This is a genomic window from Stenotrophomonas sp. 78350_Sma (genome assembly GCF_056482105.1).
In genome coordinates, this window is record NZ_CM151182.1 from 1,258,028 (window position 1) to 1,314,276 (window position 56,249).

Consider the following 56,249-nt stretch of genomic DNA (forward strand, 5'->3'; position numbering starts at 1 on the left):
GCTGACGTCGTCGCCGTAGATCATCACCGGCGGCAGCGGCATGTCCGCGCGTTCGGCCAGTTCCCAGGCATCGAGGCGTTCGACGAAGGCCGGCGCCATGTGCTCGCGGAAGGTTTCCACCATCTGCACCACCAGCTTGCGGCCGCGTGGCATCTCGCCCGGCCGCGCAGCCTGCTGGCCAGCGTTGATCCAGGCATCGCTGGCGTGGCGGCGGCCACGTGCATCCGAGCCCATGTTGGGCGCGCCACCGAAGCCGGCGATGCGGTCGCGGGTGGCGGTGGAGCTGTTGCCCTGCAGGTCGATCTGCAGGGTGGAGCCGATGAACATGTCGCAGGCGTACAGGCCAGCGGTCTGCGAGAACGCGCGGTTGGAGCGCATCGAGCCGTCGGCGCCGGTGAAGAACACATCGCCACGAGCAGCGATGTACTTCTCCATGCCCAGTTCCGAACCGAACGAGTGCACCGATGTGACGAAGCCCGATTCGATTGCCGGAATCAGTGCCGGATGTGGGTTCAACGCCCAGTGCTGGCAGATTTTTCCCTTCAGGCCGAGCGATTCGGCGTAGGTGGGGAGCAGCAGTTCGATGGCCGCGGTGTCAAAGCCGATGCCGTGGTTCAGGCGGTTCACGCCGTACTCGGCGTAGATGCCCTTGATGGCCATCATCGCCATCAGCACCTGGATCTCGGAAATCTGCGCCGGGTCGCGGGTGAACAGCGGTTCGATGTGGTTCGGGCGCGGCGCCTGTACTACGAAGTTGACCCAGTCAGCGGGGATATCGACGCGGGGGAGGGTGTCGACGATTTCGTTGACCTGGGCGATGACGATGCCGCCACCGAAGGCGGTGGCTTCGACGATCACCGGGGTGTCTTCGGTGTTCGGGCCGGTGTAGAGGTTGCCGTGGCGGTCGGCCGCCTGCGCGGCGACCAGGGCCACGCGCGGGGTCAGGTCGATGAAGTAGCGGCCGAACAGTTCCAGGTAGGTGTGGATGGCACCGATCTGGATGCGGCCTTCGGCCACCAGGTTGGCCAGCCGCACCGACTGCGGGCCCGAGAAGGAGAAGTCCAGCTTGGACGCGATGCCGCGCTCGAACACATCCAGATGCGAGGGCAGGGACAGCACCGACTGCACCATGTGCAGGTCGTGTACCCGTGCCGGGTCCAGATCGGCCAGGGCCTGCGCCAGGAAGTCGGCCTGCTTCTGGTTGTTGCCCTCCAGGCAGACCTTGTCGCCGGGCTCCAACAGCGCGTGCAGCAGTTCGCCCACATCGGTGGCGGCCACTTCGCGGCCCTGGGCCCAGGGCGCCGCCCGTTCCAGGCGGGCCTGGCGGCTGCGTTCCAACGTATCCCAGCTCGGGTTCATCGACCGGCTTCCGATTGGCGTTGAGATAATTACGGCATAATTACATCGGGACGTGCAACCCGCAGTGCAGCAAATTCCCCGGTATCACGTATTCAGTAGATCCACGCCATGCGTGGACAGGTGCATGGCATGCCGACCAACAGTCGGCGCCCACCCAAAAGAAGGGCCCGCGCGGAGGCGGGCCCTTTCCTGCGGCCTGGGGTCAGGGCCCTTTCCTGCGGAAAGGGATCCGACCCCGGGCACGTGCTTGGCTCAGAATTTCCAGCGCAGGCTGGCCGACACGAAGCGCGGTTCGCCGTAGTTGTTGTAGTCCAGGTTCGCCCAGTAGCTCTTGTCCAGTGCATTGCGCACGCTCAGCGTTGCCGTCCAGTTGTCGCTGATGCGGTAGTTGGCGTTGAACTGCACCAGCGAGTACGCCGGCTGGTTCACCGTCACCGTGCCGCCGAGCGGGTAGGCGATGTTGTAACCCTGCACCTTGCTCTGCCACTGCACCCCGCCACCGATGCTCAGGCGTTCCAGCGCGCCGCGCAGCTGCAGCTGGGTGTTGAGCTGCAGCAGGTCCTTGGGCGGATTGGCGTACAGCAGGTCGGTGGCGGCGCGGGTCACCTTGACGCGGGTGTAGCCGGCATTGACCGTCCAGCCCGGCAGGATCTCGCCGTTGACGTCCATCTCCCAGCCACGTGCCTTGGTGCCGTTGATGCCGATGTAGGCCGAGCTGCCGTCGCTCAGCGTGCCTTCCGGCACGCTCATGTCGCGCACCGCGTAGTTGTCCTGCTTGGCCTCGAACACCGCCGCATTGGCGGTCAGGCGGCCATCGAACCACTGCGTCTTGATGCCCGCTTCCAGGTTCGAGCCCTGCACCGGTGCCAGCAGGTTCTCGTTGCGGTCCTTGTAGTTCTGCGGATTGAAGATCTCGGTGTAGCTGGCGTAGGCCGACACGTTCGGGGTGATCTCGTAGACCAGGCCCACGTACGGGGTGACCTCATCGCTCACCTTGTACGCACCGCTGGTGCCGGTATAGGCGCCGGCAGCGTTGTACGAGCGGCTGAGTGTTTCCCAGCGGCTCAGGCGTGCACCGGCAATCAGCGACAGCGGCTCGGCCAGGCGCAGGCGGGTGGCCAGGTAGACGCCGCTCTGCGTGGTCTTGGCCACGCGGCGCGCGCCGGTGCGGGTGTAGGTCACCTCGGAAATATCGCCGTTCCAGTTGAACACGTTGGGGATGTAGTAACAGCGTTCACGCCCGCAGGTAGCCCAGTCGCCCGGGAAGTTCAGTGCCACGGTATTGGTGGTGCCTTCCAGGTCCGACCACTGGGCACCGACGGTCAGGTCATGGTCGCGGCCAAACAGCGGGAACGTGCCGGTCAGATAGGCGTCGACGTTGCGGCGGGTGTCCTTGGAATCACCGGCGGCCGCGCGCAGGTAGATGCCCGCGCCGGTCACTGGGTCCGGGTTGCCGGTGCCGTACAGGCGCACGTTCTGCACGTTGCCGCGGGTGTAGGCGGTGTTGATCTTCAACAGCCAGTTGTCGCCGAAACGCTGCTCCAGGTTGGCGAACGCGGTGCTGCTCTCGCGCTTCCAGTAGCTCCACTTCGGCGACAGGTTGGTCGAGCGCGCCAGATGCGCGAAGTTGCCCTGGTTGTCGAAGAACGCCACGGTGCCCCAGGTGGAACCGGTCGGGTTGTTGTCCTGGGTCTGGTAGCCGACGGTGACCGTGGTGCTGTCGGTGACATCGCCTTCCAGCACCGCCATGCCGGCCATCTTGTTCTCGTCGTAGCGGTCGTAGTACAGGCCACGATCGGTGTAGGCGGCGACCACGCGGCTGCGGAAGCGGCCGTCATCGGTGAGCGGGGCGGTCACATCGGCCTCCATGCGGCGATAGTCCCAGCTGCCCGCGCTGACCGCGAACGAGGCATCGAACTCCTTGCCGGGGCGCTTGCGCAGCAGGTTGACCGTGGCCGACGGCACGCCGGCGCCGCTGAGCAGGCCGTTGGCACCGCGGATCACTTCGATGCGGTCGTAGAAGGCGGTGTCGTATTCCTGGTTGGTCGAACCGCTGTAGGTCGGGATGCCGTCGACCTGGAAGTCAGTGATGGCGAAGCCGCGTGCGTAGTAGAGCGGGCGCTGGGTGTCGTAGAAGGACACGCTGACGCCGGTCACGGTGCGCATCACGTCGTTGATGCTGAACAGCGATTCGTCCTGCAGGCGCTTCAGGCTGATTGCGGTGGCGGACTGCGGGGTTTCCTGCAGCGTGATCGGCAGGCGCGTGGTGCTCGACGGTGGCGCGGACTGCTCGGCACGCACGCTGACCCGGTCCAGGGTCTTGGCATCGGCGGCGCCATCGGCCGCAGCGAACGCACCGGGTGCGGCCAGCAGGGACAAGGACGAAAGCAGGGCAGCCGGCAGCAGCGCGCGGCGGGGCAGGCGGTTGGTCAGGGTCGGGGACATGGTGGGCTCGAAGCTCGGAAGCGGGGAAGGGCGGCAACAGTCGTCCAGCACCCGGGGCGGCGGCTTCGGGCACAGCAGGTCCATCTGGGAGGGGCGCGGTCACTGCGCAGGATGCAAATGTAAATAATTCTTAACAACATTACAATTCGCGTCATTGTGGAGGGGCTTCTGGGCGCATGGCAGTGGCTGGGCCGGGGTCGGATCCCGTTGCCGCAGGCAATGGGCTCTGGCCCCATCATCGGCGCCCAAGCGCAGGTCAGAGCCCTCCCGTGCGGGAGGGATCCGACCCGTAGTTGCCCAAACGCGAACGGCCACCCGTAGGTGGCCGTCCGTCTGCGTCGAATGGAAACTGCGGGCTTACAGTGCCTGCAGTTCCTCGTTGGCGTTGCGCTTTTCCTTGGCCGGGGCCGGAGCCGGAGCTGCGGCCGGTGCAGGCGCTGCCGCGTTGGCATCCACCGGCACTTCCAGATAGGGAAGGTGCAGGGTCTGGCTGGTCAGCGTGCGGATCTCGTTGGTCAGCGCGGCGCTGTCGTTGAGCTTGCGCCCGTATGACGGGACGATTTCGCGCAGGCGCGCTTCCCAACCGGCCTTCATCTGGTCCGGGAAGGCCTTGGCCATCAGGTCCAGCATGATCGGCGGCGAGGTCGACGCACCCGGCGAGGCGCCGAGCAGGGCCGCGAGGGTGTGGTCCTTGTCGGTCACGATCTCGGTACCGAACTGCAGCACCGGGCCCTTCAACGGGTCACGCTTGATGATCTGCACGCGCTGGCCGGCGGTGACCAGCTTCCAGTCGCCCGGCTTGGCGTTGGGGAAGTACTTGACCAGTTCGGCCTGGCGGTCGGCATCGTTCAGGCGCGCCTGGCCCATCAGGTACTGCACCAGATCCAGGTTGTCCTTGCCCACTTCCAGCATCGGGCCGACGTTGTTGTGGGTGACCGACGAGTACAGGTCCCACCACGAGCCGTGCTTGAGGAACTTGGTGCTGTACAGCGCGAACGGCCCGAACAGCACCACCGGCTTGCCATCCAGCTTGCGCGCATCCAGGTGCGGCACCGACATCGGCGGTGAGCCGGTCTCTGCCATGCCGTAGGCCTTCACACCGTGGCGCGAAGTCACGTCCTGGCCCTGGAAGGCGAGGAACTGGCCACCGACCGGGAAGCCGGCGTAGTCCTTCGATTCCGGGATGCCCGACATCTGCAGCAGCTTCAGCGCAGCGCCACCGGCACCAATGAACACGAAGCGGGCGTGGGTGGTGGACTCGGTGCCGGCCTTGAGGTCCTTCACGGTCACGTTCCAGCTCTTGTCGGCGTTCTGCCGCAGCGCGCTCACTTCGTGGTTCAGGTGCAGGCTGAAGTTCGGGCTGCGTTGCAGGCCGGTGGTCAGCTGGCGGGTGATCACACCGAAGTTGACGTCGGTACCGAGCGGCATCCAGGTCGCGGCCACCTTCTGCTTCGGGTCACGGCCTTCCATCAGCAGCGGGGCCCACTGCTTGATCTGCGCCGGATCTTCCGAGTACTGCATGCCGTAGAACAGCGGGTTCTTCACCAGGGCCTGCTGGCGCTTGTGCAGGTAGGCGATGTTGTCATCGCCCCAGACGAAGCTCATGTGCGGCGTCGGGTTGATGAAGTCGCTGGGCTGGCTCAGCCGGCCTTCCTTCACCTGGTGCGACCAGAACTGGCGCGAGACCTCGAACGATTCGGCGATGCCGACCGCGCGCTTGGTCTCGATGCTGCCGTCGGGCAGTTCCGGGGTGTAGTTCAGTTCGGCGAACGCCGAGTGGCCGGTGCCGGCGTTGTTCCAGCCATCGGAGCTTTCACCGGCGACGCCGTCGAGGCGTTCGTAGACCTGGATGTTCCAGTCCGGCTGCAGTTCCTGCAGGTAGGTGGCCAGGGTGATGCTCATGATGCCGGCGCCGACCAGCACCACATCGACAGGCTTGTCGTTGCTGGCGGCGGGCACCGAGCGCTGGGTCAGCGGCCAGTACAGGAACAGCGCGGCGGCCAGCAACAGCAGCACGAGCAGGGCGAGCAGGGCCTTGCCAAATTTCTTCATGGGGGCGGGATCGTTGGCGGAGGGGAAGGGGTCAGGATGCGCGTGGGGCAGGGAAAGGGCGTGAAGAAACAACGCCTTGCAGCATCCAGATGCAATTCTAACCGGATCCGGTCCGTTTTTGATGCAACGCAGCATCCGGCGCTTCGCGGCCCCGTCACCTGGGGGGGCGGGCTCGACCTGGTGACCTCAGCCCCAGTAACGCCGGGCCACGCCTGACGACCGCAGCCCCAGTAGCGCCAGGCCATGCCTGGCGACGTCGTCAATCAGACCAGCTCAAGAATCTCGTCGCCGGCCTCGTCGACCTCCCCGGTCGGGCGCCAGCCCAGGCGGCGGTAGAACCCATGCGAGCGCGAGCGTGGGTCGGCCGAGCAGGCCAGGAACAGCCGCGGGTGGCCGGCGTCGCGAGTCAGGCTGACGACCTCCTGCAGCAGCTGGCGGCCGATGCCGCGGCCTTCATATTCAGGCAGCAGCGCCAGCACCAGTACTTCGCCACTGTCGCGGTCGGCGAAGCAGTAGCCGGCCATGCGCTCGCCGTCCCAGGCGATGCGGCCGATGAAATCGCCACCGGAGATGCCTTCGGCCCAGCTGTCCCCGGTGATGCCCAGCTCTGCCAACTGCGCGGCACTGAAGGCGTTCTCGCGGGTGCGCCCGCGCAGGTCGATGCAGGCGGCAGCATCTTCGGGGCGCGCATCGCGCACGGCTATGGGCATGTCGGACATCCTTGTAGTGGTCGGCCCGTCAGTATCCGCATCACGCATGGACCCGGTGTGGAGGTTGCGTGGAGATCCGATGGAGCAAAAAGGGGACGGAGGGAATTAAGTCATCTTTGCCCTGTATGACGCTAGAGCCTTAAACGACTTAATTCCCTCCGTCCCCTTTTCCTGCGTGCGACTCAGCGCTTGCGCCGGATCAGCGCGGAGGAGGCATCCAGCACCGCGCGGGTCAGCAGCGCCATGGTCTGCACGTCGCCCTTCCAGTGCTGCCAGTAAAGCGGCACGTCTTCCCACGCGCGCTGCCGCACGTAGACCAGTCGCCCGGCATCCAGGTGGCGCTTCACCAGCGGCAGCGGGTTCATCGTCCAGCCCAGCCCGCCCAGGTTGGCCTGCACGAAGGCCCGGGTGGACGGGATCCACCAGGTCGGCGCGGTGCTGGGCAGGTCGTCGCCGGCCATGCGCCGGGCGAAGCGCGACTGCATCTCATCCTTGCGGTTGAACACCAGCACCGGCGCCTGTGCCAGCGCCTGCGCGGTCACGCCCTTGGCAAAATGGCGCTCGCGGAACTCGGGCGTACAGGTCGCCGCGTAGCGGATGCTGCCCAGCGCGTGGATCTGGCAACCCTGCACGGGCTCGTCCAGCGTGGTCACCGCCCCCAGCACTGTGCCCTGGCGCAGCAGCTCCACCGTGTGGTCCTGGTCCTCCACGCGCAGGTCCAGCGTGGTGCCGGTGGTCTGCGCGAACTGGTAGGCCGCCTGCGGGAACCAGGTTTCCAGGCTGTCGTGGTTCACCGCCACCGGGATGCTGGCCTGTGGCAGATCCTCGTCGGCCAGGCCCATCCGGTGCAGCGCATCGTGTTCGAGCAGGGCAGTCTGCTCGGCCAGCTGTACCAGCAGCTGCCCTTCTGCGGTGGCGGTGGCCGGAGTGCCACGCTTGACCAGCAGCCGGCCGATCCGATCCTCCAGTGCCTTGACCCGCTGCGAGATGGCGGACGGGGTGACATTCAGCGACTGCGCGGCGCGGTCGAAGCTGCCTTCGCGGATCACTGCGGCCAGGGCGCGCAGCTGGGCATGGTCGATACGCATCGGATTAAGTTCCGCTAATGTTGGTTTAGGAAGTTTAGCTCGTCTTTTCCATGTTGCGGCGCGACAATGGCGCCCATTCCGGTGCTGTCCGCCTTCGCGAGGCACCGTCCCCCCAAGCAAGTAAAGGCAGTGAATCCCATGTTCTCGGTCATCTCCGCCAGCACCGGCCTCGGTGCCTGGTTCTCTGGTGCAGCCACCGGCATCGGCCTGTTCGCCGTGGTCGGCGCGCAGAGTGCCTTCATCCTGCGCCAGGGCATCCTGCGCAAGCACATCGTGCCGGTGGTCGCCACCTGTGCGGCCATCGATGCCATCTTCATCTTCGCCAGCGTGGCCGGCCTGCGCACGCTCACCTCGGCGCTGCCGTGGCTGACCACCGCCGTGCTGTGGACCGGTGTCGCGTTCCTGGCCTGGTATGCGATGAAGTCGGCACGCCGTGCGATCGCCGGTGGCGGTGGCATGGGCGAGGCCGACAGCGATGACGGCAGCCGCCGTGCGGTGCTGATGGCCGCGGTCGGCTTCTCGCTGATCAACCCGCACTTCTGGCTGGACATGATGGTGATCGGCTCGATCGCCGAGAACTTCGGCAACGCCCGCATGGCCTTCGCTGCCGGCGTGGTGACCGCCAGCTGCCTGTGGCTGACCGCGCAGGGCCTCGGCGCACGCCTGCTGGCGCCGCTTTTCACCAAGCCCAGCACCTGGCGCGTGCTCGACGGCACCATCGCGGTGATCCTCAGCATCCTGGCCCTCACGTTGGCGGTGCGCGGGGTCCACTGACCCGGCGCACGCCCCCAGAACCCACGTCCTGACTCTCTCTCCAAGGTAGTGGTAACGACGGCACCGGCAACGGTGCCGTCGTTTTTTATGCGCCACTGGCGGCCCGGGCGCCTGCCTGCCTAGAATCGGCCAGCCGGGACAAGGGGTCCAGGCAGGGGAGATATGGATGCACAAGCGCTGGCTGGCCGCCCTCATCGTGGCGGGACTCTGGTGTGGAACCGCTGCTGCGATCGATCTGGGCGCCTATGTGCGAGCGGACAAGTTCGGCGATGTCATGCTGTCTCCCGGGGGCGACTATCTGGCCGCGACCGTGCCTGCGGACGGCTTCACCGCTGTGATCATCCTGCGTACGGACGACAACACGCCGGTGGGCAACCTGCGGCCACCACTCAATTCGCATGTCTTCAACATGCACTGGGTCAACAACGATCAGGTGATGTTCGGTCTGGCGCAGAAGTTCGGCACCCGCGATGCGCCGTGGGCCACCGGCGAGCTGCTGACACTGGATGCGCGCACCGGGCGACCGGAGCTACTGGTGGGCTACCGCGATCTTGGCCTGCGCGTGCGGCCCAAGTACCGGACGTCGGCTGCGGCGTTCCTCAGTGACGCCTTGCCCGGCGATGATGCCCACGTGGTCATCGCGGTAGGCGGATCGCGGCTGGATGCCAACGGCTATGCGGCCCAGCTGGAACTGGCAAGCGGCAAGCAGCGGCTGCTGGCCCGCGCGCCGATGCCGGGTGCCTCCTATGTGGTGGATGCCCGAGGCGAGGTACGTTTCGTCCAGGGCGCCGGTACCGACAATGTCCATCGGCTCTACCACCGCAACGGTGGTGACTGGGTGTTGGTCAATGACGAGAAACGCAGTGGCCGCAGCGAGGCGGCGCTGGGCTTTTCCGCCGACGGCCAATTGGCCTATCTGCTCAGCGAGCAGGCCAGCGGCCCCGATGCCATCGTCAGCTGGAACCCGGCCACGCAGGAGCGCAAGGTCGTGCTGCGCGACGAGGTCGTCGATCCGGCGCGACTGATCCGCCGCCCGGGCAGCACCGTGCCGGTCGGTGCGCTGTTCCAGGGAAACACACCGCATACCCGGTTCTTCGACGAAAGCTCCGAGGAGGCGCGGTTGTACCGCAGCCTGGAAGCGGCATTCCCAGGGCGTGCAGTGTTCATTACCTCAAGTACCCGCGACGGTCGCCGCCTGCTGGTGGAAACCGGGTCCGGCTCCAATCCGGGCGAGTTCTACCTGTACGACCGCGACCGCAACCAGGCGCGCTTCCTGATGGCGCGCAGCGAATGGATTGACCCGGAGACCACTGCGTCGGTGCGGCCGGTCCTGTTGAAGGCGCGCGATGGGTTGGAGCTCCATGGATTCCTGACAGTCCCGCATGGCAGTACCGGCCGTGACCTGCCGATGGTGGTGGTGCCGCATGGTGGGCCGATCGGGATATTCGACAACGGTAGTTTCGATCACGAGAACCAGTTGTTGGCCGCTGCTGGCTACGCCGTGCTGCAGATCAATTTCCGCGGTTCGGGCAACTATGGCCGTGCCCACAGCCGGGCAGCACTGAAACAGTGGGGTGGCGCGATGCAGGACGACGTGACCGACGCCACGCGATGGGCGATCAGCGAAGGCATTGCCGATCCCCGGCGCATCTGCATCTACGGTGCCAGCTACGGGGCATACTCGGCGATGATGGGTGCCGCCCGCGAGCCAGGGCTGTACCGGTGCGCGGCCGGCTATGTGGGCGTCTACGACCTGCCGCTGATGTTCACCGGCGGAGATATCCAGGACCGGGATTCGGGGATGAGCTACCTGCGCGAGTGGCTGGGCGATCCTGCCACGTTGGGCGCGGTCTCGCCGGTCAACCTGGCCGGCCAGATCAAGGTTCCGGTGTTCCTGGCGGCCGGTGGTCAAGACCGGCGCGCCCCGATCCAGCACACCGAGCGCATGGAGGCGGCGCTCAAGCGTGCCGGTACGCCGGTGGAAAGCCTGTACTACAAGACCGAAGGGCACGGCTTCTACACCGAAGCCCATCGCAGCGAGTACTACGGCAAGCTGTTGGCCTTCCTGTCACGCAGCCTCGGTGGAAAGACCGCCACGACTGCGGCTGCGGACGGCAAGGGCAAGGCGCCGTAAGGCAAAGGGCGGCGGATGGTTCATCCGCCGCCCCGGTTCCTGCCTGTGGGTGGGCCTACTTCACCCCGTGCATCATCTTCTTCAGCAGCGGCGCGGTAATGAAGGCCGCCAGCGCGCAGCCGAGGCCGATCCACATCAGCAGCCAGAACAGGTGTGCATAGGCACCGGCTGCGGCCACCATGTCCAGCGATCCGCCTTCCGGCACCTCGATCGCAGCCAGCTTGCCGAACAAGGCGGCCAGCGTTTCCGAGAACGCGGTGGCCAGGAACCAGGTGCCCATCATCAGGCTCATCACCCGCGGCACCGCCAGCTGGGTCACCGCCGACAGGCCAACCGGCGACAGGCACATCTCGCCGCTGGCCAGCAGGAAGTAGGCCAGCACCAGCCACCACACGCTCGCCATCTCGCCAGTAGCGCCGACCTGCTGTGCGGCCAGTGCTAGCGGGACGAATGAGAGTGCACCGATCACCAGGCCCCAGGCCGATTTCACCGGCTTGCCTGGCTCCCAACCACGGCGGTCCATCCACGTCCACAGCGCGGCGAAGGCCGGTGCAAGCAGCACCAGGAACAGGCCGCCGAGGTAGGTCAGCGAGCCGGCGGTCTGCGGAATCACCAGGCAGTCGCGCACCAGCAGCACCAGCATCAGTACGATGATGGCGGCGAAGAAGGTGCGCGGTGCAGATGAGCCCGGACGGCGCTCGGACAGCCGCGCGCTGACCACGAAGCCCAGCGGTGCCAGCAGCAGCGAGATGATCGACCACGGCAGCGGGGTACCGCCGGTGATCACCAGCGAGGGCACGATGTCCTTGGTCAGCAGGCGGTCGGTGAAGGTCACCCACGAGCCGTAGGACTGCTCGTACATCGTGAAGAACACCAGCGCCATGAAGATCAGCACCATCAGCGCGATCATCTGCTGGCGCTGTACCGGCGTGCATTTGGTGCCGGTGAACCAGGCGAACCAGACCAGTACGCCGCCCAGCACGACCAGCATCAGCATCAGCGCCAAGCTGATTTCACCGCCCAGCGCGAACGCGCCGTTGCCGGCCGCCCACATCAGCCACGCCACCGGCAGCACGCCGAGCACCGCGCACAGATAGATGAGCCATTCGCGTGGCAGGCCCAGCACCTTCTGCTTCAATGCCGCCGGCTGCGGCGCTTCAGCGTGGCCCTGCAGGTACTTCTGGCCCCACAGGAACATTGCCAGGCCGGCCAGCATGCCGATGCCGGCGGCGCCGAAACCGTATTTCCAGCCGTAGGCTTCACCGAGGAAGCCGCACACCAGCGAGGAGAACAGCGCGCCCAGGTTGATGCCGGCGTAGAACAGCGAGAAACCCGAATCGCGGCGCGGATCGTCCTTGGCGTACAGCTTGCCGACGATGGTGGAGATGTTCGGCTTCAGGAAGCCTACGCCCATGATGATCAGCGCCAGCGACAGGTAGGTCACCGCCAGTGCCGAGGTGTCGCGCACCACTTCACCGTTGACCCGGTAGGCCGCATGGCCCTCGAAGGCCATGCCCAGGTGGCCGAGTACCAGCAGGATGCCGCCGAACAGCACCGCCCGGCGCATGCCCAGCCAGCGGTCGGCCAGCATGCCGCCGAACACCGGGATGCAGTACACCAGGCCGCCATAGGCACCGAGCAGGTCCAGGCCGGCCTTGTCGCCGAACAGGTGGTACTTGGTCAGGTACAGCAGCAGCAGCGCCTTCATGCCGTAGAACGAGAAGCGCTCCCACATTTCGGTGAAGAAGCAGACGTAGACGCCCTTGGGGTGGCCCAGGAAGTCGTCGGAGGCAGGAGCGGCAACGGTCATCGACGGCGCGGACAGCGGAAAGGGCGCGATTATAGGCCTCTGGGCCTGGGCAGGCAGCCGCTGGTGGAACCACGCCATGCATGGCCGGCGCTCCCCCGGCTGCCGCCGCTCACAGGTATCGCAACCATGGCAGATCGCGCCTTCGTGCTTTGAACCGCGCGAATACCCGCGTTGGCGGGTACAGCACCACCGCCAGCGCACAGGCCACCAGCAGCAGGCCGCTGACCGAATCCAGGGCATACAACTCGCCATGTGTCGGCCCCCAGGCTGCCAACGCGGCCAGGTACAGCCCCTTCAGCACGTACAGGTGCAGCAGGTAGAAGAACATCGGCGCGGCGCCGATATCGGCCAGCGGGCGCAGCGCACGCGCCAGTGGCGGCCATTCGTACAGGCGCAGCAGCAACACGCCCACGCCCAGGGTCAGCAGCAGGAACTGCAGCGACGGCGGGTACTTGGTCACATTGAGGATGCTCAGCCAGGTGCGCAGTGCAGTGGTCTGGTACTGCCAGGGGGCGTCCCCGTACTCGTTGGCGAACCGCAGCAATGCGAACAGGGCCAGCGCGCCGACGCCTGCCCACAGCAGCCAGCGCTGGCGCTGCTCCGGCGCGCGCTCGTGGGCGAACCAGGGCCCCATCAGATAACCCAGAGCGATCACCCCGATCCACGGCATTACCGGATAGGAGGTGCGCAGGCGCAGCGCGCCGGCCTCGATCCAGTCGCGCTGGTGCAGCACTTTCCACAAAACCGCCAGCAGGCCATTGCCTTGCAGCCGTACGTTGTCGAACAGGTTGTGCCCGGCCACCACCGCGACTGCCAGCACCAGCAGGGCCGGGCGCGGCAGCCACAGCAGGCCAGCCAGCGCGATCATGCTCAGTCCGATGGCCCAGATCACCTGCAGGTACAGCGTGTCCGGCGGCAGCTGGAAGGTCCAGGCGAAATTCACCAGGGTCAGTTCCAGCACGACCAGGAACAGGCCTCGCTTGAGCAGGAAGGCGGCCGTGGCCCGGCGCGGATCCGCTTGGCGCTGGCCATACAGCCAGGCCGACAGGCCGGTCAACAGGACGAACACGGGTGCGCACAGGTGGGCCAGAAGACGGCAGGCGAACAGCGCAGGGGAGACCGTCGCCGCGTCCATCGGGTCGCTCACCTGGTGCTGCAGGAAGAAGGTCTCGCGCACGTGGTCCAGCAACATCAACAGCATCACGGTGCCGCGCAGCTGGTCGATGGAGGCCAGGCGAGGGGAGGGGGAAGGGGGCATGCGATGCAGTAACAACAAGGTAGCATTAAGATATAACATATCATTTGCTGCGCGCCCAGCCGGACTTTGCCGGGTCGGTCGATTGCCGGTCCACGTACTGGCCCATTGCGCTGCAGCACACGCCCCCATCCTTTGGCACGCTGGACTTGATCTGCCCTGAACGCTAGCGTGGCAGGGATTTTTTGCCAGCAGGGGCTTCCATGAACCACGACGCTGCGCCCAAGCAGCTCACCTTCCGCGCAGTGGCCCTGGCCATCGTGCTGGCGGTGGTGCTGTCAGCGGCCAACGCCTATCTCGGTCTGTTCGCAGGCCTGACCATCGCCACCGCCATTCCCGCCGCGGTGATTTCCATGGGCGTGCTGCGCCTGCTGGGCGGTGGCTCCATCCTCGAAAACAACATCGTGCAGACCGGCGCTTCGGCCGGTTCGTCGATCGCCGCCGGTGTGATCTTCACCATCCCCGCGCTGGTGATCATGGGCTACTGGCCGGACTTCAAGTACTGGTGGGTGCTGGGCATCGCCGGCCTGGGTGGCCTGCTGGGCGTGCTGTTCTCGGTGCCGCTGCGCCGTTCGATGATCGTTGAAGACCCGCTGCCGTTCCCGGAAGGCAAGGCCGCCGCCGAAGTGCTCAAGGCCGGTGAGAACCCGGGCCCGGGCCTGAAGATCCTCGGTCTGTCGGCGGTGATCGGTGCCTTCGTCAAGCTGGCTGCGGAAAGCGGCATGCGCCTGATTCCGGACGCCTGGGCCACCTCGGCCTACGTCGGCAGCTCCAAGGTCACCGCCTTCATCGGCACCAACCTGTCGCCGGCGCTGCTGGGCGTGGGCTACATCGTCGGTCTCAACGTCGGCATCGTGGTGGTCTCCGGTTCGATCCTGACCTGGCACATCGCCATCCCGATCTACCAGGCGTTCTTCATGAACACCGATCCGGCACTGGCCGCGTCGGTTGCCACCGCTTCGTCCACCGAAGCCGCGTTCGCCATCTGGGGCGCGAAGATGCGCTACCTGGGCGTCGGCGCGATGCTGATCGGTGGCATCTGGACCCTGATCTCGCTGCGCAAGTCGCTGCTGAACGGCGTCAAGAGCGGCTTCGCGGCTGCCCGCAAGAGCGGCGGCCCGGTGCTGGCGCACACCGAGCGCGACCTGCCGATGAAGTGGATGCTGGTCGCCCTGGTGGCCTTCGTGCTGCCGCTGCTGGCCCTGTACCAGGCCATCGTCGGCCAGTGGCACGTGTCGATCCCGATGACCCTCATCATGATCGTCGCCGGCTTCCTGTTCGTTTCGGTCTCGGCCTACCTGGCCGGCCTGATCGGCTCGTCCAACAACCCGGTGTCGGGTATCACCATCTCCACCATCCTGTTCGCCTCGGCGGTGCTGGTGGTGCTGCTGGGTGCCGATGGCCTGAAGCCGGTCGGTGCCGGCGGTGCGCCGCTGGGTGCGGTGGCCGCGATCATGATCGGTGCGGTGGTGTGCTGCGCCGCCGCGGTCGGCGGTGACAACCTGCAGGACCTCAAGGCCGGTTACATCGTCGGTGCCACCCCGTGGAAGCAGCAGCTGATGCTGGGCATCGGTGCGTTCTCGTGCGCGCTGATCATGGCTCCGGTGCTGAACCTGCTGGCCACTGCCTACGGCATCGGCGTCAAGTCCGAGCTGCATCCGAACGCACTGGCCGCGCCGCAGGCCAACCTGATGGCCTCGGTGGCCAAGGGCCTGTTCGGCGGTGAACTGCCGTGGACCTTCATCGGCATCGGTGCCGTGGTCGGTGCCGCCATCATCGCCTTCGACAGCTGGCTGAAGTCGCGCAACGCCCGCTTCCGCGTGCCGGTGCTGGCCGCCGCCATCGGTATCTACCTGCCGCTGGAACTGATGGTGCCGATCTTCCTCGGTGGCCTGATCGCCTACCTGGTCGAGCGCTTCCACAAGGTGCGCGCGGATGACGAAGAAGGCCGCGACCGCGTGCACAAGCCGGGCGTGCTGTTCGCCGCCGGCCTGATCACCGGTGAGGCACTGATGGGCATCGCCATCGCGATTCCGATCGTGGTCAGCAGCCGCGCCGACGTGCTGGCCGTGCCGTTCCACCTGCCGGGCGCACAGTGGATCGGCCTGGCCGTGCTGTTCCTGGTCGGCTGGCTGATCTACCGCACCGGCAAGCGCGCCGTGGCGTAACACCCACGGGGTCGGATCCCTTCCCGCAGGGAAGGGCTCTGACCCGGTAGTGCCGGCCAGCGGCCGGCAACCAGACAGATTGCCGGCCAGCGGCCGGCACTACCGCAATCCGCGCTACGGCGCGGTTTGCCTTTTCTGGCGAAGGCATCGACCCGTCCCCGGCCATGACCGATGGCCTTGGCAGCCCCGGCCGCACGGGCCTACCATCGGTTTTTTGCCGTCCTGCGGAGACCCCGATGAAACTGCGTCATGCCCTGCTGCCACTGAGCCTGCTGGCTGCCCTGCCCAGCGTTGCCGCTGCCCGTGGCCTGGAAGTCCGCGACATGGTGGCCATGGACCGCGTCTCCGCGCCGGTACTGACCGCTGACGGCGGCACCGTGGTGTTCGCCAAGCGCAGTGTGGACGCCAACCTGAAGGCCTCCACCGCGCTGTTCGCACGCAACCTGCGCACCCGCGATGCGGCGCCGCCGAAGCAGATCACCCCGGCCGGCTGGAACGTCAATTCCGCTTCGCTGTCGGCCGATGGCCAGACCGTGTATTTCCTCAGTGCCAAGAACGGCAGCCAGCAGTTGTACGCGCAGCCGATCAGCGGCGGTGCTCCGCGCCAGCTGACCGACTTCCCGGTCGACGTGGACAGCTACCACGTGTCGCCGCAGGACGACCGCGTGCTGTTCAGCGCCGGCGTGTTCCAGGCCTGTGCCTCGGACCTGGCCTGCACCGAGAAGAAGTTGAAGGATGTCGCCGGTGCCAAGGCCAGCGGCAAGGTGTTCGACTCGCTGTTCGTGCGCCACTGGGATACCTGGAACGATGGCCGCCGCAACACCCTGTTCGTGGCGCCGCTGCCGGCAGCCAAGGCCGGTCCGGTCAAGGGCGCTTCGGCGCTGAGCGCCACCATCGATGGTGATGCACCGTCCAAGCCGTTCGGTGGCAATGACGATTTCGTGTGGTCGCCGGATGGCGCGAGCGTGGTGGCCAGCATCCGCGTGGCCGGCAAGCAGGAACCGTGGTCGACCAACTTCGACCTGTACCGTTTCGACGCTGCCGGCAAGCAGGCGCCGGTCAACCTGACCGCGTCCAACCCGGCCTGGGATGCCGGCCCGGTGTTCAGCGCCGACGGCAAGACCCTGTTCTACCGTGCGATGAAGCGCCCGGGCTTCGAGGCCGACCGCTTCGGCCTGATGGCAATGGACCTGGCGAGCGGCAAGACCCGCGAGATCGCCCCGCAGTGGGACCGTTCGGCCGGCGGCATCACCCTGTCCGCTGACGGCGCCAGCATCTACACCACCGCCGATGACCTTGGCGAGCACCCGCTGTTCCAGATCGACGTGGCCAGCGGCAAGGCGACCAAGCTGATCGGCGACGGCAGCGTGACCTCGGTCGATGTGGCTGGCACCAGCGTGGCGATCACCCGCAACAGCCTGAAGAGCAACGACCAGGTGCTGGTTGGCCTTCTGCCGGCCGCGGGCGAAGCCATCGGCGAACTGCGCGCGCTGACCCCGGCCGCCGGCGACGTGCTGAAGGACGTGTCCTTCGGTGACTACGAGCAGTTCGAGTTCAAGGGCTGGAACAACGACACCGTGCACGGCTACGTGGTCAAGCCGCACAACTACCAGGAAGGCAAGTCCTACCCGGTGGCGTTCCTGATCCACGGCGGTCCGCAGGGCAGCTTCGGCAACGGCTGGAGCTACCGCTGGAACCCGCAGACCTACGCGGGCCAGGGCTACGCGGTGGTGATGATCGACTTCCACGGTTCCACCGGCTACGGCCAGGCCTTCACCGATGCGATCAGCCAGCACTGGGGCGACCGCCCGCTGGAAGACCTGCAGAAGGGCTGGGACGCGGCGCTGAAGAAGTATTCCTTCCTCAACGGCGACAAGGCCTGTGCGCTGGGTGCCAGCTATGGCGGCTTCATGGTCAACTGGATCGCCGGCAACTGGAACAGCCCGTTCAAGTGCCTGGTCAACCACGATGGCGTGTTCGACCAGCGCATGATGGGTTACGCCACCGAAGAACTGTGGTTCACCGAGTGGGAGCAGGGCGGTACCCCGTACCAGAAGGCGGCGAACTACGAGAAGTTCAACCCGGTCAACCACGTGGCGGACTGGAAGAAGCCGATCCTGGTGATCCACGGCCAGCAGGACTTCCGCATTCCGGTCGAGCAGGGCCTGGCTGCGTTCACCGCTGCACAGCGCCAGGGCATCGAATCGAAGTTCCTGTACTTCCCGGATGAGAACCACTGGGTGCTGAAGCCGAACAACAGCATCCTGTGGCACGACACCGTCAATGCCTGGCTGAAGCAGCACATCGGCAACTGATGACTGCAGCGCCGCCCTTCGGGGCGGCGCTTTTGTTTCACCATCTGCTGTACCGGTGGGTGCCGACCGTTGGTCGGCACACCTTCCTGATCTGCCGCCAACAGCAGCCGGCCAGCGGCCGGCACTACCCAGAGCACCTGCATGATCCAGAACGACATCGTCGTCTTCGGTTTGATCGCCGCCACCCTCGGCGCCGTGTTCTGGACCGCCTCGCGCGAGCAGGGCCTGTGGAAGCGCTTCTACACCTTCGTGCCGGCGCTGCTGCTGTGCTACCTGATTCCCGGCATCTACAACACTGTCGGCCTGATCGACGGCCAGAACACCAAGCTCTACAACCCGATCGCGCGCGACATCCTGCTGCCGGCGGCGCTGATCCTGCTGACCCTGGCAGTGGACATCAAGGGCATCCTGCGGCTCGGCCCGAAGCTGGTGCTGATGTACCTGGGCGCATCGGCCAGCATCATGCTCGGCGCGGTAGTGGCCTTCCTGCTGATGCGCGCGGTGCATCCGGAAACAGTGGCCGGTGATACCTGGGCCGGCATGGCCGCGTTGGCCGGCAGCTGGATCGGCGGTGGCGCCAACATGCTGGCGATGCGCGAAGTGTTCGACGTCAACGCAACCACGTTCGGCCAGTTCGCAGTGGTCGACGTGGGTGTCGGTTACGTGTGGATGGCCGCGCTGATCTTCCTGGCCGGTCGTGCCGCGAAGATCGATGCACGCAGTGGCGCCGATACCTCGGCCATCGATGAGCTGAAGGAGCGTATCGCGCGCTTCCAGGCCGAACACGAGCGCATTCCCAGCCTCACCGACCTGATGCTGATCGTGGCGGTGGCCTTCGGCGGCGTCGGCCTGTCGCATGCGATCGGTGCGCCGCTGGCGGCGTGGTTCAAGGCCAACGTCAGCTGGGCCGCGCAGTTCAGCCTGGACGCACCGTTCGTGTGGGTGGTGGTGCTGTCGACCACGCTGGGCCTCAGCCTCAGTTTCACCCGTGCGCGCAATCTCGAAGGCGCGGGTGCATCGCGTCTGGGCTCGCTGCTGCTGTACTTCCTGATTGCCTGCATCGGCATGCAGATGGATCTGCTGGCGCTGCTGGATCGCCCGTGGCTGTTCCTGCTGGGCATCATCTGGATCAGTGTGCACATCGTGCTGCTGTGGTGCCTGGGCAAGCTGCTGAAAGTGCCGTTCTTCTACTTCGCCATCGGCTCGCAGTCGAACATCGGTGGCCCGGCCTCGGCGCCGGTGGTGGCCGCCGCGTTCCACCCGGCATTGGCGCCGGTGGGCGTGCTGCTGGGCACGATGGGCTACGCCACCGGCACGTACCTGGCCTACATCGTCGGCATCACCCTGCGCGCGCTGGCCGGGCAGGGGTGATCCTGTAGAGCCGAGCCCATGCTCGGCTGCTTTGGGTTTTGCACTCGCGCTGGTAACGGCGAAGAGCAGCCGAGCATGGGCTCGGCTCTACAGTAGAGCCACGCCATGCGTGGAGGCTTCACGCCACCGGCAATCCGCGTTCGATCAGCCACGCCTTCGCGTCTTCGGCGTCCTCTTCAAACCACGCCCGGGTAGATCCCAGCCGATACGTATACCCCCATGCATCCATATCGGCCATCAGCCGCTGGCTGCCGACGCCGGGCAGTTGCCCGGCCAGCACGATCTGCAGGTAGCAGGTCGCGTCTTCCTCGGCCACCGAGTCGGTGGCATCGGTGTGCACCTGCGCGCGCCGCTCCGGTGGCAATACGATCAGGTGGCAGGCTTCGTGCAGCATCGAATGCACGGGGGTGTCATCGCGCACGTACACGTTGCTGGCAATGATGCCCGCCTCGGGCTCGCCCCAGTAGCTACCGGGAATCGGTTCACCGGCCGCCACGTGGTGCAGCCGAAGGCCATGCGCGGCGAGCAGGCACTGCGCATCGGCGAAGGCGATGTCGCCCACGCAGGTGATGTCCACGGCGGTTGTCGTATCGGTCATGCGGGTCAGGCAGCCCCGCCCATGCAGGCACGGGCGGGGCAGGGCATCAGGGTTTGTCCGGGCCTTCAGGCAGCGCCACGGAGATGTCCAGCACATCGTGCTGGCCATCCTTCACCAGGTCGACCTTCACCGCATCGACGTCGATGTTCACGTACTTCTTGATCACTTCCAGCAGCTCGCGCTGCAGCAGCGGCAGGTAGTCCGGGCCACCGCGGTGGCTGCGTTCCTGCGCAATGATGATCTGCAGGCGGTTCTTTGCGGTTTCGGCGGTGGTCTTCTTCGCTTTGAGGAAATCGAACAGGCCCATGCTTACCCTCCGAACAGCTTGCTGAAGAAGCCCTTCTTCTCGACGCTGGTGAAGCGCATCGGGCGATCTTCGCCGAGGATGCGCGCGACGGCATCGTCATACGCCTGGCCGGCGGCGGATTCGACATCCAGGATGACCGGCTCGCCCTTGTTGGAGGCATTGAGCACGTCGCCCGATTCGGGGATCACGCCGATGGCCTTCAGCCCCAGCACTTCCTCGACGTCGGCGATGCTGAGCATCTCGCCGGTTTCCACGCGCAGCGGGGTGTAGCGGGTCAGCAGCAGGAAGGCCGGCACGTTCTGGCCGGATTCGGCCTTGTGGGTCTTCGAATCCAGCAGGCCGATGATGCGGTCGGAGTCGCGCACCGAGGACACTTCCGGGTTCACCACCACCACCGCGCGGTCGGCGAAGTACATCGCCAGGAACGCACCCTTCTCGATGCCGGCCGGCGAGTCGCAGATGATGTAGTCGAAGCCATCGGCGGCCAGGTCCTTCAGGACCTTGCCCACGCCTTCCTGGGTCAGTGCATCCTTGTCGCGGGTCTGCGAGGCAGCCAGCACGTACAGGTTGTCGAAGCGTTTGTCCTTGATCAGGGCCTGTTTGAGGGTGGCTTCGCCGTGCACGACGTTGACGAAGTCGTACACCACTCGGCGTTCGCAGCCCATGATCAGGTCGAGGTTGCGCAGGCCGACGTCGAAGTCGATCACCGCCACCTTCTTGCCGCGCCGCGCCAGGCCACAGGCCAGGCTCGCGCTGGAAGTGGTCTTGCCCACGCCGCCCTTGCCGGAGGTGACTACGATGATTTCAGCCAAAGGACTTCTCCTGGTTCTGCATTAGTTTGGGGCTGCGTCAGTCCAGCGCAGCGATCTTGATCTGGTCCTGTTCCAGCCAGACCTGCACGGCCTTGCCGCGCAGGTTGTCCGGGACATCGTCCAGTACCTTGTAGTGGCCTGCAATGGCCACCAGTTCCGCATGGAAATCACGGCAGAAGATGCGTGCCGCGGTGTTGCCCTGGGCCCCTGCCAGCGCGCGGCCGCGCAGGGTGCCGTAGATGTGGATGCTGCCATCGGCGATGACCTCGGCGCCGGCGCCGACAGTGGCCATCACGGTCAGGTCGCAGTTTTCCGCGTACAGCTGCTGGCCCGAACGCACGTTCCCCAGCTGCATGCGGCCTGGCTGTGGTGCGGCCGCATCGGCGACCTTGGCCACCGGTGCGGCCGGGGCCGGCTTCGGCTCTGTACGCGCGGCGCGGCGCGGTTCCGGCGCGGGCGGCGGAGCAGGCTCGGCTTCGGCACGTTCGTACTGGGCGCGGAACTTGGCCAGCAACGGCAGGCCGAGCTGCTGCGAGAGCAGGTCGACCGCGCTGGTGCCATAGGCCAGCGCCACCGGCAGCACGCCGGCGCTGCGCAGGCCATCGACCAGCGCCTGCGCGGTGGCCACGTCCGGCACCTGGCTCAGGCCGCCGAAATCAAGGATCACCGCCGCGCGGCCGAACAGCTTCGGCGCGCGGGTCACGCGCTCGCGCATTTCCTGCACGAGGCGTTCGACATCAAGGGTACGGATGCGCAGGTTGGCGATGCCCACCTGGCCGATCTTCAGTTCACCGGCCTGTTCGTAATCGAAATTCACCGCCACGCTCAGGTCCCCGTCGGTCGCTGTGCCTGCGCCGGCAGCTGCCGGGCGCGTGTCCATGCCACATCCGGCAGCTTGTCGCCGTAGGTCTCCTGGACCCACGGGTAGCTGCACAGTTCCTTGGCCAGCATGCTGGCGCGCACATCGACCTGGGCCATGGTGTTCTGGCCCAGCTCGCGGAAGCCGAAGCTGCCGTGGAAGAGCAGGGCGGCATCGGCGCCATGGTCGAGGAAGACTTCGCAGGTCATCTGCGGGTAGCGCAGCTCGGCGAAGCTCTGCGCGTCGGCATAGAACGCACGGCCGACGCCACCGCCACGACGGCGGCTGGCGACCACGATGCGGTCGATGTAGAAGAACGGGGTGTCCAGCTGCTGCTTGAACCAGGCGAAATTGCTGCTGTCGTGCTGGCTGTCGCTGCCGAAGCCGATCAGGAAGCCGGCCAGGTTGCCGTCGCGCTCGGCGACGCGGAAATATTCAGCGGTTTCGTAGAACAGGCGCAGGCGGGCCGCATCCAGGGGAAGGATGGCCAGGCCAGCGTTGTTGTTCAAAGCCAGGACGGAATCGAGCTCGTGCTCGCGCACGTCGCGGATGACAATCGACATTGTGACTCCGTGGGGTAACGCGGTTGGTCCATCAAGGGACCCTGCGCACGATTATTGCATGCCCGGGGTGGGCTGCGGCATGAACAGGCGACCGGGCAGGCATGACTTCCGTGGGGTGCGGTGCGCAGGCCGGGCCCGTAGAGTGCTGCCATGTTGGGAGTCCTCAGCCATACCCGCGTCCTCCGCCTGGCCGGCCTGTTCACCTGGGTCATGGTCGGTCTGCCGTTGGCGTACTCGCAGTTCGAGAACCCGCACAGCCGCGGCGACATGGGGGGCTGGGCGGTGCTGCTGTTCGTCGCCTACCTGTCTTTCGGCACCTCGTATTACTGGCTGACCCGCATCCTGCGCAGCGACAGCCCCACCAGCTGGCTGGACCGGGGGTTGCTGTTGCTGCTGACGATCTCGGCGCTGGGCGTCAGCTTCCTCAGCGGCTCGGGCCTGGGCAGCATCCTGATGATGGTGGCCGCCGGGGTCATTCCGTGGATGCTGTCGGTGCGCCTGGGCGTGCTGTGGCTGCTGGTCAGCCAGCTGGCGGTGGCCCCGGTCTATTACATGCTGCTGCGCTTCCCGTTGTTCGAAGCAGTGATGCAGTCGCTGCTGTACGGCGGCTTCTCCATGTTCATCTTCGTGACCAGCCTGGTTGCCCGCCAGCAGACCGAGGCGCGCGACGAACAGCGTCGGCTCAATTCAGAGCTGCGTGCCACCCGCGCCCTGCTGGCCGAGAGTGCCCGTGTCAATGAGCGCACCCGTATCTCGCGCGAGCTGCATGACCTGCTGGGCCACCAGCTGACCGCGCTGACCCTGAACCTGGAAGTGGCCGGGCACCTGGCCGAAGGGCAGGCGCTGGAACATGTGAAGCGCTCGCACGCATTGGCCAAACTGCTGCTGGGCAACGTGCGCGAGGTGGTCAGCCAGCTGCGCGAGACCGGCGCCATCGATCTGGCCGCGGCGCTGCGCCCGCTGACCGAGAATGTGCCCTCGCTGGACATCCAGCTGGACATCGAGGATCCGCTGAACGTGGAGGACCCGCAGCGGGCCCACGTCCTGCTGCGCTGCACGCAGGAGATCATCACCAACGCGGTGCGCCACGCCGGTGCCCGTCACCTGTGGATCAAGGTGTACCGTGAAGCCCCGGACCGGGTGGTGGTGGAGGCCCGCGACGACGGTGTCGGTGCGGACATGGTCAATGTGGGCAATGGCTTGCGCGGCATGCGCGAGCGCCTGCAACAATGTGGTGGCCAGCTGCAGGTCGAGACCCGTCCCGGCGAAGGCTTCCGCCTGCGGGCGACGGTGCCGGCAACGGTGCTGGTGGCCGCCCTTACCAAGGTTCCTGAAGGAGTACGTTGATGATTCGCGTCTGCCTGGTTGATGACCAAACCCTGGTGCGGCAGGGAATCCGCTCCCTGCTGGCACTCGACGACGGCATCGAGGTGGTGGCCGAGGCCGGCGATGGCCGGCAGGCGGTGGAGATGATCCCGCAGGTGCGCCCCGACGTGGTCCTGATGGACATGCGCATGCCGGTGATGTCCGGGCTGGAAGCACTGCAGGTGCTGTCGCGGCAGGAACAGCTGCCGCCGACCATCATCCTCACCACCTTCGACGACGATCAGCTGGTGCTGGCCGGCCTCAAGGCCGGTGCCAAGGGCTACCTGCTCAAGGATGTGACCCTGGCACAGCTGGTCGGTGCCATCCGTACCGTGGCCGAAGGCGGTTCGCTGGTGCAGCCGGCGGTGACGCAGCGCCTGTTGTCGGGCCTGGAGCACATGCGCAACGAGTTCGTCAGCCTGGACCGCCCGGACCCGCTGACCGACCGCGAGACCGAGATCCTGCGGCTGATGGCCAGCGGTTTCTCCAACAAGGAGATCGCCAACTCACTGGGCGTGGCCGAGGGCACCATCAAGAACCACGTGTCCAACATCCTCTCCAAGCTGGGGGTGCGCGACCGTACGCGCGCGGTACTGAAGGCGTTCGAACTCCAGCTGGTCTAAGGCGTTCGAACTCCAGCTGGTCTGAGGAAAATCGTTTCGGTACAAAGACTTGGGTGGTGGCAGGGGGTTCCGGCCAAGGTTGCCCCCTACTTGCCGGGTAGCGGTATGCGTTACCCTTCGAATTCTTTGTCCATACAAATACGCAGCCGGCAGGGAAACCGGTGCGCCAATCCCGATAAACAATGCCCGCGAAGCCTGCTAGGATTGGCGCTTCGCTTCAATCAACCCGGCCGTGGGATCGGCCCCGGAGACTCTCTGAATGACCCGTATTATCGAGTTCCTGATCGCCTTGGGGATCGTGGCTGGCCTGTTCGTCATCATTGGCGTATGTCTGCCGGGCGAGCGTCACATCACCGAAAGCATCGAGACCAACCGCAAGATGACGATCGTGTACGACACGGTCAGCAGCCTGCGCCGCTTCAAGGACTGGAACCCGCTGGTACTGCGCGATCCCGCCGTTGAACTGAAGCTGTCCGGCCCGGCCTCCGGCAAGGGTGCCACCCTGGACTTCACCTCCAAGGACCTGGGCACCGGTTCCTGGAAGATCACCGACGCCGAAGAGAACAAGCGCGTTGCGATCGCCATCGAAGACGCCACCAAGGGTCACGACAAGGTCACCACCTTCACCCTGGAGCCGACCGGCAAGGGCGGCCGTAACGTCAAGATCACCCAGGACTACTCGGTGAAGTACGGCTTCGACCTGTTCGGCCGTTACGCCGGCCTGTATGTCAGCCGCCAGATCGGCGACGACATCAAGATGGGTCTGTCGCGCATGGCCAACATGCTGGCCAGCGTGCCGAACGTCGACTACCGCACCCCGGAAGCGCCGCTGACCGATCTGGCCATCGTCGATGTACCGGCCGAGGACCTGCTGGTCGTCAACGCCGGTAACGTGGATCGCGGTCAGGACACGATCACCAAGTCCATCAAGGACAACCAGGAGTGGATCAAGCGCGTGATGGAGGCCAATGGCCTTGAAGCCGCCGGTCCGTTCCGCATCATCACCACCGACTTCGGTCAGGAGAAGTACGCCTTCGACATCGCCCAGCCGGTGAAGAAGAAGGGTGCTGAAGGTGCTGCTGCTGAAGCTCTGACCGTCAAGATCGACGGTGGCGCTCCGGTCAAGTACGTGCACGTCGCTCCGCACCGCTCGGCACATGCGGCCTACAGCGGCCACATGGCGGGTCTGGACGTGGCCCGCAACGGCCTGCGCGCCTGGGCTGTGACGGCGGGCAACGAAGTGATCGACCGTCCGTACGAATCCTGGAAGGACGGCATCGACAAGTCGTTCACCCCGGAAGGTACCTACGACATCTACTGGGCCGTCAAGTAAGCCTCGGCTGACCCATGTAATGCTGGACACGAAAACGCGCCGCTCATTGCGGCGCGTTTTTTTTCATCTGGCGCCCGGCAAGGGGCGCTGCGCAAGGAGCCCTCATGTTCAATCTGGAACGTCGCGCACGTAAGCCTTCCCTGCTGGCCTGTCTCGGCGCGCTGCTGGCGGCCGCCTCGATCGGTCTGTCCGCCTATGCATCGCACGGTGTGGCGGACCCGTTGGCGCAGCAGCATCTGAACATGGCGGCGCTGTACGCGTTCGCACACGGTGCGGTGCTGGTGGCGCTCGGGCCGCGCGCGCAGGGCGCGATCGCGCACCTGGCGCTGTACGTGCTGCTGCTGGGAGTGCTGTTGTTCTCCGGCAGCCTGGTGGGCGGCGCGCTGTGGCAGTGGCCGACGCGGATGGCACCGATCGGTGGCACCAGCATGATGGCCGGATGGGTGTTGCTGGCGATCAATGCGTTGAGGCGGTGAGGGCCGCAGGGCTGTCGCTCCGATCCATGCCGATGCGATCGTGAAGGTTCATGGGCGTTACTTTTCTTTTCGCGCGAAAGGAAAAGTAACCAAAAGAAACGCGCCGCCGGCCGCGAGCCGGTGCTGCGCACCGGTCCCCCTCGCTCCTCGGCCCGTCGAGGGGCGGTGCGGAGAGCAGCCGAGCATGGCTCGGCTCTACAGAATCGCACGCACCTCTTCGCCCTCGCCGGACCTGCGGTGCTCGGCTCGCTTGAAGGCGGACCCAGCAGCCGCGCGCTGATCCGTTGTAGAGGCTTCGAGCGAAGCGACCCGCTTTGGTCTTTGCTCTCTTGTTCCATTCCGTGGCGGATGCACGCGGAATCTGTCCGTGGCCGGGCGGGTGGGTTGCGCAGGGGCGTAAGCGCCATGGATGGCGCGCCCGAGCCTACAGGGACGTATTTACGGCGTCCCCTGCGCAGCCCACCCGCCCGGACAGCTCCATGAATTTCGCTTTGCGGCTGCCACGAGGGGCTCAGCCGTTGGCCGGTCTCCAGCACCAATGCCACGGTTCGTAGACGATGCCGTGCGGGTTGTCGCGCGGGTAGCTCAGATGGAAGCCATACGCGCCGGCATGCGCCTGCAGCCACGCGAACGCGTCGGTGGCTTCGAACGATTCTTCGGCCGGGGCGTCGCCCGGCGTGCCGATGTCCAGCGCGTGGCCGCTGTGGTGTTCGCTGAAACCCGGTGCGGCATTCACCTTCAGGATCTCCGCCACGCTCAAGCCGCGCGCCAGTTTCCGTTCGAAGATGCCCAGCTGGTAGGCATGGCTGCGGAAGCCGGAGATGGCGTCCAGCGCAATGCCATCCTGTGCCGCCTGCAGTCGCATCCGTCGCCAGCCCTGCGCGGCGGCACGGCGCAGCCACAATGGGCGGGCGAAGCGGTCGCGACCGGCGAAGTGCAGCAGGCACGGTTCGGATTCCAGTGGCAGGCCGCTGTCGTCGGCATAGCGCTGTGCATCCAGGCCAAGCTGCTGCAGGCGCTGCTGCAACCCGGCCAGGGGCAGCCACTGATCTTCCAGGCCGGCGCCGAAGGGCCGCGCTGCCGCGTCATCCAGCAGCGCCAGTGCTTCCTCGACCCCGGGCTCGCGCGGCAGGCGCGGCACCATGGCGTGCACACCCTGCGCCAGCACCGCCGCCAGGTAGCGGCCATCGCGCTTGCGCCGCAGCACCCAGTGCGCCTGCGACAGCAGGCGTGCATCCAGGTTGCTGCGTGCACGCAGCAGGTGAGCGGGCCACAGCTCGATGGCCTCGGTGTTGATCAGCAGGGGCGCGCGTCGTTGCATCGCCGCAGCTTACTGCCGTGGCGCCGACGCGGCCACCTTGCGCAGCGCATCGAGCAGCGCCTGCGGCCGGTCTACGCTGAGCAGCAGCGTGCTGCCATCACTGACCGGCAGTGCGAGGACGCGCGCACGGTCGGTGACCAGGGCGAAGCCCTTGCCGCCCCCCAGCAGGCGGAAGTGGCCCGAGTAGAAGCCCGGCATTGAATAGCCATTGGTTTTGAGACGGATGCCATAGCGGCGGTCACGCTGCAGGTCGACCACCTCGGCCTGGTCCAGCCGCAGCTGCGCCACCGGCACGCGCCGCCGATACATCGTCGAGCGCACGTCCAGCGCGTCGCCGGCCAGCTCCACGCGGCGGCGGAAGAACGCGGCCCCCAGCCCGACAGCGAGTACAGCGATGACGATCAGGCTCCATGCCGCACTGCCGCCCATCCGGAACCAGGGCGGCGACAGCGTTACTTCGATCCAGGGGGCGCTCGCCGGTGCCTTGTGCAGCTGTGCATACAGGCAGGCCACGAAGGCAGCCAGCAGCGGCAGCACGATCCAGAGCACGCGCAGCGGCGAACTCTCGGCCACGTCAAAGGGTTTCGGGTCGCTGCCGCCCATGGTTCAGGCCTCCTTCTTGAACACCAGCATCGCCGGGCGCATCGGCGCCGGGATGATGATGTTGACCAGTTCCCAGCCCAGTTGGCCCTGGCGGCTGAGTTCGGCCTGGATGTCTTCGGCCTTGTGCAGGCCCATCATGGACGTCTTGACCTCGATGGTCTGGTAGCTCCAGCGCTTGCTCATTCCTTGTCCTCCGACGATGGCGTGGGTTTCGGCAGGCGTCCTGCCCTGCGCAGGGCGTCGCGCAGCACGTATTCGATCTGCGCGTTGAGGCTGCGCAGCTCGTCATCAGCCCAGCGCTGCGCGGCAGCCAGGACGTCGGCGTTGATGCGCAGCGGGTAGGCTTTCTTCTCACTCATGGGGGCTCCTGGCGGGGCGGTGGGGCGCCCCGTTGCGAGTGTGGCTCAATACAGCGAGCCGGCATTGACGATCGGCTGGGTACCGCGGTCCGAGCACAGCACGGTCAGCAGGTTGCTGACCATGTGTGCCTTGCGTTCCTCATCCAGCTGCACCACGCCGTTCTTCTGCAGTTCGGCCAGGGCCATCTCGACCATGCCCACCGCACCGGCCACGATGCGCGTGCGTGCAGCGATCACCGCGTTGGCCTGCTGCCGCTGCAGCATCGCCTGGGCGATTTCGGCAGCGTAGGCCAGGTGGCTGATGCGCGCGTCGATCACCTGCACGCCGGCGTCGGCCAGGCGCTCGGCCAGTTCGTTCTTCAGGTGCTGGGAAATCTCGCTGGCGTGGCTGCGCAGGGCCAGCTGGCCGTCCTCGTGCTGGTCGTAGGGGTAACTGGTGGCCATCGCGCGCAGCGCCGATTCGGACTGGATGTGCACGAAGCTCTCGTAGTCGTCCACGTTGTAGACCGCCTCGGAGGCATCGACCACCTGCCAGACGATCACCGCGGCGATCTCGATCGGGCTGCCGTCCAGCTCGTTGACCTTCAGCTTGCCGCTCTCGAAGTTGCGCACGCGCTGGCTGACCCGGCGCTTGGCGAAGAAGGGGTTGTTCCAGCGCAGGCCGTTGTCCTTCACGGTGCCCACGTACTTGCCGAACAGGCTCAGCACCGCCGCCTGGTTGGGCTGGATGGTGTACAGGCCTGCCAGGATGAACACGCCCAGCGCCACCAGCAGGGCGCCCAGCAGCATCAGCAGCAGGTTGGGTGAGCCGGTACTGGCCTTCGCTGCCACGCCCACCACGAACAGGGCGGCGCCGGCGAGGGCGACGAGCAGGGCGCCGGCCAGCGTGCCGAGGCCGTTGAGGGAAGACAGTGACTTCTCTTTCATGGCGGTACGTCCTTGAGGGTTCGGAGAAAAGATATCAAAGTGATATCACTTGTCCACTACCGTTCGTCGGATGCCATGGCCGGGGTGCCCGGCCAGCTAGAATGCCCACCCGCCTTCACATCGCTGCTGGAACCGTCATGGCCAAGCTTGGAACTCCGTTGTCCCCCTCCGCCACCCGCGTGCTGCTGCTGGGCTCGGGCGAACTCGGCAAGGAGGTGGCCATCGAGCTGCAGCGGCTGGGCGTGGAAGTGATCGCCGCTGACCGTTATGCCGATGCGCCGGCCATGCAGGTCGCGCACCGCTCGCATGTGATCGACATGCTCGATGCAATGGCCCTGCGCGCGCTGATTGCCCAGGAGCAGCCGCACCTGGTGGTGCCGGAGATCGAGGCCATCCACACCGAAACCCTGGTCCAGCTGGAACAGGAGCAGGGCCTGCGGGTGATCCCGACCGCGCGTGCCGCACGCCTGACCATGGACCGCGAAGGCATCCGCCGCCTGGCCGCCGAAACCCTGGACCTGCCGACCTCGCCGTACCGCTTCGTCGATACCGAGGCCGAATACCGCGCTGCCGTGGCTGCCATCGGCCTGCCGTGCGTGGTCAAGCCGGTGATGTCGTCCTCGGGCAAGGGCCAGAGCACCTTGCGCAGCGAGGCGGACATCGCCCCGGCCTGGGATTACGCGCAGACCGGTGGCCGCGCCGGTGCCGGTCGCTGCATCGTCGAAGGCTTCATCGATTTCGATTACGAGATCACCCTGTTGACCGTGCGCCATGCCGGTGGCACCGCGTTCTGTGCGCCGATCGGGCATCTGCAGAAGGATGGCGATTACCGCGAAAGCTGGCAGCCGCAGCCGATGTCGAACGCGGCACTGGCGCGTGCCGAAGAGATTTCGCGCGCGATCACCGACGACCTCGGCGGCTGGGGCCTGTTCGGCGTCGAGCTGTTCGTGAAGGGCGACGAGGTGTGGTTCAGCGAAGTGTCACCGCGCCCGCACGACACCGGCCTGGTGACGCTGGTATCGCAGGAACTGAGCGAGTTCGCGCTGCACGCGCGCGCCATCCTCGGCCTGCCGATCCCGGTGATCCGCCAGAGCGGCCCGTCGGCCTCGTGCGCGCTGCTGGCACACGGCGAGGGCGTGCCGTACTTCAACAACGTCGCCGCTGCATTGCAGGTGCCGGATACCGCCGTGCGCCTGTTCGGCAAGCCGAGCGTGCACGGTCATCGTCGCGTCGGCGTGACCCTGGCGCGCGCGGAAACCATCGACGAAGCACGCGCCATCGCACGCGATGCCGCCGACGCCATCGGCGTCGAACTGCGCCCGTAAAGCAAAAAGGGGACGGAGGGGATTAAGTCGTTTGTGGCACAAACGACTTAATCCCCTCCGTCCCCTTTTTATTACTTCACGTCCACCCACACCAGGTGGTGGTCGCTGCCGTCGGCGATCTTCGCTTCCGGGCTTTCATTGGCCGGCCAGAAAATACCACTGCCCACGTATTCGAAACCGGTCGAGGGCAGCACATAGTCCAGGCGCATGGTGCCGGACTTCGGGCCGAAATCGCCGGTGGCGTGGAACGGTGCGCCCTTGCGCTCGATGCCCTTGGCCGCATAGGCCAGGCTGGTCTGCTCGCCGCCGACGCTGCGCGGGGTGGGGTAGCGCAATACGCGGGCGTTCTCGATCAGCTCAACGATCGCTTCATGACGGCCATCGCCATCGACCGGGTCGTTGTTCAGATCGCCGAGGATCACGAAGCGCGCGTCCTGTGCCAGGCCGCCGCACTCGCCCTTGTCGTCGCACAGCCACGGCTTCTCACCCTTGGACAGATATTCCTGCCACAGGCGCAGTTCGTCGTGGTTGCGTGCCGCGTTGCGCTTTTCCGGGCCGTCGAACACCGGCGGGGTCGGGTGCGAAACCAGCGCGTGGACCACGCCGGCTGGGGTCTTCACCGGCACGTCCCAATGCGACTTCGACGACAGGCGCAGCTGCGACCACACATGGTCGTTGTAGAAGCTCTGGCCGGTACGCGGATCGACCGGGCGGATCGCGCCGGGCATCGCACTCCACTTCAGCAGCTGGAAGCTGCGCACCTTGGCTTCGTCGATCGGGTAGCGCGACAGCACCAGCATGCCGTACTGGCCCGGGTGCAGGCCGTAGCCCCACGCATCGTTGCCACGGCTGCGGCCTTCGCCGCCGACCACGCCGTTGTTGTCCAGGTCCAGTCCGCTGGGCACGCCGGTATTGACCGGGGCCAGGTAGCGGTAGGCGAAGTGCAGCGGCTTGCCGCCGCCGGGCTGGGCCACTTCCAGATAGCGCTTCTGGAACAGGTCGGCGGCGCGATGGGCGTCATCGAAGTCGAATTCATTCAGCAGCACCAGGTCCGGGCGCACCTGCTGCAGCACTGCGGCGATCTTGCGCGCGTGCTCGCTGTCGCCTTCCAGTTCCTTGATCAGGCCGCCGGCGTCGTCGGAGTACAGCGAAGTGTTGTAGGTGGCCAGGCGCAGCGCAGTGGACGGCTTTTCGGTCATCGCGGGGGACGTGGCGAAGGCGGGGGCGGTGGCGCCGCAGAGCAGGGCCAGGGCGAAGATCAGGGGTTTGGCGTTCATCCCCCTATTCTGCACCCGGCCCGGTGTCAGCGGTTTGTCAGCGCCCGTCCAGATCATTGTCGAAATCGTGCCAGCGGCGGCCATCGTAGGCTTCCAGCGGATGGAAGCGGCGCTTGTAGTCCATCTTCTGATGGCCGCGGATCCAGTAGCCCAGGTACACGTGTGGCAGGCCCTCGCGGCGCGCCCATTCGATCTGCTGCAGGATCGCGAAGGTGCCCAGCCCGCGCGTGGCGTGGTCCGGGTCGAAGAAGGTGTAGACCGCTGACAGGCCGTGCTCGGTGACGTCGGTCACCGCCACCCCCAGCAGCTGGCTGGGCTGGCCGTCGTGCCCGGGCAGGCGCATCTCCATGAAGCGGGTGTGCGACCAGCTGCCGATCAGGAACTGCTCGAACTCGTGCGGCCCGTGGTCGTCCATGCCGCCGTTGGCGTGGCGGTGGGTGAGATAACGGTGGTACAGCGCGAACAGGTCATCGCGGGCGGTGGCGGCGGTGATCCGCACCTCCAGGTCGTCATTGCGGGTAGCACAGCGGCGCTGGCTGCGGTCCGGGGCGAAACGTGCCACCGGGATACGCACCGCCACGCAGGCCTGGCAGTGTGCGCAATGTGGCCGGTAGACCAGATCACCGCTGCGGCGGAAGCCCCAGCTCAGGGCCAGCGGATACAGGCCGCCGAGGCGACGGTCGTGCGGGTCCAGCACCAGGTCGCGCGCCACCCGGTCCGACCAGTACCCGCAGGGGTGCTCGCCGGTCTGGAAAAGCCGCAGTTCGTCGTCTCTGTCGCCGTGTATTGCCATGGGCACAGCATAGCTCCAGCCCGTCGCAGTGGCGGCGACTGTCCGCCGGATGAATGGAACCGTCCACGGCGTCAACCGATGGCGCGCCCGGGCGTTGTTGTCTCCCGAGGGCGAAGTGATCGCCCCGACGCAATTCCCATTCCCAGGAGTGACCCCATGATCCGTACCCCCCTGCTGCTGGCCCTGCTGCTCGGCACCTCCGCCTCCGGTATCGCGCTGGCGGCCGACACCCCGACCACGCCGGCGCAGCGCCCGGCCAAGCTGGACACCAATGGCGACGGCGTCATCGATCGCAGCGAGGCCGCCGCCCACCCGCGCTTGGCCGCGAAGTTCGACGAGCTGGACAAGAACAAGGATGGCAAGCTCTCGCGCGATGAGCTGCCGCGCTGGCAGCATGGCCGCCGTGGCCACGGCGGTGAGCGCTGGGCCAAGCTGGACGTCAACAAGGACGGCCGCATCAGCCGTGAAGAAGCCAAGGCCGATCCGCGCCTGGCCGCGCGCTTCGACCAGCTCGACCTCAACAAGGACGGTTACCTGGACAAGGCCGACCGCGAGCTGCGCATGAAGCAGCATCGAGATGCCTGGTTCGCTGCCGCCGACACCAACAAGGACGGCCAGCTGAGCAAGGCCGAGTTCGACGCAGCCAAGGGCCCGATGCACGGCGGACCGCGCCATGGCGGCCCGCGCGACGGCACTGCACCGAAGCCGCAGCGCTGAGGTTCAATGCAGTGATTGATGACAACGCCGGCGCACTGCCGGCGTTGTCCGTTACAGGCCGCCGCCGCGCAGCAGCGAGTACAGCACCAGCGTGATGACCATCAGGTTCATGGCGATGATGCCGGTGCGGCCGTACATGGACTCGTACTTCCAGTTGGTCCCGCTGCGCCCGCGCCGTGCCGAATCGCGCACGATCATCGGTGCCATCACCCGCTGCAGCGTCACCAGGCACTGGTAGTTGACCACGCCCAGGCCTACCGCCAGCACCGTCAGCTGCGCCCAGACCGGCGCATGCAGCATGACTGCCAGCAGGATCGCCAGGCACCAGAACATGCCGGTGATGATGTTGAGATAGAGGAAACGGCGCACGTCGGCGCGCTCGGACGCCGTTTCGGTGTACGACATCAGGAAGCGCCCGCCCAGATAGCTGCCGATCGCGCCACCGACCACGCCGCCGATCACCGCCCCCCAGCTTTCGGCCGGCAGCACGTGCAGTTGGCCCAGGGTGGCGGTCAACGATCCCATCGCGGTACCGCCCGCTGCACTGGCGCCGCCGAGGCCCAGCTTGCTGCCGCCGATGCCGACGCCGGTGCTGAGCAGGACCGCGGCGCTGGCGGTGCCGGGCGCGGCCACCAGTACCATCGAAACCACTGCCGTAGCGAACGCGGCACTGGGTGCGCTGCTGCGGGCGAACTCACCGAAGCGCTGCAGCAGGCCGTCGCGCACCAGGGCACGGGCGCGCGACAGGCGCTTGCGCACCGCCGCGTCGCTGAGGCCGAGCAGGTCGGCCACCTGCTGCGAACGCTGGCCTTCGCGGTAGTACAGCAGCAGTACTTCGCGGCTGTCGGCAGGCAGGGCGGAGATGATGTCCCCGGCGGCGATCTCTTCTTCCACCCGCTGCAGGCGGTCGGCGGCACCCGGGGCCGGGTCGGCGGCCATGCCCATCGCCACCTCGGCCGCCTCGCCGGTCAGCGGCCGGCCACGCTGCGCGCGCAGCCAGTCGCGGGCCAGGTTGCGGGTGATCTGCCGCAGCCAGGGCAGGAAGCTGGTCGAGCTACGCAGCTGGTGCAGCTGCTGCCAGCCCTTCACGAAGGCTTCCTGGGCAATGTCCTCGCTGGCCTGGCGGTCGCGGGTGATGGCCAGCGCGATGGCGGTGACGGTGTTCTGGCAGGCCAGAACGATGCGGCCATAGGCGTGCTGGCAACCGCTGGCGGCGGCCGGCAGTTCGCGTTCCAGGGTCTGGTCGATCGATGCGGCGAACGTCGTCATGGCGGCGGCTCTCCTGCTGGGATTGTGTCCCATGACGGAGCCGCGCGCCCAATGTGACCAGCATTCTGTGCGGTAGTGCCGGCCGCTGGCCGGCAGCCGCAAAAAGGGGACGGAGGGGATTAAGTCGTTTGAGGCACAAACGACTTAATCCCCTCCGTCCCCTTTTTTGCCATGGGGTTGCCGGCCAGCGGCCGGCACTACCCGTGCGTCATTTCGAGGGCTGGATACGGACCCGGATTTCTTCCTCTTCCGGTGCCGCCTGCGGGGCCGGCTGTGCCTGCTGCGGCTGGGCCTGCGGGGCAGGGGCCGGTGCGACCGGTGCAGGGGTGCCGCGATGGCGCAGGCCGATCACCAGCGCCACGCCGGCGATCACCACCAGCAGGGCGATGCGGATGCGCCAGGCCCAACCGCGGCCGCTGCCGGTCGTTTCGGCGGTGTCGCGGAAGGCGAATTCGGCGGTCGGATGGTCGCGGCGGGTGGTGTCGAGCAGGCGCGCCTCGCGCAGGATTTCACGCGCGCGTGGCTGGTCGTCGGCGCGCACGATCCACACCGCCGGGTAGGCGTTGGCGTTGCCCAGGTCGGTATAGCTGAACTGACCGCGGCGGCGGGTCTTGTACGAGCGCCCATTGGTCACCTTGACGTCGATGCCATGCTCGCGCAGGAGCTCGGCCACGCCTTCGACGGTTTCCACGCGCTGGCTGCTGAAGATCTGGCGCATGGGTTTACTCCTTGGCCGGCACGGCGGCGGCCGCAGCCTGGTCGGGAACGACGCGGATCAGGCCTTCCTGCGCGGTGCTCGCCACCAGCACGCCGTTGCGGGTGAAGAACTGGCCGCGGGCGAGGCCGCGCGAATCCTGCGCGCTGGGGCTGTCCAGCGAGTACAGCAGCCAGTCGTCGGCACGGAACGGGCGGTGGAACCAGATGGCGTGGTCGAGCGAGGCCATCTGCACGTGCGGGTGGTAGTAGCTGATGCCGTGCGGGAAGGTGGCCGTGCCCAGCAGATGGAAATCCGAGGCGTAGGCCAGCAGGGCCTGGTGCAGCTCGGGCGCATCGCCCACCGGTTCGCTCAGGCGCAGCCACACCTGGTGGTAGGGCGGGCGCTTGGGCGGATTCAGTTCGTCGCGCGGGTACACGTGGCGGAACTCGAACGGGCCGCCGCGGGACAGCCAGCGCTGTACCTTGATCGGCAGCCGCTCCAGCACCTCGGCCGGCAGCGGGCGGTTCGGCTCGATGTCTTCCGGCTGCGGCACCTCGGGCATCTTGTGCTGGTGCTGGGCACCGGTTTCGGCCTGCTGGAACGAAGCCGCGCAGAAGAAGATCACCTTGCCGTGCTGGATCGCGGTGACCCGGCGCACCGAGAAGCTGCCGCCATCACGGGTGCGGTCCACGTCATAGACGATGGGGTGGTCGATGTTGCCGGCGCGCAGGAAATAGGCGTGCAGCGAATGCACGTGGCGACCGTTGTCGACCGTGGCCTGTGCCGCCGCCAGCGCCTGGCCCAGCACCTGGCCGCCAAACACGTACTTGGTGCCGATGTCGCGGCTCTGCCCGCGGAACAGGTTGTCCTCCAGCCGCTCCAGCGTGAGCAGGTCGATCAGCTCGGAGACGACGGGTTCGGGCGTGTCGTTCAAGGGGGGCGGCCACAGCAATGAAGAGGCCCCGATTATACCGGTGCATGCCAGCCCATCATCGGTAGTGCCGGCCGCTGGCCGGCAACCTCATGATCCTTCTGGGGCGCCTGCGGTTGCCGGCCAGCCGCCGGCACGATCATTTACTTGCCCAGCCGGGCGACCAGCGCCTGCAGGGCATTCTGCGCATCCGGGGCGAACCAGGCCTCCACGAAGCGGTCCAGCTGGATCAGGTCCGGGTGCAGCGCTTCGTGCAGGTCGGCGCGGGCGATGGCGCGGGTCAGCAGCATCGGTTGGCGTGGCTGCTTGAGCAGGTTCTGCAGCCAGGCGATGGCGCGCGCCACCACCAGGTCGCCTTCGGCCAGTTCATCAACCAGGCCGATCTGCAGCGCCTGTTCGGCCGGCACCAGCGAACCGGTGGTCAGCAGCACGCCGGCGCGGTGCACGCCCACCGCACGGCGCAGCAGGCGCTGGATGCCCTCCGGTGCGATCAGGCCGACCTGCACTTCGTTCAGGCCGATGGCATACGGCCGCGATGGATCGGCGCTGCGCGCCATCACCCGGTAGTCGCAGCACAGCGCCAGCACGCAGCCACCCGCAGGGGCATGGCCGGTGATCGCCGCGACCACCGGAATGCGGCTCTCGGCCAGCGTGCGCACGGCGCCAAAGAAGGCGTTCCAGGTGTCCAACAACTTGTGCTTGTCATCGCCATGCGAGAGCAGGTGCGGCACGTCCATGCCACCGGTGAAGATACGCTCGCTGCCCGACAGCACGATGCCATGCGCGTCTTCGGCCATGGCCAGCTCGATGGCATGGATCAACTGCCGGCACAGTTCGGTGTCCAATGCGTTGACCGGCGGCCGCGCCAGGCGCAGTTCGCGGATGGGGCCATGGTTGATCACCTCGATGAGCGTCGTCATGCTGCGGTCTCGTTGCGAAGAAGGAACCTGGGCGATGATAACCAAACCATTCGTTGGCGTACTGTTGGTTCTGTGTGCGGCTGCAGCATCGGCCTCGGCCGCAGAACCGGCCTGCGTCACGGTGGAGCAGGGGTGGGCGCGGTTGCCACCGAATCCGGCAATGCCGATGACCGCTGGTTACGGCGTCATCCACAACGGCTGCAGCAAGGCGGTAGCGATCACCGGTGCGACCAGCAGCAGCTTTGATGATGTCTCGCTGCATGAGACCACGATTGTCGATGGGGTCAGTCGGATGCGCGCGATCGAGCGCCTGCCGCTGGCACCCGGCGCGCGTGCCGAGCTCAGGCCCGGTGGCCTGCACCTGATGCTGATGCAGGGCAAGGGCGCGCTGAAGGAGGGGCAGGCGGTGCCGCTGCGGCTGCAGCTGGAGGGCGGTGGTGAAGCCAGTGCGGCGTTGACGGTGCGCAAGGCCGCGCCGTAAGCGCGCGGGGAAACGGCACGCTGCTGCTGAAGCGAGGGGGTGGGATGGCTGCCGTAGCGTCGAGGACGCTCGGCGCGACCGAACTATCCGGTAGTGCCGGCCGCTGGCCGGCAGCGTGGTGAATGCCGGCCAGCGGCCGGCACTACCACGGTGGCTTACGACCAGTCGTACGAGAACAGCACCGTGCGGCTCACCGGCTCGTACAGCATGACGATCGCATCGGCGCCAGTCGCACACCAGTTGTAGCCAGCGACGTCGGCCACGGCAAAGAACTTGTTGCCATTGCGGGTGATGATCACCGTTTCGGCGTCGTCCGGGGCGTCGGGGTCATCGGCAGCCTCGGTGAAGCCAAGCTCGAAGGCGGCGGGAATTTCTGCAGTCTCGGTCCAGTTGCCGAAGCCGATCGGTCCCCCCAGCGTATCCAGGTAATCGCGCTCGCTGGCCTCACCTTTGCCATAGCGCGAGTAACAGGCGAGGCGACCGTGCGCGGCATGGTAGTCGCGGGCCTTGGCGTAGCTCTCACGCATCTGCGCGATGTGGTCCTGCGCGTCCTTGTCCTGCGCAGCGTCGCCGATGAAATAGCCCTCGTTGCCGAGGAAGCGCATCTCGTTGCCGGCAGTCAGCTCGAAGGCGATCCAGTTGGTGCCGGTGAAATCGTTGTGGTGCGCCTCGGTGGTCTCGCCGATGCAGCCGTCATACGGCTCGATCGGGCACATCATCGTCGCCACCTGGCCGGCCAGTTCCGGGTGCAGTACGCCCAGGTCGATCTTCAGCAGCGGCAGCAGGTGCTGTGTGAGCCACGCCTGATCGGCAGGAAAGACATCGGCGGGGAAGGGGACCATGCCGGGCAGCAGGTCGCGCAGTTCAGTCTGGTGGATCATGTCAGTCCTTTGAATGGTATCGGTAGTGCCGGCCGCTGGCCGGCAACCTCGTTGCCGCCGAAGCGTGCCGACCAAGGTCGGCACCTACCAGGGCGCGTCAGGTAGAGGCGTTGCGGATCGCCTCCGGCAGCGGCGCGCTCTTGCCGGTCTGGGTGTCCATCCAGACCACCACGACGTTGCCATCCGAGTACAGCTTCGACTCGTCCTGCTGGTCGACGATGCGGTGGCCGATGGTCACGCTGCTGTTGCCCAGGCGCTCGACGAACAGCTCGACCAGGATGTCGTTGGGCCACACGATCGGCAGCCGGTAGTTGACGTTGGTCGCGGCCACCACCGGTGCGATGCGGTCGGTCATCGACACGCCGTCCACGCCCAGCATCCAGCGCACGCGCGCTTCTTCCAGGTAGGAAATGTACTTGGCGTTGTTGACGTGGCCCATGCTGTCCATGTCACGCCAGCGCACGCTGATCGGGATGCGGGCCAGGATCTTGTGTTCGCTGCTCATCAGGCGTCCTTCTTCTTCTTGCTGGCAGTAGCGGTCTTGCTTGCCTTGCCGGTACTCGTGGCGGCGACCGCCTTCTTCGCCACCTTGCCCGGCTTCTCAGGCTTTACCTTGCGCGGCGGGCGGGCGTCGGGCTTGTTGGCCACGGCGGCCGGCTGCTCGGGGCGCGCGCTGGTGGAGGGCAGCATGCGGGCCAGGAACTGGCCGGTGTACGACTGCGGGCAGGCCGCCACGTCTTCCGGCGTGCCGGTCACCAGGATGGTGCCACCGCGATGCCCACCTTCCGGGCCCAGGTCGACGATCCAGTCGGCGGTCTTGATCACGTCCAGGTTGTGTTCGATCACCACCACCGTGTTGCCTTCGTCGCGCAGCTTGTGCAGCACGCCCAGCAGCGCTTCGATGTCGTGGAAGTGCAGGCCAGTGGTCGGCTCATCGAGGATGTACAGGGTGCGGCCGGTATCGCGGCGCGACAGTTCCTTGGACAGCTTCACGCGCTGCGCTTCACCACCGGACAGCGTGGTCGCGCTCTGGCCCAGCTTGATGTAGCTCAGGCCTACGTCCACCAGCGTTTCCAGCTTGCGGGCGATCGACGGCACCGGCTCGAACAGCCTCAGCGCATCCTCGACCGTCATCTGCAGCACGTCGTTGATGTTGAAGCCCTTGTACAGGATCTCCAGCGTCTCGCGGTTGTAGCGCTTGCCGTGGCAGACATCGCACGGCACGTACACGTCGGGCAGGAAGTGCATCTCGACCTTGATCAGGCCGTCGCCCTGGCACGCTTCGCAGCGGCCACCGCGCACGTTGAAGCTGAAACGGCCCGGCGAATAACCACGCGCACGCGCTTCGGGCACCTGCGCGAACAGCTCGCGCAGCGGGGTGAACAGGCCGGTGTAGGTGGCCGGGTTCGAACGCGGGGTGCGGCCGATCGGCGACTGGTCGATGTCCACCACCTTGTCGAACAGGTCCAGGCCATCGATCTCCTTGTACGGGGCGATCGGGTGCGAGGAGCCGTTGATCTCGTTGGCCGCCAGCGAGAACAGGGTGTCGTTGATCAGGGTCGACTTGCCCGAGCCGGACACACCGGTCACGCAGGTCAGCAGGCCCGACGGAATCGCCAGGTCCACGCCCTTCAGGTTGTTGCCGCTGGCCCCGCGCAGGTGCAGGGTCATCTTCGGGTTCGGCTTGTGCCGGCGCGCCGGAATCTCGATCGCGCGTTTTCCCGACAGGTACTGGCCGGTCAGCGAGCGCGGTGCCTCCAGGATGTCCTGCAGGGTGCCCTGGCCGACGATCTCGCCGCCATGCACGCCCGCCCCCGGGCCGATGTCCAGCACGTAGTCGGCCAGGCGGATCGCATCCTCGTCATGCTCGACCACAATGACCGTGTTGCCGAGGTCACGCAGGCGGGTGAGGGTACCGAGCAGGCGTTCGTTGTCGCGCTGGTGCAGGCCGATGGACGGCTCGTCGAGCACGTACATCACGCCGACGAGGCCGGCGCCGATCTGGCTGGCCAGGCGGATGCGCTGTGCCTCGCCACCGGACAGGGTGTCGGCCTTGCGTTCCAGGGTCAGGTAATCCAGGCCGACATCGACCAGGAAGCCGAGGCGTTCGCCGATTTCCTTGACGATCTTCGAGGCGATTTCGCCTCGCCAGCCCGGCAGGCTCAGTTCGCTGAAGAACTTCAGCGCCTCGTCGATCGGCAGCACCACCAGGTCCGGCAGCGGGCGATCGGCCACGAACACGTTGCGCGCTGCCTTGTTGAGGCGGGCGCCATGGCATTCCGGGCACGGCTGTTCGCTGATGTACTTGGACAGCTCCTCGCGCACCGCCGGCGATTCGGTTTCCTTGTAGCGGCGTTCGAGGTTGGGAATGATGCCCTCGAAGCGGTGCTTGCGCTGGGTGCGGCCACCGGCTTCGGTGAAGTAGGTGAAGGTGATCGCCTCATCGCCGCTGCCGTACAGCACGGCCTGCTGCACGTTCTCCGGCAGCGAGTTCCACGCCGCGTCGACGTCGAACCTGTAGTGCTTGGCCAGCGAGGCGATCAGCTGGAAGTAGTAGGCGTTGCGGCGGTCCCAGCCGCGCACCGCACCGGCGGCCAGCGACAGCTCGGGGTGCACCACCACGCGTGAGGGATCGAAGAATTCGGCCATGCCCAGGCCATCGCAGCCGGGGCAGGCGCCCATCGGTGCATTGAACGAGAACAGGCGTGGTTCCAGTTCCGGCAGCGAGTAATCGCAGACCGGGCAGGAATACTTGGAAGAGAACAGCGTCGGCGCGGTCTCGGCGTTGTCCAGGCTCTGCACCGAGGCCATGCCGTCGCCCAGTTTCAGCGCGGTCTCGAAGCTCTCGGCCAGGCGCTGCTTGATGTCCTCGCGCGGGCGGAAGCGGTCGATCACCGCCTCGATGGTGTGCTTCTGGCGCAGCGCCAGCGGCGGCACCGCGTCGATTTCATGCAGCTCGCCGTCCACGCGCACGCGCACGAAGCCCTGCGCGCGCAGCTGATCGAACACCTGGGCATGTTCGCCCTTGCGGTCGCGGATGACCGGCGCCAGCAGCATGTAGCGCTGTTCCGGGTCCAGGGTCAGCACCTGGTCGACCATCTGGCTGACCGTCTGCGCCTCCAGCGGGTAACCGTGGTCCGGGCAGCGCGGAGTGCCGACGCGGGCGTACAGCAGGCGCAGGTAGTCGTAGATCTCGGTGATCGTGCCGACCGTCGAACGCGGGTTGTGCGAGGTCGACTTCTGCTCGATCGAGATGGCCGGGGACAGGCCCTCGATGTGGTCCAGGTCCGGCTTTTCCATCACGCTCAGGAACTGGCGTGCATAGGCCGACAGCGACTCGACGTAGCGGCGCTGGCCTTCTGCATAGATGGTGTCGAACGCCAGCGAGGACTTGCCCGAGCCGGACAGGCCGGTGATCACGATCAGCTTGTCGCGGGGCAGGTCGAGGTCGAGGTTCTTCAGATTGTGCGTCCGCGCGCCGCGGATGCGGATGAAATCCATCGCCATGGGGGATCCGGTTGTGGGGGCGTTGGCTGGGTGCCGGGCCAGCAGGGAACGGCAATCGGTCAGCCTACCGAGGTGACCAGATGGGGGCAATGGGCGACAATGCCAGCCCGGTGTCTCACCTTGTGAGACAGGCCGTCAGGCAGGGGTCAGATCCCTTTTCACAGTGTGAAAAGGGATCTGACCCCGTTCCGACCGGGCCTCCCGGACCGTTCAGGGGTTGACTTGACCCACGCGCGCTGATCTGCGTACAATCCCGCTCCTGTCCGCCCTCGATGGCGGCAGCTCAGACCACAATAACTACAGAGGAAGGCCTGGTCATGTACGCAGTACTGGTCACCGGCGGTAAGCAATACCGCGTGGCGCAGGGCGAAAAGCTCCGCATTGAAAAGCTCGAAGTCGAAGTCGGCAGCGAGATCAAGTTTGACAACATCCTGATGCTGGGTGACAGCGACGGCGTGAAGCTGGGCGATGCGCTGAAGGGCGCTGCCGTCACCGCCAAGGTCCTGTCCCAGGGTCGTGCTGACAAGGTCCGGATCATCAAGTTCCGTCGCCGCAAGCACCACATGAAGCGTCAGGGTCACCGTCAGTACTACACCGAAATCGAGATCACCGGCATCGCCGGCTAAGCATCAGGAGAAGCAGTCATGGCACATAAAAAGGGCGTAGGCTCCTCGCGCAACGGTCGCGACTCCAACCCGAAGTACCTGGGCGTCAAGATCTTCGGCGGCCAGGCCATCGAAGCCGGCAACATCATCGTGCGTCAGCGCGGCACCCAGTTCCACCCGGGTTCGGGCGTTGGCCTGGGCCGTGACCACACCCTGTTCGCCCTCGTGGACGGCAAGGTGGAGTTCTCGGTCAAGGGCGCCAAGAAGCGTCGTACCGTCAGCATCGTCTCGGCCGACGCCTGATCCAGGCATCGCCGGCGCCCATGCCTTGGCATGGCCGTGCTGGATGAAGAGCACGCTGCATGGAGAGCCCCGCTTCGGCGGGGCTTTTCGTTAGAGTGAACGCAAGACCGGCCATGCCGGGTTGCCGGCCCGCGGCCGGCATGACATTCAAGGCGGCGGCCCGCAGGCCGCGCCCATCGCAGGCATCGAAACAATGAAACTGGTAGACGAAGCAGAAATCGAAGTGTTCGCCGGCAACGGCGGCAACGGCTGCATTGGCTTCCGTCGCGAGAAGTTCATTCCGCTCGGCGGCCCGGACGGCGGCGACGGCGGTGCGGGCGGCAGCGTGTACATCCGCGCCGACGAGAACCTGAACACCCTGGTCGACTTCCGCCATGACCGCATCTTCAAGGCGCAGCGCGGCGAGAACGGCATGGGCCGCCAGGCCTATGGCAAGGGCGGCGAAGACCTGACCATCACCGTGCCGGTCGGCACCGTGGTGATCAACGTTGCCACCGATGAAGTCATCGGCGACCTGACCCAGCACAACGACCGCCTGCTGGTGGCCAAGGGCGGCCGTGGTGGCCTGGGCAACATGCACTTCAAGAGCTCGACCAACCGCTCGCCGCGCCAGGCGCTGCCGGGCGAGCCGGGCGAAGAGCGCACGCTGAAGCTGGAGCTGAAGCTGCTGGCCGACGTCGGCCTGCTGGGCTTCCCCAACGCCGGCAAGAGCACCCTGATCCGCGCCGTTTCTGCGGCGACGCCGAAGGTGGCTGATTACCCGTTCACCACGCTGTACCCGAACCTGGGTGTGGTGAAGGTGGAGAACTACCGCAGCTTCGTGATCGCCGATATTCCGGGCCTGATCGAGGGCGCGGCCGACGGTGCCGGCCTGGGCGCGCAGTTCCTGCGCCACCTGCAGCGCACCCGCTTGCTGCTGCACCTGGTGGACATCTCGCCGATGGAAGGTGGCGTGGAAGGTATTTCCCCGGTTGAGCAGGTGCGTGCGATCGAACGCGAACTGGAAAAGCACGATCCGGAACTGCTGAACAAGCCGCGCTGGCTGGTGCTGAACAAGGCTGACCTGATGTTCGAGGACGAGGCCAAGGCCGCCGCCGAGCAGATCGTCGCCGAGCTGGGCTGGAAGGAGCCGTGGTTCCTGGTTTCCGCGCTGGGCCGCGAAGGGACCTTCCCGATCATGAGCCGGATCATGGCCTTCTTCGATCGCCAGAAGGAAGACGAGCTGGAAGCCCGCAACGCGCAGTGATGCCGTTGTGGTTCCGCACGAAAAACCCGGCTTCGGCCGGGTTTTTCATCTTCCGGTAGCGCCGGCCGCTGGCCGGCAATTTGCTGGGGCTGCCGGCCAGCGGCCGGCACTACCGGTCGCGCGGACCCCGTGGATCGCCCGGATCGCAGGCAACAAAAAACCCGGCCGGGGCCGGGCTTTTGTCTGCTGCCCGCGCCCCGAAGGGCAGGGCGGCAACGCCGTATCAGGCGGCCTTGAGGGCCTTGATGCGGTCGTTCAGGCGGCTCTTGTGGCGAGCAGCCTTGTTCTTGTGGATCAGGCCACGCGCGCTGAAACGATCCAGGATCGGCTGGGCAACGGCGAAGGCGGCTTCGGCGCCGGCGGCATCGTTGGCGTCCAGCGCCTTGATCACTTTCTTGACAGCGGTGCGCAGCATCGAGCGCTGAGCCACGTTGCGCGCGTTGCGCACGACGGTCTGCTTGGCGCGCTTCTTGGCGGACTTGATATTGGCCACGGTGGTGGTTTCCTGAAAAAATCGGTGTTATGGGAACAGCAAGCTAGCTAGTATGATGGCGTAAGAAATGCACGTCAAGTCGATTGTCAAGAGGGACGCTGAGTGAGTTCACCCAAGTTGTTGCGGGGCCTGCTGTCGTTCAGCAGCATGACCATGGTCTCGCGCGTTCTCGGACTTGTCCGGGACTTCGTGGTGACCACCACGTTCGGCACCAACGCCATCACTGATGCTTTCTGGGTCGCCTTCAGGGTACCCAATTTCCTGCGCCGGTTGTTCGCCGAAGGCTCTTTCGCCACCGCTTTCGTGCCGGTGTTCACGGAAGTGAAGGAAACCCGCAGCCACGCCGAGCTGCGCGAACTGATGGCCCGGACCGCCGGCACCCTGGGTGGGGTGCTGATGCTGGTCACCGCGCTGGCGCTGATCTTCGCGCCGCAGCTGGCCTCGGTCTTCTCAAGCGGCGTTGATACCGACCCGGTCAAGCAGGGCCTGCTGGTCGACCTGTTCCGCCTGACCTTCCCGTTCCTGCTGTTCGTCTCGCTCACCGCCCTGGCCGGCGGCGCGCTGAACAGCTTCCAGCGCTTTGCCATGCCGGCGCTGACCCCGGTCATCCTCAACCTGTGCATGATCGCCGGTGCGCTTTGGCTGGCCCCGCGGCTGGGCGGCACTCCAGAGAAGCAGATCCTGGCGCTGGGCTGGGCGGTGCTGGCTGCCGGCCTCCTGCAGCTGCTGTTCCAGCTGCCCTCGCTGAAGGGCATCAACCTGCTGACCCTGCCGCGCTGGGGTTGGAGCCATCCGGGTGTGCGCAAGGTGATGACGCTGATGGTGCCGACCCTGTTCGGTTCCTCGGTGGCGCAGATCAACCTGCTGCTGGATACGGTGATCGCGGCCAAGCTGACCGACGGCTCGCAGTCCTGGCTGTCGCTGGCCGACCGCTTCCTGGAGCTGCCGCTGGGCGTGTTCGGCGTGGCGCTGGGCACGGTGATCCTGCCGGCGCTGGCCCGTCACCACGTCAGCACCGACCGCGAGGGCTTCTCGCGCTCGCTGGACTGGGGCCTGCGCATGACCCTGCTGATCTCGGTGCCGGCGATGCTGGGCCTGCTGCTGCTGGCCGAGCCGCTGATCGCCACCATCTTCCAGCACGGCCAGTTCAGTGCCTTCGATACCCGCATGACCGCGCTGTCGGTGTACGGCCTGAGCTTCGGCCTGCCGGCGTTCGCCTTGCTGAAGGTGGTGTTGCCCGCTTTCTACGCCCGGCAGGACACCAAGACCCCGGTGCGCGCCGGTGTGGCCGCGCTGGTGGCCAACATGGTGTTCAACTTCGCCCTGCTGGCGGTGCTGTACCAGGTAATGGTGCCGGACGAACTGAAAGCGCAGGGCGTGATGGCGGCCATCGGCAAGCAGCCCGGCCTGCATCTGGCGCTGGGCATTGCCAGCGCATTGTCCAGTTACCTGAATCTGGGCCTGCTGTGGTACTGGCTGGGCAAGACCGATGTCTACCAGCGCCGACCGGGCTGGGGCGGCTATCTGCTGCGCCTGCTGCTGGCCTGCGTGGCCATGGTCGCCGCGCTGCTGGCCCTGCTGCACTGGCTGCCGGCATTCTCGGCGATGGGCGTGTGGGAGCGGATCGGCAGCCTGTCGCTGCTGGTCGGCGGCGGTGGTGCGACCTACGCGGTGGCCATGCTGGCGATGGGCTTCCGCCCGCGCGACCTGCGCGGGCATTGATCGCGGCCCGTGGCGGCTATACTTCAGGGTTACACCATTGAAGCGGCGGCCCCGGTCGGGCCGGAACGAGAGTTGATGAGCAGGCTGTTCAGAAGCGTCGAGGGCGGGGAGCTGTTCCCCAACGGAAGCGTGGTCTGTATCGGTGCATTCGACGGCCTCCACCTGGGCCATCGTGCGCTGGTGCGCCATGCGGTTGCCCGCGCGCGCGCCTTGGGCGTGGCCGCCGTGGCCGTGGCCTTCGAGCCGTTGCCGCGTGAATTCTTCGCCCAGGGCACGCCGCCGCCGCGGCTGACCCTGGCGCGCAGCAAGGTCGAGATCCTGCGCGAGCTGGGCGTCGATGCGGTCGGCCTGCTGCGCTTCGACGCGGCAATGGCAGCGATGCCGGCCGAGACCTTCGTACGCCAGCTGCTTGTGCAGCGCCTGAACGCCCGCGAAGTCTGGATCGGCCCGGAGTTCTGCTTCGGCAACCGCCGCCGTGGCGACCTGGCCCTGCTGCAGGCGATGGGCGCCGAGCTGGGGTTCAGCGCCGGCGAAATCGAAGCGGTCGACCTGCATGGCGAACGCATTTCCAGCACCCGCATCCGCCAGCTGCTGCAGGAGGGCGACTTCGCCCGTGCCAACGACCTGCTCGGCCGTCCGTACGCGATCAGCGGCCGGGTGGTGCGCGGGCGCCAGCTCGGCCGCACGCTGGGCTTCCCTACTGCCAACCTGCGCTTCCCGAAGACGCCGGCGCTGTCGGGCATCTACGCGACCTGGGTGCACGGCGTGTTCGACCAGCCGTGGCCGTCGGTCTCCAGCTTCGGCACGCGGCCGACGGTGGAGGGCGTGGAGCCGCTGCTGGAAGCCCACCTGTTCGATTTCCAGGGCGACCTGTACGGGCGCCACATCGACGTGGAGTTCGTCGCCAAGCTGCGCGACGAAGAGAAATTCAATGATCTGGCGGCCCTGACCGACCAGATGCACCGCGACGCCGAACAGGCGCGCGCCATCCTTTCCGAACATAGATTGCGAGCCACTGCGTGAGCCAGGACTACAAGACCACCCTGAACCTGCCAGCCACCGAATTCCCGATGCGCGGCGACCTGCCCAAGCGCGAGCCGGGCATTCTGGCGCAGTGGGAGGCGCAGGGGCTCTACCAGCAGCTGCGCGACAACGCCGCCGGCCGCCCGCTGTTCGTGCTGCATGACGGCCCGCCGTACGCCAACGGCCGCATCCACCTGGGCCACGCGGTCAACAAGATCCTGAAGGACATCATCGTCAAGTCGCGCTACCTGGCCGGCTTCGATGCGCCCTACGTGCCGGGCTGGGATTGCCATGGCCTGCCGATCGAGATCGCGGTCGAAAAGAAGTGGGGCAAGGTGGGCGTGAAGCTCGACGCCGTCGAGTTCCGCCAGAAGTGCCGCGAGTTCGCCGAAGAGCAGATCAACATCCAGCGCGTGGACTTCAAGCGCCTGGGCGTGACCGGTGACTGGGACAACCCGTACAAGACCCTGAGCTTCGACTTCGAAGCCAACGAGATCCGTGCGCTGGCCAAGATCGTGGCCAACGGTCACCTGGTGCGCGGCGCCAAGCCGGTGTACTGGTGCTTCGACTGCGGTTCGGCGCTGGCCGAGGCGGAGATCGAGTACCACGAAAAGGAATCGCCGGCGATCGACGTGGCCTACGCCGCGCGTGACGCACAGGCCATCGGCCAGGCGTTCGGCGTGAGCGTGCCGGCTGACGTCGAGGTGGCGGTGTCGATCTGGACCACCACCCCGTGGACGCTGCCGGCCTCGCTGGCGGTGTCGCTGGGTGCGGAGATCAACTATGTGCTGGCCGAAGGCCCGGCCCACAACGGCAAGCGCCGTTGGCTGGTGCTGGCCGTGGCCCTGGCCGAGCGCGCGCTGCAGCGCTATGGCGTGGACGAGGTGGTGCTGCACGGTGAAACCACCGGTGCGGCGCTGGAAAACCAGCTGCTGGCGCATCCGTTCTACCCGGAACGCGAGATCCTGGTGCTCAACGGCGACCATGTGTCCGACGAGGACGGTACCGGTGCGGTGCACACCGCCCCCGGCCACGGCCAGGAAGACTTCGTGGTCAGCCAGAAGTACGGCCTGCTGGACAAGTACAACGCCGGCCAGATCACCCCGATCGACGGCCGTGGCGTATACCTGGAATCGACCCCGCCGGCCGGTGACGTGGTGCTGGCTGGCCAACATCTATGGCAGGCGCAGGAGGCCATCGTCGGCGTGCTGCGTGACAACGGTGCGCTGCTGGCCTTCCATCCGATCCGCCACAGCTACCCGCACTGCTGGCGTCACAAGAAGCCGGTGGTGTTCCGCGCCACCCCGCAGTGGTTCATCTCGATGGACAAGGCCAACCTGCGCAACGATGCGCTGGCCGCCATCGACACCGTCGGCTGGTTCCCGAGCTGGGGCAAGGCGCGCATCCAGAGCATGGTCGACGGTCGCCCGGACTGGACGATCTCGCGCCAGCGCACCTGGGGCGTGCCGATCGCACTGTTCACCCATCGCCAGACCGGCGAGATCCACCCGCGCTCGGTGGAGCTGATGCAGCAGGTCGCCGACCGTGTCGAAGCCGAGGGCATCGACGTGTGGTACTCGCTGGATGCCGCCGAACTGCTGGGCGCCGAAGCGGCCGACTACGAAAAGGTCACCGACATCCTCGACGTCTGGTTTGATTCGGGCGTGACCCATGAGGGCGTGCTTGCCGCGCGTGGCTTCGGCAAGCCGGCCGACCTGTACCTGGAAGGTTCCGACCAGCATCGCGGCTGGTTCCAGTCCTCGCTGCTGACCGGCGTGGCGATCGACAAGCGCGCGCCGTACAAGCAGTGCCTGACCCACGGCTTCACCGTGGACGAGCAGGGCCGCAAGATGTCCAAGTCGCTGGGCAACGGCATTGAGCCGCAGGACATCATGAACAAGCTGGGCGCGGACATCCTGCGCCTGTGGATCGCCTCGGCCGACTACAGCAACGAGATGTCGCTGTCGCAGGAGATCCTCAAGCGCAACGCCGACGCCTACCGTCGCCTGCGCAACACCGCGCGCTTCCTGCTCGGCAACCTGGACGGCTTCGATCCGGCCCAGCACCTGCGCCCGCTCGACCAGATGGTCGCGCTGGACCGTTGGATCGTGCATCGCGCGTGGGAGCTGCAGGAGAAGATCAAGGCCGCCTACGACGGCTACAACATGGCCGAGATCGTGCAGCTGCTGCTGAACTTCTGCAGCGTGGACCTGGGCTCGCTGTACCTGGACGTGACCAAGGACCGCCTGTACACGATGCCGACCGATTCGCACGGTCGTCGTTCGGCACAGAGCGCGATGTACCACATCGCCGAAGCGTTCACCCGCTGGGTCGCACCGATCCTGACCTTCACCGCCGACGAGCTGTGGGGCTACCTGCCGGGCGAACGTGCTGGCCACGTGCTGTTCACCACCTGGTACGACGGCCTGGCGCCGCTGCCGGCCGATGCCCAGCTCAACGCCACCGACTTCGACCAGCTGCTGGCCGTGCGTGAGCAGGTGGCCAAGGTGCTCGAGCCGATGCGTGCCAACGGCGCGATCGGTGCCGCACTGGAAGCGGAGATCACCATCGCTGCCAGCGAAGAGCAGGCAGCGCGCTGGCAGCCGCTGGCCGATGAACTGCGTTTCCTGTTCATCAGCGGCGACGTGCAGGTGCGCCCGGCGACCACCGACGAGGTGTTCGTCAGCGCCCAGCCGACCACCAAGGCCAAGTGCGTGCGCTGCTGGCACCACCGTGCCGATGTCGGCAGCAGCGCCGACCATCCGGAACTGTGTGGCCGCTGCGTGAGCAACATCACCGGCGCCGGTGAAGTGCGGAGCTGGTTCTGATGGCCGCGCCCCGTCCGCACCCGAACGCCCTGGTCTGGCTGCTGCTGTCGGCGGCCATCATCGGGCTGGACCAGTGGTCCAAGGCCTGGGTCCTGTCGAGCCTGCCGGAGTTCCAGCCGGTGGTGGTCATCGACGGCTTCTGGAACTGGTACCGCACCTACAACACCGGTGCGGCGTTCAGTTTCCTGAGCGACGCTGGTGGCTGGCAGAAGCACTTCTTCACCGTGCTGGCGATCGTCATCAGCGGCCTGATGGCCTGGTGGCTGCGCGGCACCGCCCGTGGCAACTGGAAGGCGGCCGTGCCGTATGCGCTGATCATCGGCGGCGCGATCGGCAACGTGATCGACCGCCAGGTGCATGGTCATGTGGTCGATTTCATCCAGTGGTACGTGGGCAGCTATACCTGGCCCTCGTTCAACATCGCCGATTCGGCCATCGTGGTCGGTGCCATCGGCATCGCCCTGTTTGGCCTGTTCGAAGGCAAGTCCGCCAAAAAGGCGGATAATGCCAACCCGAAACCGTAAGCCGGCCGCTGCCGGGAGATTGAACTGATGGATGTGCTGCTCGCCAACCCGCGTGGTTTCTGTGCCGGTGTCGATCGTGCGATCGAGATCGTCAAGCGCGCGATCGAAACGCTGGGCGCGCCCATCTACGTCCGCCATGAAGTGGTGCACAACCGCTTCGTGGTGGACGACCTGAAGCAGCGCGGTGCGATCTTCGTCGAGGAACTGGACGAAGTGCCGGACAACAACACGGTCATCTTCAGCGCACACGGCGTCTCCCAGGCCGTGCGCCAGGAAGCCGAACGCCGCGGCCTGAAGGTGTTCGACGCCACCTGCCCGCTGGTGACCAAGGTCCACTTCGAAGTCGCCCGCCACTGCCGTGCCGGTCGTGACGTGGTGCTGATCGGCCACGCCGGTCACCCGGAAGTGGAAGGCACCATGGGCCAGTGGAACCGCGAAGCCGGTACGGGCCAGATCTACCTGGTGGAGGACGTGGAGCAGGTTGCCACGCTGCACATCAACCAGCCAGAGAATTTCGCCTACACGACCCAGACCACGCTGTCGGTGGACGACACGCGCGGCATCATCGATGCGCTGCGTGAGCGCTTCCCGGCGATGCAGGGCCCGAAGAACGACGACATCTGCTACGCCACGCAGAACCGCCAGGACGCTGTGCGCGACCTGGCCAAGCGCTGCGATCTGGTGCTCGTGGTCGGTTCGCCGAACAGCTCCAATTCCAACCGACTGAGCGAGCTGGCCCGTCGTGAAGGCGTGGAAAGCTACCTGATCGACGGTGCGCATGAAATCGACCCGGCATGGGTGGTGGGCAAGCAGCACATCGGCGTCACTGCCGGTGCCTCGGCACCGCAGGTACTGGTCGATGGCGTGCTGGCACGCCTGGCCGAGCTGGGTGCCAGCGGCGTGGGCGAGCTGGATGGCGAACCGGAATCGATGGTGTTCGCGCTGCCGAAGGAACTGCGCCTGCGTCTGGTGGATTGACCGGGGAAGGCCTCATCCACGCATGGCGTGGATCTACCGAAACCGCTCTGGTGGGTGCAAACCAGCACACGGTGGGTGCGAACCAGCACAAGGTGGGTGCGAACCAGCACACCGTGGGTGCGAACCAGCACACCGTGGGTGCGAACCAGCACACCGTGGGTGCGAACCTTGGTTCGCACGCTTTCGGGCATGCGCGGATGGGCGCACCGCCCATGACCTTTGGCCATGGGGCGGGGCACTTTACAGGCCTAGCATCGGAAGATTCTCCGTTGTTGGATGCTGCCGATGAAGACCCGAGCCCTGGCCATGTCGTTGCTGTTCGCGCTGGCGGCCACGCCTGCACTGGCGCAGATCTCGCCACCGGCGGACGCGGCGGCTCCCGGCCTGCTGCGCATCGATGTGGATGCGCGCGACCTGGCCCGGCGCATCTTCAAGGTGACCGCCACCGTGCCGGCCAAGCCGGGCCCGATGACCCTGCTGTACCCGCAGTGGATTCCCGGCAACCATTCGCCCACCGGCCCGATCGACAAGCTGGCCGGCCTGCGCGTGACTGCCAACGGCAAACCGTTGGCCTGGCAGCGTGACCAGTTCAACGTCTATGCGTTCAAGGTGGACGTGCCCGAGGGCGTGAGCGAGATCGTCGCCCACTTCGATTTCCTGTCCTCGCAGGGCGGCAGCCAGGGCCGGGTGGTGATGACCCCGGAAATGCTCAACCTGCAGTGGAACGCCAACTCGTTGTATCCGGCCGGCGTCGATGCGCGCAACCTGCAGGTGCAGGCCAGCGTGACCCTGCCCAAGGGCTGGTCGTTCGCCACTGCGCTGGAGACCGCGCGTCGCGACGGTGACACCGTGGTGTTCAAGCCGATCTCCTATGACCATCTGGTCGATTCGCCGTTGTTCGCGGGCGAGCACTACCAGCGCATCGATCTCGACCCGGGCGCGAAGGTGCCGGTGCACCTCAACGTGTTCGCTGACGACGCCAAATCGTTGAAGCCGAGCGAGGCGCAGATCACGATGCATCGCGCGCTGGTGCAGCAGGCCGACAAGCTCTATGGCGCGCGTCACTACAACCACTATGAATTCCTGCTGGCGTTGACCGACCGCCTCGGCGGCATCGGCCTGGAGCATCACCGCTCCAGCGAGAACAGTGCCGACCCGGGCTATTTCACCGAGTGGGACAGCAATGCCTGGATGCGTGACCTGTTGCCGCACGAATACACCCATTCCTGGAACGGCAAGTACCGCCGTGGCGCCGACCTGGCCACCGCCAACTTCAACGTGCCGATGGGCGACAGCCTGCTGTGGGTGTACGAGGGCCAGACCCAGTTCTGGGGCCAGGTGCTGGCCGCACGCTCGGGGCTGTGGTCGGTCGCGCAGGCGCGCGACATGCTGGCCAATGTGGCCGCGACCTATGACCGCGGTCGCCCGGGCCTTGCCTGGCGCCCGCTGCAGGACACCACCAACGACCCGACCATCGCCCAGCGCCGCACGTTGCCTTACCGCAACTACCAGATGAGCGAGGACTACTACTCCGGCGGCCAGATGCTGTGGCTGGAAGTGGAGGGCAAGCTGCGCGAACTGAGCGGCAACCGTCGCAGCCTGGACGACTTCGCACGTGCATTCTTCGGCGTCGGCAATGGTGACTGGGACGTCAACCCGTACACCTTTGATGACGTGGTCGCGACCTTGAACGGCATCGCGCCGTATGACTGGGCCACGTTCCTGCGCGGGCGACTGGACGGGCACGGTTCGTTGACTGGCGGCCTGGAGCTGGCCGGCTGGAAGCTGGTCTACCGCGATACCCCGAACGACGCCTACAAGGCGCAGGAAAAGCGTGCCAAGGCGGCATTGCTGGCCTACTCGCTGGGTGCCACCGTGCTCGACAGCGGTTCGGTCGGTGATGTGATCTGGGACAGCCCGGCGTTCAACGCAGGGCTGGCGCCGGGCATGAAGGTGATCGCGGTTGGCGGCCGCGAATACAGCAGCCAGCGGCTGAAGGACGCGGTGGCTGCGGCAGCGAAGGACAAGGCGCCGATCATGCTGCTGGTGAAGCAGTTCGACCGCATTGAAGCGATGAACATCGACTACCACGATGGCCTGCAGTACCCGGTGCTTGAGCGCATTGCCGGCAAGCCTGACCGCCTTGCGGATCTGTGGAAGGCACGATGAAGCCGCGCGCCCGCGATGGCGTGATCCTGTTGATGGCGATCCTCGCCATCGTGGGCGCATTCCTGCACGGCGATGGGCGTTGGCTGCACTGGCTGGCCAAGCCGACCACCACGCTGCTGATCGCCGCCATCGCCTGGCGCGTGCATGATCCGGCGCAGCCGTTCTACCGCCGCGCGGTGCTGGCCGGCATGCTACTGTCGTGCGTGGGCGACATCGCGCTGATGCTGCCGATGGACGCGTTCGTGCCGGGGCTGGTCGCGTTCCTGTTGGCGCACGTCTGCTACATCGTCGCCTTCCGCGCTGGCCTGCGTGCCGGTCGTGGCCTGGTTGGCGCCAGTGTGCTGCTGGGTGCCTTCGCCACGCTCAACGTGCTTGGCTTGTGGCCGTACCTGCCGGTGCCTATGCGCATCCCGGTGCTGGCCTACGTGGTGGTGCTGGCGTCGATGGCGGTGTTGGCGCTTGCACGCGCATGGGCGCGTCCTCAGGCGGCCGCACCGGAACCGTGCAGTGCACGCTGGGCGGCAACCGGTGCCGTGCTGTTCGTGGCCAGCGATTCATTGCTGGCCTGGGACCGCTTTGCCGGTGGCCTGCCGCTGGCCAGCCTGCTGGTGTTGTCCACCTACTACGCCGCGCAGTACGCCATCGCCCGCTCCGTAAAATAGAAAATGGGGACGGAGGGGATTAAGTCGTAATTGCCTTGATGCCGATGGCGACTTAATTCCCTCCGTCCCCTTTTTTGACGCTGCGTGCGACGCCCCGTGCGTCGAACTGCAGGCGGGCCGATTCGCGGTCGCCGGCGACCTCGTCCGGCAGCCATGCCAGCCTGCCGGCCTTGCGGACGATTACGTAGACGTGGCCGACTTCCGAGGCCGGGTTCTGCAATGCGTTGCGTTGTTCCTGCAGTGCCTTGGCCACGCGTGGTACAGCATCGAAATCGATGTTGGCCAGCGGGGTGCTGCTGCGCTGCAGGCTGATGGTGGGTGCGAACTGCTGGGGGTTCACCGGGTTGCCCTTGCGCCACTGGCCACGTTCGAAGTGATAGCTGTCGACGTGACCCGGCTGTTGCGGATCGACCAGATCGAGGTTGATGCGGCCATCGTCGTAGAAGTGGATGCTGTGGAATACCGTCAGCCGGTGTCCGGACAATGCGGGCAACTGCTCCAGTGCCTGGCGTGCGCCCTGCAGGTATTCCGAATCGAACAGCCGGTTGCTGCGTTCGGGCATCAGGGCGGGCTGCAGTCCGGGTGCCGTTGCCAGTGAGTCGGCCTGCTCGCGCGGTGGCTGCGAGGCAAGTGGCCTTGGCGAAAGGTCGGGCCGCACCGGATGTCCCAGTGTCTCGGCGATGGTTCCCAATGCACCGCCGGCAACGGCCACGCCAGCCAGCGCCAGCAGCACCAGCGAAAACACCCGTCGGGTGGAAGGAGGCTGCTTCACACGCCCTCCAGGCGCACGTTGCCATGGTCATCCGGGTCGTACAGCAGGGTCACGTGTTCGCGCGGGATGTTGGCCAGGTCGATCAGTGGAATGAAGCGACGCACGCTGGCGCGCTGCATATCGCCGTCACGATCGGTGTACTCCAGCTGGAACTCCACCTGCGGCTGCTCGTTGAGGTAGGTGCCGGTCTGGCGCACCTTCAGTACCCTGGCCTCCACGCCGATGCCGCGATACTTCAGCGCATCGCCGCGCGCATCAGCCTGCAAAAGGCGGCCAAGCAGGCGCAACCCCAATATGTACCCGCACAGCACCAGCGGGCACACCAGCAGCGGGTGGCCGAAGGACAGGAAGGTCCAGCCCAGGCCCTCGCTCTGCAGGCGGTAGGCCGCCACATAGGCGGCGGCCACCAGGACGATGCCGATCGCAGCGCCGATGCTTCGCCGCCACAGGCTGGCGACGTTCAGTTCGGGCTGGGCACCGTCCAGTACCACGTTCGGGA

At 66.5% G+C, this 56,249-nt stretch carries 51 protein-coding genes (2 of these 51 running past the window's edge); 22 read left to right on the forward strand and 29 right to left on the reverse strand.

Annotated features, from left to right (window positions below; translation table 11 throughout):
• The 5 genes from mdcA to ACZK4H_RS05840 all read right to left on the reverse strand — a co-directional run.
• Positions 1-1,359: the 5' portion of a malonate decarboxylase subunit alpha gene (gene mdcA, locus ACZK4H_RS05820; RefSeq protein WP_099553011.1), read on the reverse strand. It extends 285 nt beyond the left edge of the window; 1,359 of the gene's 1,644 nt are visible here — the first part of the coding sequence; it begins with the start codon at positions 1,357-1,359; the stop codon falls past the left edge of the window.
• A gap of 252 nt (positions 1,360-1,611) precedes the next feature.
• Positions 1,612-3,804, reverse strand: a complete 2,193-nt coding sequence (locus ACZK4H_RS05825; protein ID WP_099553102.1) for a TonB-dependent siderophore receptor — start codon at positions 3,802-3,804, stop codon at positions 1,612-1,614.
• A 357-nt stretch (positions 3,805-4,161) separates the two neighbouring features.
• A complete protein-coding gene (gene mqo, locus ACZK4H_RS05830) occupies positions 4,162-5,856 on the reverse strand; it encodes a malate dehydrogenase (quinone) (RefSeq protein WP_099553010.1) in 1,695 nt (564 codons plus the stop codon).
• 263 nt (positions 5,857-6,119) lie between these two features.
• Complete coding sequence (locus tag ACZK4H_RS05835) at positions 6,120-6,566, reverse strand: GNAT family N-acetyltransferase (RefSeq protein ID WP_099553009.1); 447 nt, start codon at positions 6,564-6,566, stop codon at positions 6,120-6,122.
• Between the two features lie 182 nt (positions 6,567-6,748).
• The gene (locus ACZK4H_RS05840) at positions 6,749-7,654 is read right to left on the reverse strand and encodes a LysR family transcriptional regulator ArgP (RefSeq protein ID WP_005415672.1); all 906 of its coding nucleotides are present in this window, start codon (positions 7,652-7,654) and stop codon (positions 6,749-6,751) included.
• A 138-nt stretch (positions 7,655-7,792) separates the two neighbouring features.
• Here ACZK4H_RS05840 and ACZK4H_RS05845 point away from each other — a divergent pair, with 138 nt between their 5' ends.
• Positions 7,793-8,428, forward strand: coding sequence for a LysE/ArgO family amino acid transporter (locus ACZK4H_RS05845; protein WP_005408523.1), 636 nt, complete (start codon positions 7,793-7,795; stop codon positions 8,426-8,428).
• Between the two features lie 166 nt (positions 8,429-8,594).
• Positions 8,595-10,562: an alpha/beta hydrolase family protein gene (locus ACZK4H_RS05850; RefSeq protein ID WP_099553008.1), complete on the forward strand. Its 1,968-nt coding sequence runs from the start codon at positions 8,595-8,597 to the stop codon at positions 10,560-10,562.
• Positions 10,563-10,617: 55 nt separating this feature from the next.
• Here the strand turns inward: ACZK4H_RS05850 and ACZK4H_RS05855 are convergent, their stop codons facing one another.
• Both ACZK4H_RS05855 and ACZK4H_RS05860 read right to left on the reverse strand, forming a co-directional pair.
• Entirely contained in the window at positions 10,618-12,372 is a 1,755-nt protein-coding gene (locus ACZK4H_RS05855; protein WP_099553007.1) for a peptide MFS transporter, read from the reverse strand.
• A gap of 109 nt (positions 12,373-12,481) precedes the next feature.
• Positions 12,482-13,630, reverse strand: coding sequence for an acetyltransferase domain-containing protein (locus tag ACZK4H_RS05860; protein ID WP_099553006.1), 1,149 nt, complete (start codon positions 13,628-13,630; stop codon positions 12,482-12,484).
• Positions 13,631-13,830: 200 nt separating this feature from the next.
• On the opposite strand from ACZK4H_RS05860, the gene ACZK4H_RS05865 reads away from it, so the two are divergent.
• The 3 genes from ACZK4H_RS05865 to ACZK4H_RS05875 all read left to right on the forward strand — a co-directional run bounded on the left by ACZK4H_RS05865 (position 13,831) and on the right by ACZK4H_RS05875 (position 19,481).
• A complete protein-coding gene (locus ACZK4H_RS05865) occupies positions 13,831-15,795 on the forward strand; it encodes an OPT family oligopeptide transporter (RefSeq protein ID WP_099553005.1) in 1,965 nt (654 codons plus the stop codon).
• 236 nt (positions 15,796-16,031) lie between these two features.
• Entirely contained in the window at positions 16,032-18,110 is a 2,079-nt protein-coding gene (locus tag ACZK4H_RS05870) for an alpha/beta hydrolase family protein (protein WP_099553004.1), read from the forward strand.
• Between the two features lie 141 nt (positions 18,111-18,251).
• Positions 18,252-19,481 (forward strand): DUF819 family protein, encoded by a 1,230-nt coding sequence (locus ACZK4H_RS05875; protein ID WP_099553003.1) that lies wholly within the window; start codon positions 18,252-18,254, stop codon positions 19,479-19,481.
• 118 nt (positions 19,482-19,599) lie between these two features.
• Here ACZK4H_RS05875 and ACZK4H_RS05880 read toward each other — a convergent pair whose 3' ends face one another.
• From ACZK4H_RS05880 to ACZK4H_RS05900, 5 genes are read right to left on the reverse strand one after another with little or no spacing between them, the layout of a single operon-like run.
• Positions 19,600-20,079 carry a hypothetical protein gene (locus ACZK4H_RS05880; RefSeq protein WP_099553002.1) on the reverse strand — a complete coding sequence of 160 codons (480 nt, stop codon included), beginning with the start codon at positions 20,077-20,079 and terminating at the stop codon, positions 19,600-19,602.
• A 46-nt stretch (positions 20,080-20,125) separates the two neighbouring features.
• Positions 20,126-20,386: a cell division topological specificity factor MinE gene (gene minE / locus ACZK4H_RS05885; protein WP_005408532.1), complete on the reverse strand. Its 261-nt coding sequence runs from the start codon at positions 20,384-20,386 to the stop codon at positions 20,126-20,128.
• A gap of 2 nt (positions 20,387-20,388) precedes the next feature.
• Positions 20,389-21,198, reverse strand: coding sequence for a septum site-determining protein MinD (gene minD, locus ACZK4H_RS05890; RefSeq protein WP_005408533.1), 810 nt, complete (start codon positions 21,196-21,198; stop codon positions 20,389-20,391).
• A gap of 37 nt (positions 21,199-21,235) precedes the next feature.
• Positions 21,236-22,078, reverse strand: coding sequence for a septum site-determining protein MinC (gene minC, locus ACZK4H_RS05895; RefSeq protein ID WP_099553001.1), 843 nt, complete (start codon positions 22,076-22,078; stop codon positions 21,236-21,238).
• Entirely contained in the window at positions 22,024-22,620 is a 597-nt protein-coding gene (locus tag ACZK4H_RS05900; RefSeq protein WP_099553000.1) for a GNAT family N-acetyltransferase, read from the reverse strand. Before ACZK4H_RS05900 ends, minC begins: the two co-directional genes overlap by 55 nt.
• Positions 22,621-22,770: 150 nt before the next feature.
• Here ACZK4H_RS05900 and ACZK4H_RS05905 point away from each other — a divergent pair, with 150 nt between their 5' ends.
• The 4 genes from ACZK4H_RS05905 (at position 22,771) to ACZK4H_RS05920 (ending at position 26,417) form a co-directional block, all read left to right on the forward strand.
• Complete coding sequence (locus ACZK4H_RS05905; protein WP_099552999.1) at positions 22,771-23,967, forward strand: sensor histidine kinase; 1,197 nt, start codon at positions 22,771-22,773, stop codon at positions 23,965-23,967.
• Positions 23,967-24,608 carry a response regulator gene (locus ACZK4H_RS05910; protein ID WP_099552998.1) on the forward strand — a complete coding sequence of 214 codons (642 nt, stop codon included), beginning with the start codon at positions 23,967-23,969 and terminating at the stop codon, positions 24,606-24,608. The genes ACZK4H_RS05905 and ACZK4H_RS05910 overlap by 1 nt, the downstream gene beginning before the upstream one ends.
• A gap of 259 nt (positions 24,609-24,867) precedes the next feature.
• Complete coding sequence (locus tag ACZK4H_RS05915; protein WP_099552997.1) at positions 24,868-25,941, forward strand: polyketide cyclase; 1,074 nt, start codon at positions 24,868-24,870, stop codon at positions 25,939-25,941.
• A 104-nt stretch (positions 25,942-26,045) separates the two neighbouring features.
• Positions 26,046-26,417, forward strand: a complete 372-nt coding sequence (locus ACZK4H_RS05920; RefSeq protein ID WP_019659313.1) for a DUF423 domain-containing protein — start codon at positions 26,046-26,048, stop codon at positions 26,415-26,417.
• Between the two features lie 511 nt (positions 26,418-26,928).
• Here the strand turns inward: ACZK4H_RS05920 and ACZK4H_RS05925 are convergent.
• The 5 genes from ACZK4H_RS05925 to ACZK4H_RS05945 are packed head-to-tail and all read right to left on the reverse strand — an operon-like array spanning position 26,929 to position 29,627.
• On the reverse strand, positions 26,929-27,738 hold the full coding sequence (locus ACZK4H_RS05925) for a M15 family metallopeptidase (protein WP_099552996.1): 810 nt from the start codon (positions 27,736-27,738) through the stop codon (positions 26,929-26,931).
• A 9-nt stretch (positions 27,739-27,747) separates the two neighbouring features.
• A complete protein-coding gene (locus ACZK4H_RS05930; protein ID WP_099552995.1) occupies positions 27,748-28,341 on the reverse strand; it encodes a PH domain-containing protein in 594 nt (197 codons plus the stop codon).
• A gap of 3 nt (positions 28,342-28,344) precedes the next feature.
• On the reverse strand, positions 28,345-28,524 hold the full coding sequence (locus tag ACZK4H_RS05935) for a DUF4177 domain-containing protein (RefSeq protein WP_006424209.1): 180 nt from the start codon (positions 28,522-28,524) through the stop codon (positions 28,345-28,347).
• On the reverse strand, positions 28,521-28,700 hold the full coding sequence (locus ACZK4H_RS05940) for a type II toxin-antitoxin system antitoxin (protein ID WP_099552994.1): 180 nt from the start codon (positions 28,698-28,700) through the stop codon (positions 28,521-28,523). The genes ACZK4H_RS05935 and ACZK4H_RS05940 overlap by 4 nt, the downstream gene beginning before the upstream one ends.
• 45 nt (positions 28,701-28,745) lie before the next feature.
• Positions 28,746-29,627, reverse strand: a complete 882-nt coding sequence (locus ACZK4H_RS05945) for an SPFH domain-containing protein (protein ID WP_014036365.1) — start codon at positions 29,625-29,627, stop codon at positions 28,746-28,748.
• Between the two features lie 137 nt (positions 29,628-29,764).
• Here ACZK4H_RS05945 and purT point away from each other — a divergent pair, with 137 nt between their 5' ends.
• Positions 29,765-30,952, forward strand: a complete 1,188-nt coding sequence (purT, locus tag ACZK4H_RS05950) for a formate-dependent phosphoribosylglycinamide formyltransferase (protein WP_099552993.1) — start codon at positions 29,765-29,767, stop codon at positions 30,950-30,952.
• A 71-nt stretch (positions 30,953-31,023) separates the two neighbouring features.
• Here purT and ACZK4H_RS05955 read toward each other — a convergent pair whose 3' ends face one another.
• Complete coding sequence (locus tag ACZK4H_RS05955) at positions 31,024-32,229, reverse strand: endonuclease/exonuclease/phosphatase family protein (RefSeq protein WP_099552992.1); 1,206 nt, start codon at positions 32,227-32,229, stop codon at positions 31,024-31,026.
• A 37-nt stretch (positions 32,230-32,266) separates the two neighbouring features.
• A complete protein-coding gene (locus ACZK4H_RS05960) occupies positions 32,267-33,022 on the reverse strand; it encodes an arginyltransferase (protein WP_099552991.1) in 756 nt (251 codons plus the stop codon).
• A gap of 156 nt (positions 33,023-33,178) precedes the next feature.
• On the opposite strand from ACZK4H_RS05960, the gene ACZK4H_RS05965 reads away from it, so the two are divergent.
• Positions 33,179-33,739, forward strand: a complete 561-nt coding sequence (locus tag ACZK4H_RS05965) for an EF-hand domain-containing protein (RefSeq protein WP_099552990.1) — start codon at positions 33,179-33,181, stop codon at positions 33,737-33,739.
• A gap of 51 nt (positions 33,740-33,790) precedes the next feature.
• On the opposite strand, the gene ACZK4H_RS05970 is transcribed toward ACZK4H_RS05965, so the two are convergent.
• The 4 genes from ACZK4H_RS05970 to ACZK4H_RS05985 all read right to left on the reverse strand — a co-directional run bounded on the left by ACZK4H_RS05970 (position 33,791) and on the right by ACZK4H_RS05985 (position 37,556).
• Positions 33,791-35,008 carry an RNA polymerase sigma factor gene (locus tag ACZK4H_RS05970; RefSeq protein ID WP_099552989.1) on the reverse strand — a complete coding sequence of 406 codons (1,218 nt, stop codon included), beginning with the start codon at positions 35,006-35,008 and terminating at the stop codon, positions 33,791-33,793.
• A 208-nt stretch (positions 35,009-35,216) separates the two neighbouring features.
• Positions 35,217-35,726 carry a pathogenicity-like protein gene (locus tag ACZK4H_RS05975; RefSeq protein ID WP_099604030.1) on the reverse strand — a complete coding sequence of 170 codons (510 nt, stop codon included), beginning with the start codon at positions 35,724-35,726 and terminating at the stop codon, positions 35,217-35,219.
• Between the two features lie 4 nt (positions 35,727-35,730).
• On the reverse strand, positions 35,731-36,639 hold the full coding sequence (gene tesB, locus ACZK4H_RS05980; protein ID WP_099554356.1) for an acyl-CoA thioesterase II: 909 nt from the start codon (positions 36,637-36,639) through the stop codon (positions 35,731-35,733).
• Positions 36,640-36,779: 140 nt separating this feature from the next.
• Positions 36,780-37,556 carry an enoyl-CoA hydratase/isomerase family protein gene (locus ACZK4H_RS05985; protein WP_032127589.1) on the reverse strand — a complete coding sequence of 259 codons (777 nt, stop codon included), beginning with the start codon at positions 37,554-37,556 and terminating at the stop codon, positions 36,780-36,782.
• A 34-nt stretch (positions 37,557-37,590) separates the two neighbouring features.
• Here ACZK4H_RS05985 and ACZK4H_RS05990 point away from each other — a divergent pair, with 34 nt between their 5' ends.
• Positions 37,591-38,037 carry a copper chaperone PCu(A)C gene (locus ACZK4H_RS05990; protein ID WP_099554358.1) on the forward strand — a complete coding sequence of 149 codons (447 nt, stop codon included), beginning with the start codon at positions 37,591-37,593 and terminating at the stop codon, positions 38,035-38,037.
• A gap of 155 nt (positions 38,038-38,192) precedes the next feature.
• Here the strand turns inward: ACZK4H_RS05990 and ACZK4H_RS05995 are convergent, their stop codons facing one another.
• The 3 genes from ACZK4H_RS05995 to uvrA form a co-directional block, all read right to left on the reverse strand.
• Positions 38,193-38,918: an enolase gene (locus tag ACZK4H_RS05995; protein WP_099554360.1), complete on the reverse strand. Its 726-nt coding sequence runs from the start codon at positions 38,916-38,918 to the stop codon at positions 38,193-38,195.
• Between the two features lie 97 nt (positions 38,919-39,015).
• Complete coding sequence (locus ACZK4H_RS06000; protein ID WP_053449117.1) at positions 39,016-39,423, reverse strand: acyl-CoA thioesterase; 408 nt, start codon at positions 39,421-39,423, stop codon at positions 39,016-39,018.
• Positions 39,423-42,425, reverse strand: a complete 3,003-nt coding sequence (uvrA, locus tag ACZK4H_RS06005) for an excinuclease ABC subunit UvrA (RefSeq protein ID WP_099554362.1) — start codon at positions 42,423-42,425, stop codon at positions 39,423-39,425. The genes ACZK4H_RS06000 and uvrA overlap by 1 nt, the downstream gene beginning before the upstream one ends.
• Positions 42,426-42,742: 317 nt before the next feature.
• Between uvrA and rplU the strand changes: the two genes are divergently transcribed.
• The 3 genes from rplU to cgtA all read left to right on the forward strand — a co-directional run bounded on the left by rplU (position 42,743) and on the right by cgtA (position 44,579).
• Positions 42,743-43,051 (forward strand): 50S ribosomal protein L21, encoded by a 309-nt coding sequence (gene rplU / locus ACZK4H_RS06010; protein ID WP_005408557.1) that lies wholly within the window; start codon positions 42,743-42,745, stop codon positions 43,049-43,051.
• Positions 43,052-43,069: 18 nt separating this feature from the next.
• The gene (rpmA, locus tag ACZK4H_RS06015) at positions 43,070-43,333 is read left to right on the forward strand and encodes a 50S ribosomal protein L27 (protein ID WP_005415704.1); all 264 of its coding nucleotides are present in this window, start codon (positions 43,070-43,072) and stop codon (positions 43,331-43,333) included.
• Positions 43,334-43,526: 193 nt separating this feature from the next.
• A complete protein-coding gene (gene cgtA, locus ACZK4H_RS06020; protein WP_006424789.1) occupies positions 43,527-44,579 on the forward strand; it encodes an Obg family GTPase CgtA in 1,053 nt (350 codons plus the stop codon).
• A 223-nt stretch (positions 44,580-44,802) separates the two neighbouring features.
• Here cgtA and rpsT read toward each other — a convergent pair whose 3' ends face one another.
• Complete coding sequence (rpsT, locus tag ACZK4H_RS06025) at positions 44,803-45,072, reverse strand: 30S ribosomal protein S20 (protein WP_005408560.1); 270 nt, start codon at positions 45,070-45,072, stop codon at positions 44,803-44,805.
• 117 nt (positions 45,073-45,189) lie between these two features.
• Here rpsT and murJ point away from each other — a divergent pair, with 117 nt between their 5' ends.
• The 7 genes from murJ to ACZK4H_RS06060 all read left to right on the forward strand — a co-directional run bounded on the left by murJ (position 45,190) and on the right by ACZK4H_RS06060 (position 54,978).
• Positions 45,190-46,794: a murein biosynthesis integral membrane protein MurJ gene (murJ, locus tag ACZK4H_RS06030; RefSeq protein ID WP_099554364.1), complete on the forward strand. Its 1,605-nt coding sequence runs from the start codon at positions 45,190-45,192 to the stop codon at positions 46,792-46,794.
• Between the two features lie 75 nt (positions 46,795-46,869).
• Complete coding sequence (locus tag ACZK4H_RS06035; RefSeq protein ID WP_099554366.1) at positions 46,870-47,817, forward strand: bifunctional riboflavin kinase/FAD synthetase; 948 nt, start codon at positions 46,870-46,872, stop codon at positions 47,815-47,817.
• A complete protein-coding gene (gene ileS / locus ACZK4H_RS06040) occupies positions 47,814-50,645 on the forward strand; it encodes an isoleucine--tRNA ligase (protein ID WP_099554368.1) in 2,832 nt (943 codons plus the stop codon). The genes ACZK4H_RS06035 and ileS overlap by 4 nt, the downstream gene beginning before the upstream one ends.
• Positions 50,645-51,169, forward strand: a complete 525-nt coding sequence (gene lspA, locus ACZK4H_RS06045; RefSeq protein WP_099554370.1) for a signal peptidase II — start codon at positions 50,645-50,647, stop codon at positions 51,167-51,169. The genes ileS and lspA overlap by 1 nt, the downstream gene beginning before the upstream one ends.
• A gap of 27 nt (positions 51,170-51,196) precedes the next feature.
• Positions 51,197-52,147, forward strand: coding sequence for a 4-hydroxy-3-methylbut-2-enyl diphosphate reductase (gene ispH, locus ACZK4H_RS06050; protein ID WP_049428543.1), 951 nt, complete (start codon positions 51,197-51,199; stop codon positions 52,145-52,147).
• 285 nt (positions 52,148-52,432) lie between these two features.
• A complete protein-coding gene (locus ACZK4H_RS06055; RefSeq protein ID WP_099554372.1) occupies positions 52,433-54,316 on the forward strand; it encodes a M61 family metallopeptidase in 1,884 nt (627 codons plus the stop codon).
• Complete coding sequence (locus tag ACZK4H_RS06060) at positions 54,313-54,978, forward strand: lysoplasmalogenase (RefSeq protein WP_099554374.1); 666 nt, start codon at positions 54,313-54,315, stop codon at positions 54,976-54,978. The genes ACZK4H_RS06055 and ACZK4H_RS06060 overlap by 4 nt, the downstream gene beginning before the upstream one ends.
• Positions 54,979-55,030: 52 nt before the next feature.
• Here the strand turns inward: ACZK4H_RS06060 and ACZK4H_RS06065 are convergent, their stop codons facing one another.
• Both ACZK4H_RS06065 and ACZK4H_RS06070 read right to left on the reverse strand, forming a co-directional pair.
• Entirely contained in the window at positions 55,031-55,750 is a 720-nt protein-coding gene (locus ACZK4H_RS06065; protein ID WP_099554376.1) for a hypothetical protein, read from the reverse strand.
• Positions 55,747-56,249 carry the 3' portion of a hypothetical protein gene (locus tag ACZK4H_RS06070; RefSeq protein ID WP_099554378.1) on the reverse strand. It continues 454 nt past the right edge of the window, so the window shows 503 of its 957 coding nt (coding positions 455-957); the start codon falls outside the window, past its right edge; it ends in the stop codon at positions 55,747-55,749. Before ACZK4H_RS06070 ends, ACZK4H_RS06065 begins: the two co-directional genes overlap by 4 nt.

Coding starts and splice junctions, on each gene's coding strand:
- ACZK4H_RS05825 (WP_099553102.1), bottom strand. CDS start 3,804: ATGTCCCCGACCCTGACCAACCGCCTGCCCCGCCGCGCGCTGCTGCCG.
- mqo (WP_099553010.1), bottom strand. CDS start 5,856: ATGAAGAAATTTGGCAAGGCCCTGCTCGCCCTGCTCGTGCTGCTGTTG.
- ACZK4H_RS05835 (WP_099553009.1), bottom strand. CDS start 6,566: ATGCCCATAGCCGTGCGCGATGCGCGCCCCGAAGATGCTGCCGCCTGC.
- ACZK4H_RS05840 (WP_005415672.1), bottom strand. CDS start 7,654: ATGCGTATCGACCATGCCCAGCTGCGCGCCCTGGCCGCAGTGATCCGC.
- ACZK4H_RS05845 (WP_005408523.1), top strand. CDS start 7,793: ATGTTCTCGGTCATCTCCGCCAGCACCGGCCTCGGTGCCTGGTTCTCT.
- ACZK4H_RS05850 (WP_099553008.1), top strand. CDS start 8,595: ATGCACAAGCGCTGGCTGGCCGCCCTCATCGTGGCGGGACTCTGGTGT.
- ACZK4H_RS05855 (WP_099553007.1), bottom strand. CDS start 12,372: ATGACCGTTGCCGCTCCTGCCTCCGACGACTTCCTGGGCCACCCCAAG.
- ACZK4H_RS05860 (WP_099553006.1), bottom strand. CDS start 13,630: ATGCCCCCTTCCCCCTCCCCTCGCCTGGCCTCCATCGACCAGCTGCGC.
- ACZK4H_RS05865 (WP_099553005.1), top strand. CDS start 13,831: ATGAACCACGACGCTGCGCCCAAGCAGCTCACCTTCCGCGCAGTGGCC.
- ACZK4H_RS05870 (WP_099553004.1), top strand. CDS start 16,032: ATGAAACTGCGTCATGCCCTGCTGCCACTGAGCCTGCTGGCTGCCCTG.
- ACZK4H_RS05875 (WP_099553003.1), top strand. CDS start 18,252: ATGATCCAGAACGACATCGTCGTCTTCGGTTTGATCGCCGCCACCCTC.
- ACZK4H_RS05880 (WP_099553002.1), bottom strand. CDS start 20,079: ATGACCGATACGACAACCGCCGTGGACATCACCTGCGTGGGCGACATC.
- minE (WP_005408532.1), bottom strand. CDS start 20,386: ATGGGCCTGTTCGATTTCCTCAAAGCGAAGAAGACCACCGCCGAAACC.
- minC (WP_099553001.1), bottom strand. CDS start 22,078: ATGGACACGCGCCCGGCAGCTGCCGGCGCAGGCACAGCGACCGACGGG.
- ACZK4H_RS05900 (WP_099553000.1), bottom strand. CDS start 22,620: ATGTCGATTGTCATCCGCGACGTGCGCGAGCACGAGCTCGATTCCGTC.
- ACZK4H_RS05905 (WP_099552999.1), top strand. CDS start 22,771: ATGTTGGGAGTCCTCAGCCATACCCGCGTCCTCCGCCTGGCCGGCCTG.
- ACZK4H_RS05910 (WP_099552998.1), top strand. CDS start 23,967: ATGATTCGCGTCTGCCTGGTTGATGACCAAACCCTGGTGCGGCAGGGA.
- ACZK4H_RS05915 (WP_099552997.1), top strand. CDS start 24,868: ATGACCCGTATTATCGAGTTCCTGATCGCCTTGGGGATCGTGGCTGGC.
- ACZK4H_RS05920 (WP_019659313.1), top strand. CDS start 26,046: ATGTTCAATCTGGAACGTCGCGCACGTAAGCCTTCCCTGCTGGCCTGT.
- ACZK4H_RS05925 (WP_099552996.1), bottom strand. CDS start 27,738: ATGCAACGACGCGCGCCCCTGCTGATCAACACCGAGGCCATCGAGCTG.
- ACZK4H_RS05930 (WP_099552995.1), bottom strand. CDS start 28,341: ATGGGCGGCAGCGACCCGAAACCCTTTGACGTGGCCGAGAGTTCGCCG.
- ACZK4H_RS05935 (WP_006424209.1), bottom strand. CDS start 28,524: ATGAGCAAGCGCTGGAGCTACCAGACCATCGAGGTCAAGACGTCCATG.
- ACZK4H_RS05940 (WP_099552994.1), bottom strand. CDS start 28,700: ATGAGTGAGAAGAAAGCCTACCCGCTGCGCATCAACGCCGACGTCCTG.
- ACZK4H_RS05945 (WP_014036365.1), bottom strand. CDS start 29,627: ATGAAAGAGAAGTCACTGTCTTCCCTCAACGGCCTCGGCACGCTGGCC.
- purT (WP_099552993.1), top strand. CDS start 29,765: ATGGCCAAGCTTGGAACTCCGTTGTCCCCCTCCGCCACCCGCGTGCTG.
- ACZK4H_RS05955 (WP_099552992.1), bottom strand. CDS start 32,229: ATGAACGCCAAACCCCTGATCTTCGCCCTGGCCCTGCTCTGCGGCGCC.
- ACZK4H_RS05960 (WP_099552991.1), bottom strand. CDS start 33,022: ATGGCAATACACGGCGACAGAGACGACGAACTGCGGCTTTTCCAGACC.
- ACZK4H_RS05965 (WP_099552990.1), top strand. CDS start 33,179: ATGATCCGTACCCCCCTGCTGCTGGCCCTGCTGCTCGGCACCTCCGCC.
- ACZK4H_RS05970 (WP_099552989.1), bottom strand. CDS start 35,008: ATGACGACGTTCGCCGCATCGATCGACCAGACCCTGGAACGCGAACTG.
- ACZK4H_RS05975 (WP_099604030.1), bottom strand. CDS start 35,726: ATGCGCCAGATCTTCAGCAGCCAGCGCGTGGAAACCGTCGAAGGCGTG.
- ACZK4H_RS05985 (WP_032127589.1), bottom strand. CDS start 37,556: ATGACGACGCTCATCGAGGTGATCAACCATGGCCCCATCCGCGAACTG.
- ACZK4H_RS05990 (WP_099554358.1), top strand. CDS start 37,591: ATGATAACCAAACCATTCGTTGGCGTACTGTTGGTTCTGTGTGCGGCT.
- ACZK4H_RS05995 (WP_099554360.1), bottom strand. CDS start 38,918: ATGATCCACCAGACTGAACTGCGCGACCTGCTGCCCGGCATGGTCCCC.
- ACZK4H_RS06000 (WP_053449117.1), bottom strand. CDS start 39,423: ATGAGCAGCGAACACAAGATCCTGGCCCGCATCCCGATCAGCGTGCGC.
- uvrA (WP_099554362.1), bottom strand. CDS start 42,425: ATGGCGATGGATTTCATCCGCATCCGCGGCGCGCGGACGCACAATCTG.
- rplU (WP_005408557.1), top strand. CDS start 42,743: ATGTACGCAGTACTGGTCACCGGCGGTAAGCAATACCGCGTGGCGCAG.
- rpmA (WP_005415704.1), top strand. CDS start 43,070: ATGGCACATAAAAAGGGCGTAGGCTCCTCGCGCAACGGTCGCGACTCC.
- cgtA (WP_006424789.1), top strand. CDS start 43,527: ATGAAACTGGTAGACGAAGCAGAAATCGAAGTGTTCGCCGGCAACGGC.
- ACZK4H_RS06035 (WP_099554366.1), top strand. CDS start 46,870: ATGAGCAGGCTGTTCAGAAGCGTCGAGGGCGGGGAGCTGTTCCCCAAC.
- lspA (WP_099554370.1), top strand. CDS start 50,645: ATGGCCGCGCCCCGTCCGCACCCGAACGCCCTGGTCTGGCTGCTGCTG.
- ispH (WP_049428543.1), top strand. CDS start 51,197: ATGGATGTGCTGCTCGCCAACCCGCGTGGTTTCTGTGCCGGTGTCGAT.
- ACZK4H_RS06055 (WP_099554372.1), top strand. CDS start 52,433: ATGAAGACCCGAGCCCTGGCCATGTCGTTGCTGTTCGCGCTGGCGGCC.
- ACZK4H_RS06060 (WP_099554374.1), top strand. CDS start 54,313: ATGAAGCCGCGCGCCCGCGATGGCGTGATCCTGTTGATGGCGATCCTC.